Annotated in this window: 55 protein-coding genes (1 of these 55 only partly in view); 26 read left to right on the top strand and 29 right to left on the bottom strand. The window is 60.9% G+C overall.

Going from position 1 to position 56,730, the window contains the following annotated elements:
* Positions 1–647: the 5' portion of a sensor domain-containing diguanylate cyclase gene (locus ACS5Q8_RS21255; RefSeq protein WP_465159382.1), read on the bottom strand. 1,768 nt of this gene lie to the left of the window's left edge; the window shows 647 of its 2,415 coding nt (coding positions 1–647); the start codon lies at positions 645–647; the stop codon falls past the left edge of the window.
* 139 nt (positions 648–786) lie between these two features.
* Positions 787–3,057, bottom strand: a complete 2,271-nt coding sequence (gene rlmKL / locus ACS5Q8_RS21260; RefSeq protein WP_276194323.1) for a bifunctional 23S rRNA (guanine(2069)-N(7))-methyltransferase RlmK/23S rRNA (guanine(2445)-N(2))-methyltransferase RlmL — start codon at positions 3,055–3,057, stop codon at positions 787–789.
* 531 nt (positions 3,058–3,588) lie between these two features.
* Between rlmKL and rmf the strand changes: the two genes are divergently transcribed.
* Complete coding sequence (gene rmf / locus ACS5Q8_RS21265) at positions 3,589–3,804, top strand: ribosome modulation factor (RefSeq protein WP_002553055.1); 216 nt, start codon at positions 3,589–3,591, stop codon at positions 3,802–3,804.
* 125 nt (positions 3,805–3,929) lie between these two features.
* Here rmf and ACS5Q8_RS21270 read toward each other — a convergent pair whose 3' ends face one another.
* The 5 genes from ACS5Q8_RS21270 to sctC form a co-directional block, all read right to left on the bottom strand.
* Positions 3,930–4,958 carry a quinone-dependent dihydroorotate dehydrogenase gene (locus ACS5Q8_RS21270; RefSeq protein WP_276194326.1) on the bottom strand — a complete coding sequence of 343 codons (1,029 nt, stop codon included), beginning with the start codon at positions 4,956–4,958 and terminating at the stop codon, positions 3,930–3,932.
* A gap of 86 nt (positions 4,959–5,044) precedes the next feature.
* Positions 5,045–5,464, bottom strand: coding sequence for a transglycosylase SLT domain-containing protein (locus ACS5Q8_RS21275; RefSeq protein WP_247400075.1), 420 nt, complete (start codon positions 5,462–5,464; stop codon positions 5,045–5,047).
* 41 nt (positions 5,465–5,505) lie between these two features.
* On the bottom strand, positions 5,506–5,883 hold the full coding sequence (locus ACS5Q8_RS21280) for a winged helix-turn-helix domain-containing protein (RefSeq protein ID WP_276194327.1): 378 nt from the start codon (positions 5,881–5,883) through the stop codon (positions 5,506–5,508).
* 168 nt (positions 5,884–6,051) lie between these two features.
* Positions 6,052–6,267 (bottom strand): FliM/FliN family flagellar motor switch protein, encoded by a 216-nt coding sequence (locus ACS5Q8_RS21285; protein ID WP_017845218.1) that lies wholly within the window; start codon positions 6,265–6,267, stop codon positions 6,052–6,054.
* 14 nt (positions 6,268–6,281) lie between these two features.
* Positions 6,282–7,748, bottom strand: coding sequence for a type III secretion system outer membrane ring subunit SctC (sctC, locus tag ACS5Q8_RS21290; RefSeq protein ID WP_276197979.1), 1,467 nt, complete (start codon positions 7,746–7,748; stop codon positions 6,282–6,284).
* Between the two features lie 270 nt (positions 7,749–8,018).
* Here sctC and ACS5Q8_RS21295 point away from each other — a divergent pair, with 270 nt between their 5' ends.
* The 5 genes from ACS5Q8_RS21295 (at position 8,019) to cobA (ending at position 13,713) form a co-directional block, all read left to right on the top strand.
* The gene (locus ACS5Q8_RS21295; protein WP_276194328.1) at positions 8,019–9,245 is read left to right on the top strand and encodes a CmpA/NrtA family ABC transporter substrate-binding protein; all 1,227 of its coding nucleotides are present in this window, start codon (positions 8,019–8,021) and stop codon (positions 9,243–9,245) included.
* A 13-nt stretch (positions 9,246–9,258) separates the two neighbouring features.
* Positions 9,259–9,834, top strand: coding sequence for an ANTAR domain-containing response regulator (locus ACS5Q8_RS21300; protein WP_276194329.1), 576 nt, complete (start codon positions 9,259–9,261; stop codon positions 9,832–9,834).
* A 227-nt stretch (positions 9,835–10,061) separates the two neighbouring features.
* Positions 10,062–11,273 carry a nitrate/nitrite transporter gene (locus tag ACS5Q8_RS21305; protein ID WP_276194330.1) on the top strand — a complete coding sequence of 404 codons (1,212 nt, stop codon included), beginning with the start codon at positions 10,062–10,064 and terminating at the stop codon, positions 11,271–11,273.
* A complete protein-coding gene (locus ACS5Q8_RS21310; RefSeq protein ID WP_276194331.1) occupies positions 11,273–12,943 on the top strand; it encodes a bifunctional protein-serine/threonine kinase/phosphatase in 1,671 nt (556 codons plus the stop codon). Before ACS5Q8_RS21305 ends, ACS5Q8_RS21310 begins: the two co-directional genes overlap by 1 nt.
* A gap of 26 nt (positions 12,944–12,969) precedes the next feature.
* Positions 12,970–13,713 carry a uroporphyrinogen-III C-methyltransferase gene (cobA, locus tag ACS5Q8_RS21315; RefSeq protein WP_276194332.1) on the top strand — a complete coding sequence of 248 codons (744 nt, stop codon included), beginning with the start codon at positions 12,970–12,972 and terminating at the stop codon, positions 13,711–13,713.
* A gap of 60 nt (positions 13,714–13,773) precedes the next feature.
* On the opposite strand, the gene ACS5Q8_RS21320 is transcribed toward cobA, so the two are convergent.
* The 8 genes from ACS5Q8_RS21320 to ppsA all read right to left on the bottom strand — a co-directional run bounded on the left by ACS5Q8_RS21320 (position 13,774) and on the right by ppsA (position 21,875).
* On the bottom strand, positions 13,774–14,757 hold the full coding sequence (locus ACS5Q8_RS21320; protein ID WP_465159383.1) for an OmpA family protein: 984 nt from the start codon (positions 14,755–14,757) through the stop codon (positions 13,774–13,776).
* Between the two features lie 107 nt (positions 14,758–14,864).
* On the bottom strand, positions 14,865–15,455 hold the full coding sequence (gene sigX / locus ACS5Q8_RS21325; RefSeq protein ID WP_276194334.1) for an RNA polymerase sigma factor SigX: 591 nt from the start codon (positions 15,453–15,455) through the stop codon (positions 14,865–14,867).
* An 87-nt stretch (positions 15,456–15,542) separates the two neighbouring features.
* Positions 15,543–16,367 carry a mechanosensitive ion channel family protein gene (locus ACS5Q8_RS21330; protein WP_017845209.1) on the bottom strand — a complete coding sequence of 275 codons (825 nt, stop codon included), beginning with the start codon at positions 16,365–16,367 and terminating at the stop codon, positions 15,543–15,545.
* 2 nt (positions 16,368–16,369) lie between these two features.
* On the bottom strand, positions 16,370–16,615 hold the full coding sequence (locus ACS5Q8_RS21335; protein WP_005790375.1) for a hypothetical protein: 246 nt from the start codon (positions 16,613–16,615) through the stop codon (positions 16,370–16,372).
* A gap of 86 nt (positions 16,616–16,701) precedes the next feature.
* Positions 16,702–17,697, bottom strand: coding sequence for a zinc transporter ZntB (locus tag ACS5Q8_RS21340; protein ID WP_276194335.1), 996 nt, complete (start codon positions 17,695–17,697; stop codon positions 16,702–16,704).
* 25 nt (positions 17,698–17,722) lie between these two features.
* Complete coding sequence (rraA, locus tag ACS5Q8_RS21345; RefSeq protein ID WP_017845207.1) at positions 17,723–18,214, bottom strand: ribonuclease E activity regulator RraA; 492 nt, start codon at positions 18,212–18,214, stop codon at positions 17,723–17,725.
* Between the two features lie 189 nt (positions 18,215–18,403).
* Entirely contained in the window at positions 18,404–19,393 is a 990-nt protein-coding gene (locus tag ACS5Q8_RS21350; protein ID WP_443697462.1) for an alpha/beta fold hydrolase, read from the bottom strand.
* 106 nt (positions 19,394–19,499) lie between these two features.
* The gene (gene ppsA, locus ACS5Q8_RS21355) at positions 19,500–21,875 is read right to left on the bottom strand and encodes a phosphoenolpyruvate synthase (protein ID WP_276194338.1); all 2,376 of its coding nucleotides are present in this window, start codon (positions 21,873–21,875) and stop codon (positions 19,500–19,502) included.
* A gap of 178 nt (positions 21,876–22,053) precedes the next feature.
* Between ppsA and ppsR the strand changes: the two genes are divergently transcribed.
* A complete protein-coding gene (gene ppsR / locus ACS5Q8_RS21360; RefSeq protein WP_276194339.1) occupies positions 22,054–22,872 on the top strand; it encodes a posphoenolpyruvate synthetase regulatory kinase/phosphorylase PpsR in 819 nt (272 codons plus the stop codon).
* Between the two features lie 63 nt (positions 22,873–22,935).
* Here ppsR and ACS5Q8_RS21365 read toward each other — a convergent pair whose 3' ends face one another.
* Entirely contained in the window at positions 22,936–24,360 is a 1,425-nt protein-coding gene (locus ACS5Q8_RS21365; protein ID WP_465159384.1) for an aminotransferase-like domain-containing protein, read from the bottom strand.
* Positions 24,361–24,520: 160 nt separating this feature from the next.
* Between ACS5Q8_RS21365 and ACS5Q8_RS21370 the strand changes: the two genes are divergently transcribed.
* Genes ACS5Q8_RS21370 through ACS5Q8_RS21390 form a run of 5 tightly spaced genes read left to right on the top strand, consistent with a single transcriptional unit; the run spans position 24,521 to position 30,011 of the window.
* On the top strand, positions 24,521–25,414 hold the full coding sequence (locus ACS5Q8_RS21370; protein WP_276197980.1) for a DMT family transporter: 894 nt from the start codon (positions 24,521–24,523) through the stop codon (positions 25,412–25,414).
* A gap of 35 nt (positions 25,415–25,449) precedes the next feature.
* On the top strand, positions 25,450–27,312 hold the full coding sequence (gene moeB / locus ACS5Q8_RS21375) for a molybdopterin-synthase adenylyltransferase MoeB (protein WP_276194341.1): 1,863 nt from the start codon (positions 25,450–25,452) through the stop codon (positions 27,310–27,312).
* Between the two features lie 23 nt (positions 27,313–27,335).
* Positions 27,336–28,250, top strand: a complete 915-nt coding sequence (locus tag ACS5Q8_RS21380) for a PLP-dependent cysteine synthase family protein (RefSeq protein WP_465159385.1) — start codon at positions 27,336–27,338, stop codon at positions 28,248–28,250.
* Positions 28,251–28,287: 37 nt separating this feature from the next.
* Positions 28,288–29,280, top strand: coding sequence for a serine O-acetyltransferase (locus tag ACS5Q8_RS21385; RefSeq protein ID WP_443697463.1), 993 nt, complete (start codon positions 28,288–28,290; stop codon positions 29,278–29,280).
* 2 nt (positions 29,281–29,282) lie between these two features.
* Entirely contained in the window at positions 29,283–30,011 is a 729-nt protein-coding gene (locus ACS5Q8_RS21390; protein WP_276194344.1) for an alanyl-tRNA editing protein, read from the top strand.
* Between the two features lie 66 nt (positions 30,012–30,077).
* Here ACS5Q8_RS21390 and ACS5Q8_RS21395 read toward each other — a convergent pair whose 3' ends face one another.
* The 8 genes from ACS5Q8_RS21395 to ACS5Q8_RS21430 all read right to left on the bottom strand — a co-directional run bounded on the left by ACS5Q8_RS21395 (position 30,078) and on the right by ACS5Q8_RS21430 (position 40,013).
* Positions 30,078–31,001 (bottom strand): hypothetical protein, encoded by a 924-nt coding sequence (locus ACS5Q8_RS21395; RefSeq protein ID WP_465159386.1) that lies wholly within the window; start codon positions 30,999–31,001, stop codon positions 30,078–30,080.
* A 334-nt stretch (positions 31,002–31,335) separates the two neighbouring features.
* Entirely contained in the window at positions 31,336–32,820 is a 1,485-nt protein-coding gene (gene prpD, locus ACS5Q8_RS21400; protein WP_276194346.1) for a 2-methylcitrate dehydratase, read from the bottom strand.
* 197 nt (positions 32,821–33,017) lie between these two features.
* Positions 33,018–34,208, bottom strand: coding sequence for a 2-methylaconitate cis-trans isomerase PrpF (gene prpF / locus ACS5Q8_RS21405; protein WP_465159387.1), 1,191 nt, complete (start codon positions 34,206–34,208; stop codon positions 33,018–33,020).
* 11 nt (positions 34,209–34,219) lie between these two features.
* A complete protein-coding gene (gene acnD, locus ACS5Q8_RS21410; protein ID WP_276194348.1) occupies positions 34,220–36,814 on the bottom strand; it encodes a Fe/S-dependent 2-methylisocitrate dehydratase AcnD in 2,595 nt (864 codons plus the stop codon).
* Positions 36,815–37,005: 191 nt separating this feature from the next.
* On the bottom strand, positions 37,006–38,133 hold the full coding sequence (prpC, locus tag ACS5Q8_RS21415; RefSeq protein ID WP_426100093.1) for a bifunctional 2-methylcitrate synthase/citrate synthase: 1,128 nt from the start codon (positions 38,131–38,133) through the stop codon (positions 37,006–37,008).
* Positions 38,134–38,174: 41 nt separating this feature from the next.
* Positions 38,175–39,068, bottom strand: a complete 894-nt coding sequence (prpB, locus tag ACS5Q8_RS21420) for a methylisocitrate lyase (protein ID WP_426100094.1) — start codon at positions 39,066–39,068, stop codon at positions 38,175–38,177.
* Entirely contained in the window at positions 39,065–39,787 is a 723-nt protein-coding gene (locus tag ACS5Q8_RS21425; RefSeq protein WP_426100095.1) for a GntR family transcriptional regulator, read from the bottom strand. The genes prpB and ACS5Q8_RS21425 overlap by 4 nt, the downstream gene beginning before the upstream one ends.
* A gap of 43 nt (positions 39,788–39,830) precedes the next feature.
* Positions 39,831–40,013 (bottom strand): hypothetical protein, encoded by a 183-nt coding sequence (locus ACS5Q8_RS21430; RefSeq protein WP_276194350.1) that lies wholly within the window; start codon positions 40,011–40,013, stop codon positions 39,831–39,833.
* A gap of 47 nt (positions 40,014–40,060) precedes the next feature.
* Between ACS5Q8_RS21430 and rloA the strand changes: the two genes are divergently transcribed.
* The 6 genes from rloA (at position 40,061) to ACS5Q8_RS21460 (ending at position 45,461) form a co-directional block, all read left to right on the top strand.
* Positions 40,061–40,609 carry a retropepsin-like aspartic peptidase RloA gene (gene rloA, locus ACS5Q8_RS21435; protein WP_276194351.1) on the top strand — a complete coding sequence of 183 codons (549 nt, stop codon included), beginning with the start codon at positions 40,061–40,063 and terminating at the stop codon, positions 40,607–40,609.
* 5 nt (positions 40,610–40,614) lie between these two features.
* Positions 40,615–42,147: an osmotic stress tolerance membrane protein RloB gene (rloB, locus tag ACS5Q8_RS21440; RefSeq protein WP_443694164.1), complete on the top strand. Its 1,533-nt coding sequence runs from the start codon at positions 40,615–40,617 to the stop codon at positions 42,145–42,147.
* Positions 42,147–43,133: an alpha-L-glutamate ligase-like protein gene (locus ACS5Q8_RS21445; RefSeq protein ID WP_276194353.1), complete on the top strand. Its 987-nt coding sequence runs from the start codon at positions 42,147–42,149 to the stop codon at positions 43,131–43,133. The genes rloB and ACS5Q8_RS21445 overlap by 1 nt, the downstream gene beginning before the upstream one ends.
* Before the next feature lie 99 nt (positions 43,134–43,232).
* Positions 43,233–44,576, top strand: a complete 1,344-nt coding sequence (gene pabB / locus ACS5Q8_RS21450; RefSeq protein ID WP_276194354.1) for an aminodeoxychorismate synthase component I — start codon at positions 43,233–43,235, stop codon at positions 44,574–44,576.
* Positions 44,577–44,802: 226 nt separating this feature from the next.
* Complete coding sequence (locus ACS5Q8_RS21455) at positions 44,803–45,105, top strand: type II toxin-antitoxin system HigB family toxin (protein WP_247401215.1); 303 nt, start codon at positions 44,803–44,805, stop codon at positions 45,103–45,105.
* Complete coding sequence (locus tag ACS5Q8_RS21460) at positions 45,105–45,461, top strand: helix-turn-helix domain-containing protein (RefSeq protein ID WP_276194355.1); 357 nt, start codon at positions 45,105–45,107, stop codon at positions 45,459–45,461. The genes ACS5Q8_RS21455 and ACS5Q8_RS21460 overlap by 1 nt, the downstream gene beginning before the upstream one ends.
* Positions 45,462–45,594: 133 nt before the next feature.
* On the opposite strand, the gene thrH is transcribed toward ACS5Q8_RS21460, so the two are convergent.
* Positions 45,595–46,212 (bottom strand): bifunctional phosphoserine phosphatase/homoserine phosphotransferase ThrH, encoded by a 618-nt coding sequence (gene thrH, locus ACS5Q8_RS21465; RefSeq protein WP_276194356.1) that lies wholly within the window; start codon positions 46,210–46,212, stop codon positions 45,595–45,597.
* Positions 46,213–46,364: 152 nt separating this feature from the next.
* Here thrH and ACS5Q8_RS21470 point away from each other — a divergent pair, with 152 nt between their 5' ends.
* A complete protein-coding gene (locus tag ACS5Q8_RS21470) occupies positions 46,365–47,099 on the top strand; it encodes a phosphoadenylyl-sulfate reductase (protein WP_046382409.1) in 735 nt (244 codons plus the stop codon).
* A 69-nt stretch (positions 47,100–47,168) separates the two neighbouring features.
* On the opposite strand, the gene ACS5Q8_RS21475 is transcribed toward ACS5Q8_RS21470, so the two are convergent.
* A complete protein-coding gene (locus tag ACS5Q8_RS21475; RefSeq protein WP_276194357.1) occupies positions 47,169–48,092 on the bottom strand; it encodes a LysR family transcriptional regulator in 924 nt (307 codons plus the stop codon).
* A gap of 126 nt (positions 48,093–48,218) precedes the next feature.
* On the opposite strand from ACS5Q8_RS21475, the gene ACS5Q8_RS21480 reads away from it, so the two are divergent.
* A complete protein-coding gene (locus ACS5Q8_RS21480; protein ID WP_465159388.1) occupies positions 48,219–48,965 on the top strand; it encodes a 3-oxoacyl-ACP reductase family protein in 747 nt (248 codons plus the stop codon).
* An 18-nt stretch (positions 48,966–48,983) separates the two neighbouring features.
* On the opposite strand, the gene ACS5Q8_RS21485 is transcribed toward ACS5Q8_RS21480, so the two are convergent.
* A complete protein-coding gene (locus ACS5Q8_RS21485) occupies positions 48,984–49,673 on the bottom strand; it encodes an HAD-IA family hydrolase (RefSeq protein WP_017848488.1) in 690 nt (229 codons plus the stop codon).
* A 90-nt stretch (positions 49,674–49,763) separates the two neighbouring features.
* The gene (locus ACS5Q8_RS21490) at positions 49,764–50,732 is read right to left on the bottom strand and encodes an NAD(P)H-binding protein (protein ID WP_465159389.1); all 969 of its coding nucleotides are present in this window, start codon (positions 50,730–50,732) and stop codon (positions 49,764–49,766) included.
* A 93-nt stretch (positions 50,733–50,825) separates the two neighbouring features.
* Here ACS5Q8_RS21490 and ACS5Q8_RS21495 point away from each other — a divergent pair, with 93 nt between their 5' ends.
* The 6 genes from ACS5Q8_RS21495 to ACS5Q8_RS21520 all read left to right on the top strand — a co-directional run bounded on the left by ACS5Q8_RS21495 (position 50,826) and on the right by ACS5Q8_RS21520 (position 55,001).
* Complete coding sequence (locus ACS5Q8_RS21495) at positions 50,826–51,710, top strand: LysR family transcriptional regulator (protein ID WP_465159390.1); 885 nt, start codon at positions 50,826–50,828, stop codon at positions 51,708–51,710.
* Between the two features lie 54 nt (positions 51,711–51,764).
* Complete coding sequence (locus ACS5Q8_RS21500; RefSeq protein ID WP_276194361.1) at positions 51,765–52,343, top strand: DUF4337 domain-containing protein; 579 nt, start codon at positions 51,765–51,767, stop codon at positions 52,341–52,343.
* Between the two features lie 77 nt (positions 52,344–52,420).
* Complete coding sequence (locus tag ACS5Q8_RS21505; RefSeq protein WP_276194362.1) at positions 52,421–53,080, top strand: M24 family metallopeptidase; 660 nt, start codon at positions 52,421–52,423, stop codon at positions 53,078–53,080.
* A gap of 20 nt (positions 53,081–53,100) precedes the next feature.
* Positions 53,101–53,454, top strand: coding sequence for a gamma-glutamylcyclotransferase family protein (locus ACS5Q8_RS21510; protein ID WP_276194363.1), 354 nt, complete (start codon positions 53,101–53,103; stop codon positions 53,452–53,454).
* Between the two features lie 93 nt (positions 53,455–53,547).
* Positions 53,548–53,883, top strand: coding sequence for a hypothetical protein (locus ACS5Q8_RS21515; protein ID WP_247408343.1), 336 nt, complete (start codon positions 53,548–53,550; stop codon positions 53,881–53,883).
* Between the two features lie 77 nt (positions 53,884–53,960).
* Complete coding sequence (locus ACS5Q8_RS21520) at positions 53,961–55,001, top strand: DMT family transporter (protein WP_276194364.1); 1,041 nt, start codon at positions 53,961–53,963, stop codon at positions 54,999–55,001.
* A 29-nt stretch (positions 55,002–55,030) separates the two neighbouring features.
* Here ACS5Q8_RS21520 and ACS5Q8_RS21525 read toward each other — a convergent pair whose 3' ends face one another.
* Complete coding sequence (locus tag ACS5Q8_RS21525; protein ID WP_247402521.1) at positions 55,031–56,590, bottom strand: diguanylate cyclase; 1,560 nt, start codon at positions 56,588–56,590, stop codon at positions 55,031–55,033.
* Positions 56,591–56,730: the final 140 nt, after the last annotated feature.

Here is a 56,730-nt window from a genome sequence, read left to right on the forward strand (position 1 = left end):
GCGACCAATAACACGCCGGTGGCGTAGGCCGGCTCCACACCCACCAACTGCATGGGCTGGGACACTGCCAGCTTACCGCTCGCTTGTGCGCGCTGAAGGGTCGAGCGCCGCAGAGGTTGGGCCAGCAGGTCAAAGCCCAGGGGCGAACCGAGCAGGCTGTGGGTCTGGCTGTACAGGATCGGCACGTATTCATCGCGCTCCACCGCCGGGGCCAACTCACCGAGTGAATTCAGTTCACGTATCCTGAAGGGCAGAGCGCGCTGGCGCGATACTTCCTGCTCAAACTGAACGCGCTGATCACGCAGCACCCGCGGCGCCCAGACATACGCACGGGAACGCAGCAGCAAGGGCTGGGCGAAACCATCGAACTCGTCTCGGGACACGTCACTGGAATTGACGAAAAAGCGTTGCAGGCTGGCCAGACGTTGCTCCTGGTCCTCGAAACGCTCCTGCAGACGGGTGAATCGCTCATTGACCAACAGTTGGAAACGCTGGCGCTCCTGCTGTTGATAGAGGTCGGATGTCGCCCAGGCAATGATGATCGTCAAGGTGCTGCCTGCCAAAAACACCACCAATGCCATCAGCCAAGCCGATACCTGCTCACTGATAAAACCTAGGATCTTCGGGCGAACGGCTTGCAACGGCATAGGCAACACTCACAACGCCAGCGTGCTGGGGTGTCACTTTGGCTGGACGTTTAGTTATAGCTAGCGGCCCTGTATTTGACCAGCGTAAAAAGCCGCAAGACCCGATTATTCGAGGCTTGCGGCTTATGGGGGGGAGCAATCAGCGAGCGGTGATTTTCCAGGCCCGATGGATCTTCGCATTGCGCGCAAAATCCGGGTCGAGGGTCTTGTCGCTGATTTCCTCGACCGCGTAGCGTTCGCTGAGGTTGTCCTCAAGCACAAACTTGCGGAAGTTGTTCGAGAAGTACAGCACGCCACCCGGTGCCAGGCGCGCCATGGCGAGATCGAGCAACTGCACGTGGTCGCGCTGCACGTCGAAGATACCTTCCATGCGCTTGGAGTTGGAGAAGGTCGGCGGGTCGATGAAGATCAGGTCGAACTCATCGCGACTGGCTTCCAGCCACGCCATCACATCACCCTGCTCCAGGCGGTTCTTGTCGGAGAAACCGTTGAGGGAGAAGTTACGACGTGCCCAGTCCAGGTAGGTCTTGGACAGGTCGACGCTGGTGGTGCTGCGCGCGCCACCCTTGGCTGCGTGCACGCTGGCGGTGGCGGTGTAGCAATACAGGTTGAGGAAACGCTTGCCGGCCGCCTCTTTCTGGATGCGCATGCGCATCGGACGGTGGTCGAGGAACAGGCCGGTGTCGAGGTAGTCGGTGAGGTTGACCAGCAGCTTCACGCCGCCTTCGCTGACCTCGGTGAACTTGCCCTGGGCGCTCTGGCGCTCGTACTGCTTGGTGCCGCTTTGACGCTCGCGGCGCTTGACCACCACGCGGTTCTTGTCGATGTTCAGCGCCTGGGGAATGGCCGCCAGGGCATCGAACATGCGTGCGGAGGCTTTTTCCGGGTCGATGGATTTCGGCGCGGCGTATTCCTGCACGTGGACCCAATCGTGATACAGGTCGATGGCCATGGAATATTCCGGCATGTCGGCATCGTAGACGCGGTAGCAATCCACACCTTCACGCTTGGCCCACTTGCCCAGTTGCTTGAGGTTCTTTTGCAGGCGGTTGGCGAACATCTGCCCGCCTTCGCTCAGGCGCGCCTGTTCGACCACGGGGGCTGGCGCCGCTGCTGGTTTGATCGGGTTGCCGTTCTTATTGTACTGGCGCTCTTGCGGCTCGGTCGGGGCCTGGTCGTAGGCGGCTTGTTCGCGTTCGGCCTGGCGCTGCTCCGGAGTGCGGCGCTCGCCGGTGACGAACTGGTCCGGGTTGACCTTGATCAGCAGCAATTTGCACGGCAAGGCGCCGTTCCAGAACGCATACTGCTTGTGGCTGCGGATGCCCATGCGCTTGCCCAGGTCCGGCGCGCCGGTGAATACCGCCGCTTCCCAGCCCATGCACGCTTGGCGCAGACGCTCGCCGAGGTTCTGGTAAAGGTACAACAAGCTCGCTTCGTCACCCAGGCGCTCGCCGTAGGGCGGGTTGCAGATCACCAGGCCTTTCTGGTTCTGGTCCGGACGCGGCTCGAACGTAGCGACTTCGCCCTGGTACACCTTGATCCAATGGCTGAGGCCGGCACGCTCGATGTTGTTGCGAGCAGGCTGGATCAAGCGCGGATCGGCTTCGTAGCCACGAATCCACAACGGCGGCTTGTTCATGCCGATGGCGGCACGCTCGCTGGCCTCGGTGTGAAGTTTCTTCCACAGCGCCGGGACGTGACCGAGCCAGGTGGTGAAACCCCACAGTTCGCGATTGAGGTTGGGCGCCATATCGGCGGCGATCATCGCGCCTTCCACCAAGAAGGTGCCCACGCCACACATCGGGTCGGTCAGCGCGCCGCCTTCAGCAGCGATGCGCGGCCAGCCGGCACGAATCAGGATCGCTGCCGCGAGGTTTTCCTTCAACGGTGCGGCACCCTGCTGCAGGCGGTAACCGCGCTGGTGCAGGCTGTGGCCGGACAGGTCGAGGGACAGGATCGCTTCGCCACGGTCCAGGCGCAGGTGGATGCGCAGGTCCGGATTGATCTTGTCGATGGACGGACGCTCGCCGGTTGGCGTGCGCAGCTTATCGACGATTGCATCCTTGACCTTCAGCGCGCCGAAGTGGGTGTTGTCGATGCCCGAGCCGTGACCGCTGAATTCCACCGCCAGACTGCCGTCCGGGACCATGTGCTCAGCCCACTCGATATCCAGCACGCCGTGATAGAGGTCTTCGGCGTCCTTCATCGGGAAGCGCTTGAGTACCAGCAACACGCGGTTGGCCAGGCGCGACCAGAGGCACAGGCGGTAAGCAGTTTCCATGTCGGCCATGCCGCGCACGGCCGAGGTGTGCTCGCGGGCTTCCTCAAGGCCAAGCCCGACGGCTTCCTCGATCAGCAGGCCTTCGAGGCCCTTGGGGCAGGTGAGGAAGAGTTCAAAACGGTCCGACATGGGTAATCCAGGCTTTTCAGCAATAAATGAACGGGCGACGCATCGCCGGCTCGGTTTTCAATCAAGCACTTTTCTTGAAGAGTGCTCGCGTGGCACGAATGTGCCGTCCCACCCCGTCTACCGGGCCTTTGGGCCTAGATTGACGGGGCAGAGAGATAATTTTTGCAACAAAAAGAAATATTCAGACCCTTCGTCGAATAGTGACCGACCGTGACGGGCGGGCTTTCTCACCGCAGGAAAAAGCCCATTCTCTTCGCAAGGCACATCATAGCTGGCTTTGCCCAATAAAAGGGGCGAAAAGCCATCCCAGCTTATGGCTATAGCATCACTATTGTGACGTGCTTATGACAAAACGATCATTGAATCCATGTGACCTATTGGTTAGAACTCAACACAGGTCAGCGCCACAACGACGCTGACACATTGGCTCGCCACGCCGGCAGCGAGCCACACCAACGGCAGAAAAACTCTGCCCGGCCCCAGACGAGGCCGAAGGATATCAAGACAGTCAACAAGTGAGGGAAACACCCTATGAGAAGACTTAAGCGTGATCCGTTGGAAAGAGCATTTTTACGCGGATATCAATATGGCGTTCATGGCAAATCCCGTGAGCTTTGCCCATTTACTCTACCGTCGGTACGCCAAGCCTGGATCAACGGCTGGCGAGAAGGACGCGGCGACAACTGGGACGGTATGACAGGCACTGCGGGCATCCACAGACTCAACGAACTTCACGCGGTCGGCTAATCAAGGGCATTTAATTCCGACACCAGCACGAATAGTAGGTAACAACTTAACCACGCACGCCCTATCCAGGCGGCGGGCTTCGGCCCAGGGGCTCCTCTTGAGGAGCCCTTTTTATTGGGCGTGTGTCAGGCCTTTTTTGGCAACGCCGCAATCGCGTCCACCGCCTCGCGAATCAACGCCGGGCCCTTGTAGATAAAGCCGGAATACAGCTGCACCAGGCTAGCACCGGCGGCGATTTTCTCGGCCGCATGTTTGCCTTCGGTGATACCGCCAACCGCGATGATCGGCAAACGCCCTGCCAACTCGGTAGCCAGCACCTTGACGATATGCGTGCTCTTGTCACGCACCGGGGCGCCCGACAAGCCGCCCGCTTCGTCGCCATGGGCCAGGCCTTCAACACCGACACGGCTGAGGGTGGTGTTGGTGGCAATCACCGCATCCATCCCTGAATCCACCAGGGCCTGGGCGACCAGTACGGTTTCTTCATCACTCATGTCCGGGGCGATCTTGATCGCCAACGGCACGCGCTTGCCATGGCGCACGGCGAGGTCTTCCTGGCGCTGGCGCAAGGCTTCGAGCAATTGCTTGAGGGAATCACCAAACTGCAGGCTACGCAGGCCAGGGGTGTTGGGCGAGCTGACGTTCACCGTGACGTAGCTGGCGTGGGCGTAGACCTTGTCCAGGCAGATCAGGTAGTCATCCACCGCGCGCTCCACCGGCGTGTCGAAATTCTTGCCGATATTGATCCCGAGAATGCCCTTGTACTTCGCCGCTTGAACCCGCGACAGCAGGTGATCGACACCGAGGTTGTTGAAGCCCATGCGGTTGATGATCGCCTCGGCTTCCGGCAGGCGAAAAATGCGCGGCTTGGGGTTGCCCGGCTGAGGACGCGGGGTCACGGTGCCGATTTCGACGAAACCGAAACCCAACTGCGCAAAGCCGTCGATGGCCGTACCGTTCTTGTCCAGGCCGGCAGCCAGCCCGACCGGGTTGGGGAAGTCGAGCCCCATCACCGACACCGGCATTTTCGCCGGTGCCTTGCATACCAGGCCATTTAGCCCAAGGCGGCCACCGGCACCGATCAGGTCCAGGGACAGATCATGGGAGGTCTCCGGGGAGAGTTTGAACAACAACTGGCGGGCCAGGGTATACATGGGCGGGCTAGACTCGGATGGCGGCGATAAGTGGCGGCGATTATAGCCGGGCTGGCTGGCTGCGTGCGAGGCGTGCCGCCCAATCGTCAGTAGCGATGCGCGACCAACGCTTCGTAGCGGGCCCAGATCTTCTGTGCGTACTGCAGGCGTAACGCTTCACGCTGCGGACCGGGGCCCGGGCCTGCGTTGTAGGCGCCTATGGCCGTCCAGTTATAGCCGAAACGCTGAATGAACTCGGCAAGAATCGACGCCCCGACCTCTACCGACAGGCAGGGCTCACTCAACAGCCGTTCTTCGGTGATGCCCTGTTTGAGCAGGCGGGGCAAATGGATGCTGTTGATCTGCATCAGACCGATATCGCGGGTGCCATTGCGATTGTTGTAATTCATCGCGCCCGCACGATACCCCGACTCTACGGCGGCAATGGCCTGCAGCAACTCCGGTTCAAGATCGTAACGACTGGCCACCTCGTCCCAGCAATACGCCAGTGCCTGATTGCTTCCCATCAGCACCACCAGCAACAGGCCCCTGCGCCACACGTTGCGCTTTACCTGCCACAGGCCGAGCAAACATGGATGGGCTGCGACGGGGTGCGCTCAGCAGGTCGCACCGGGCACGTAAAGCGATAGCCTCTGCCATAGACCGTCTTGATAAACCCTTTGTCGGCACGCAAATGCTTACGCAATGAATAAATGCAGCGAGTCAGCGACTCCTCCGACACCTCCCCCTGGCGCCAAGCCATTTCAAGCAAACAGTCTTTGGTCATCAGCGCACCACCAGACACCAACAGCAAGCGCAGCACCTGCCACTCCTTGGGCGGCAACTGGATATCCGCGCCCTCACCGGTCAAACGTCCATCGCCATGCAGGGTCCAGTGGCCAAAGACCAGGGAAGTCGTCATCCCTCCATCATTCACGACGGCCATACACACCTCTGCATCCAACCACTGACATTAAAATCCTAATTTCCAGAACCGGCTCATACGCCGACGGCACGACTATAAAAAAGGCGCCCCCTACCCACCCTAGGAAAAAACCCATATCAGCAAGGCTTTCAGGAATAGCCTTGTAAGAAATCTCACTGGAGCTAACAACTAAGGCGATACCCACTCCTGGTAAACCTCAAGCAGCTCAACCCCCAGGCGGTCTTCCAACTGAACCAGCTCGCCCAGAGCCAACAATTGGCCATTGACCCGCACTTCCACGCAATGGATGACTTCCGGCGCCAAAGGCAGCACTTTCCCCGGTGCAAACAGCGCCAGCCGCTTGCGCGTGATCAGTTGTTCCTGCAAAAGAATTTCCAGATGCATGGCGAACGCCTACCTCATTGATCGACATCGCGAATCGACCGCACAAACGCACGTTGCACCCGTTCGTATTGCGGCTGAGTCAGCGGCGGAGGCCCGACAGCGCCACCCAAAGTCTTGAGCTCGTTGCCCAAGGCCCGGGCCTGAATCACAAACAGCCGTACCTCGGCACGCTGGCCTGGCGCAGTGGCACGCCCTTCGGCATCAACATCCCGACGAAAACCGCCTAACCACAGACGTTTACCCTGAGGCATCCGAACGACGCTGCTAACGCTCACCCGCCCGACTGCGGTCATTTTCTGACGCTGCCGCGCCTCGCCCATCTGGCGATCATCCTCAAGGCTCAACAGCATCTCGATCTCGTTCGCCTCGGCAAACCGCGGCAACACGCTGACCTGGGTGCCATAGCGCACGGGCTTCCAGGCGGTGCTCCCGCCGGGGGGCCCCGGCAAGTAGAGTGTGTGGTTATCCTGGAAGACCGCAGGAACGTTCTCCTGGGTGAGAATCACGGGCAGTGTCACCACCCGCGCCCGCCGCCGCCGCTCCAGCACGGCGATTTGCGCCATCAAGCGATTGTCCTCCAACGGCTCCAGCACCCGGGTCGCCGAGACTGATGTGTGGGTTTCCTCGGCCCAGGCCTGGTCGATTTTCTTGAGTTCGTCACGGTCCACATCCACCAGCCACAGCGAAACCTCGATCGGGCGCTTGGGCACATCCAGCTCCGCCACCAGTTGCTCGATAAAACTCACCTGGGCAGGCTTGCCCTTGATGAGCAGGCTGTTGGTATCCGGGTAGGGGATCACTGCCAGGCTCTTGTCGGCCAGCAAACCGGGCGGCCGTTGCGCAGGGGCCTGTTGTTCGCGGGAAATCACGGTCTCGATCAGCGACGCCATGCCCGGCACATTGACCTTTTCATCGCCCATGACGTACTCACGGTCCGCCACATGGGTATTGAGCACCTGCACCACGCCAAACCCCTGCTTGCCCACACGGAGCCCGGCCCGCTGGCGGTCCATCAATTGGGCAAGGTGCAGCACCTGGTCGACATAGTTCGCCGGCCCGGACACATAGAACATCCGCCCCCCGCTCTCCCGCAGGGGGTAGCGGGACTCATCGAGCCCCGAGCGACGCATGAGCTCACGCAGCCTTGAGACGCAGATATGCCGCAACGTCACAGCCGAGCTCTTCGCTTCATCTGCGGCGTAGAGGTAAAGCACCTGCCCGTCGCTGTACCAGATCAGGTGATGCAGCTCGGCCACCGCCTCCAGCACCTGCTGTGCCCGGCTGAAATCGTAGGTTCCGGAAACGCGTTGGCGGGCCGCCGCCCGGCTGACAACGACCGGCAGGCCAAGAGGCAGCGACAACGCGCTAAAAAACGTATGCAGGCTTTCGTCCCGCGCCTGGTAGGTCTCGCCCCAGGCAGACGCGCAGCCCAGCATCAACACCGCGCAAAACAGCCAGCGGCGGAGCCGGTGGGCGGCCATCGTTGTGGGAGAGTCGTACACCGTGGGGTTTCCTGGGCAGTCTGGCATAGGGAAGCGGCCATACTGAAAGCCTGCGGCGTTTCAATCTTGATGGAAAGTTGACGGCGTACCCCGCCGTTCTGCCCGTGGCATGTGCCTTGCTACGCACTCTGCATCAGAGCGCGCGCCAACGTCGGAGCGGGCTTACGGACAAAGGCGTCGTTACCCGCAATGGCCCGCACTGCCATCTGAGGGAACGACGCTTTTTTTTGAACGAAAAGGTAGGTGTTGATGAACGATTCGGACGGCAACAGCCCGATAAACGACCCGCTGGCCTGGGTCAACGGCAGTGACGCCCCGGAAAAGAGCAGCCTCGACCTGGGCTTCATGGCCTTGAGCGATTGCGCCTCGCTGGTGGTCGCGGCTACCCAGGGCTTCGCGCAACCCTATGGCTTGACGCTGAACCTCAAGCGCCAGTCGTCGTGGGCCAACCTGCGCGACAAACTGGTCAGCGGTGAACTGGATGCCGCCCACAGCCTGTATGGGCTGATCTACGCCGTACACCTGGGCATCGGCGGCGTGGCCGCCACCGACATGGCAGTGCTGATGGGGCTGAACCAGAACGGGCAGAGCATCAACCTGTCCCACGATCTGCAACAGCAAGGGGTGGTCACTCCTGAGGCGCTGGATCGCCATGTGCACCAAAGCCGAACAAAACTGACCTTCGCTCAGACGTTTCCCACAGGCACCCACGCCATGTGGCTGTATTACTGGCTGGCAAGCCAAGGCATTCATCCATTGCAGGACGTGAACAGTGTGGTGGTCCCTCCGCCACAAATGGTGGCGCATCTATTAGCCGGGCGCATTGACGGTTTTTGTGTCGGCGAACCCTGGAGCGCCAGCGCGGTGAAGCAGAACCAGGGTTTCACCCTCGCGACCACCCAGGCGATCTGGCCGGATCATCCGGAAAAAGTGCTCGGCTGCACCCAGGCGTTCGTCGACCAATACCCCAACACCGCCCGCGTGCTGGTGATGGCGATCCTGGAGGCCAGCCGCTTTATCGAGGCGAGCCACGAAAACCGCCGTTCCACCGCGCAGTTGCTCAGCGCCCGCGAGTACCTCGACGCACCGCTCGACTGCATCGAACCGCGTCTGCTCGGGGCCTACGACGATGGCCTCGGCAACCAGTGGCAAGATCCCCATGCGCTGCGCTTTTTCGCCGATGGCGAGGTGAACCTGCCCTACCTCTCCGACGGCATGTGGTTCATGACCCAGTTTCGCCGCTGGGGCCTGTTGCGCGAAGACCCGGACTACCTGGGCATTGCCCGTAAAGTGCAGCAACTGGATCTGTATCGCCAGGCGGCCGATGCCGTCGGCGTCCCCACAAACGCCCAGGACATGCGCAGCAGCCAGTTGATCGACGGCAAGATCTGGGATGGCTCCGACCCTGCCACCTACGCCCGCAGCTTCCGCCTGCATGCCCTGGCCGACCACGCCAGCCGCCACGCCCTGCGCTGACAGGAGGACCGATATGTTGCGAATCCTGTTGATCAACGACACACCGCGCAAGGTCGGGCGCCTCAAGGCAGCACTGACCGAGGCCGGGTTTGAGGTGATCGATGAGTCGGGCCTGACCATCGATTTGCCTGCGCGCGTCGAAACGGTGCGGCCGGACGTGATCCTGATCGATACCGAGTCACCCGGCCGCGATGTGATGGAGCAAGTGGTGCTGGTCAGCCGCGACCAACCGCATCCAATCGTGATGTTCACCGACGAGCACGACCCGGACGTCATGCGCCAAGCCATCAAATCCGGCGTCAGCGCCTACATTGTCGAAGGCATCCAGGCCCAACGTCTGCAGCCGATCCTCGACGTGGCCATGGCCCGTTTCGAAAGCGACCAGGCCCTGCGCGCCCAGTTGCACGCCCGCGACCAACAACTGGCCGAGCGCAAGCGCATCGAACTGGCCAAAGGCATGCTAATGAAAATGAAGAACTGCAACGAGGAAGAGGCCTACACCTTGATGCGCCGCCAGGCCATGAGCCGCCAGCAGAAACTGATCCAGGTGGCGGAGCAGATCATCGCCATGAGCGAGTTGCTTGGCTAAAAAACCATCGTGGCCGGTTGGCCCAGGACTTGCTAAGTATTCAACACAGGTAACCAACGGCGGTTGCCCCTCCACGACAAAGACGTCGCACACCCGGTTTGCCCTCGCGAACCCGGTGGCGGCGTTTTTTCGTTTTGGCCCCCGTAACACGGGGCCGGTGGGGCGGCCTTAGCGGGCTGTTCCATCACCAGGCCTTCTTACAAGACTCCCAACCGTTGAGGTGCGTGATGAAATCAAGCTTCTGGAAATCCGGGCACACCCCGACCCTGTTTGCCGCGTTCCTGTATTTTGACCTGAGTTTCATGGTCTGGTACCTGCTGGGCCCGCTCGCGGTGCAAATTGCCGCCGACCTGCACCTGACCACGCAACAACGCGGCCTGGTGGTGGCGACACCCATCCTGGCAGGCGCGGTGCTGCGCTTTCTGATGGGCATGCTGGCAGACAAACTCTCACCCAAAACCGCCGGGCTGATTGGCCAGGTGATTGTGATCGCCGCACTCTTCGGCGCCTGGAAACTCGGAATCCACAGCTACGAGCAAGCACTGCTGCTGGGGCTGTTCCTGGGGATGGCCGGTGCCTCCTTCGCAGTCGCCCTGCCATTGGCGTCCCAGTGGTATCCCGCTGAGCACCAGGGCAAAGCCATGGGCATCGCCGGCGCCGGCAACTCCGGCACGGTGTTCGCCGCCCTGCTGGCACCGGTACTCGCGGCGGCGTTCGGCTGGAGCAACGTGTTCGGTTTCGCCCTGATTCCGTTGATCCTGACGCTGATCGTCTTCGCCTGGCTCGCGCGCAATGCCCCCGAGCGCCCGAAGGCCAAATCCATGGCCGACTACTTCAAGGCCCTGGGCGATCGCGACAGCTGGTGGTTCATGTTTTTCTATAGCGTGACCTTTGGTGGTTTTATCGGCCTGGCCAGCGCCCTGCCCGGCTACTTCAACGACCAATACGGCCTGAGCCCCGTGACCGCCGGCTACTACACCGCCGCCTGTGTGTTCGGCGGTAGCCTGATGCGTCCACTCGGCGGCGCCCTGGCTGATCGCTTCGGCGGGATTCGCACGTTGCTGGGCATGTACAGCGTGGCGGCGATTTGCATCGCAGCGGTGGGTTTCAACCTGCCCAGTTCCTACGCGGCCCTGGCCCTGTTCGTCTGCACCATGCTCGGTCTCGGCGCCGGTAATGGCGCAGTGTTCCAGTTAGTGCCCCAGCGCTTCCGCCGTGAGATCGGCGTAATGACCGGGCTGATCGGCATGGCCGGCGGTATCGGTGGCTTCGCCCTGGCGGCGGGCATGGGCGCGATCAAACAAAGCACCGGCAGCTATCAGTTGGCCCTGTGGTTGTTCGCCAGCCTCGGCGTACTGGCCTGGTTCGGCCTGCACGGCGTCAAGCGCCGCTGGAGAACCACCTGGGGTTCGGCCGCCGTGACCGCCGCGCGCGTCTGATGAGCCTGCAACTGAGCGTCGCCCAGGCCAGCGCCATCGGCCCGCGCGCCGAGAACCAGGACGCCCTGCGCGTGGTCACGCCCCTGGCGGAACTGGCCGCGAGCAAGGGTTACCTGTGTGCCATCGCCGATGGTGTCAGCCAATGCGCCGACGGTGGCCTGGCCGCACGCTCGACCTTGCAGGCGCTGGCCCTGGACTATTACGCCACGCCGCAAACCTGGAGCGTGGCCCAAGCGCTCGAACGCCTATTGCTGGCGCAGAATCGCTGGCTGCAGGCCAATGGCGGCGGCCAGCCGTTGCTGACCACCCTCAGTGCACTGGTGTTTCGCGGGCAACGTTTCACCCTGGCCCACGTCGGCGATTGCCGGGCGTATCGCTGGCTGGACGGCGAGTTACAGCGCATCAGCGAAGATCATGTGTGGGAACAGCCGGGCATGCAGCATGTGCTCAAGCGCGCCCTCGGCCTGGATCAACACCTGGTGCTGGATTTTCTCGACGGCCAATTGCGCGAGGGCGAATGCTTCCTGCTGCTCAGCGATGGTGTGTGGGCAACCTTGGGTGATCACAGCATCAGTGCGATCCTGCGCGAGCAGACCGACCTCGATCTGGCGGTACACACGCTGATCACAGCCGCACACCTGGCCGGTAGCCAGGACAACGCCAGTGCCCTGCTTGTACGCATCGATAAACTCGGCGCCGCGACCCTGGGCGACGCACTGGTGCAGTTGCAGCAATGGCCGCTGCCCCCAGCGCTGAAAGCCGGGCAACAGTTCGAAGGCTGGCAGGTGGAAAGCGTACTGGCGCAGAGCCGACAGTCATTGCTGTATCGGGTACGCGATGCCCAACAGCAACCCTGGCTGCTGAAAACCCTGCCCCTCAGCCGTGACGATGACAACGACGCCGGTCAGGCCTTGCTGTCGGAGGAATGGTTTCTGCGGCGGGTGGCCGGGCGCGCGTTTCCTGAAGTCCACGCGGCCAGCGCGCGTCAGCATTTGTACTACGTGATGCGTGAATATCCGGGGCAAACCCTGGCGCAACTGTTCGAGCAACAAGGCCCATTACCCCTGGCGCAATGGCAATCCGTGGCCGAACGCTTGCTGCGGGCGGTGGGCCTGTTGCATCGCCGGCAAATACTGCACCGTGACATCAAACCGGAGAACCTGCTGCTGGGTGAGGATGGTGAATTACGCGTGCTGGATTTCGGCCTGGCCTACTGCACGGGTCTCTCGGAGGACCGGGCTCATGTGCTGCCCGGCACGCCGAGCTTTATCGCGCCCGAGGCGTTCCATGGTGAGCGTCCTACGGCCCAACAAGATTTATACAGCGTAGGCGTCTGCCTGTATTACCTGCTGACCGGGCATTACCCCTACGGTGAAATTGAAGCTTTCCAACGGCCCAGGTTCACCCAGCCGGTCAGCGCCAGCCGCTACCGTCCCGACCTGCCGGACTGGCTACCGCTCAGCCTCGACCGTGCGGTGGCTGCTCAACCGTCACAACGCTATGAAACCGCCGAAGAATGGCTGCTGGTCCTCGAGCAGGCAGACCGACGCGAACTGAGTGTCCGCCCTCGTCCTTTGCTGGAGCGGGAACCCTTGAAGGTCTGGCGCACCTTGGGGTTGCTCTCGATGCTGATCAATCTGGCGCTCCTCTATTTACTCTTTCACCGCTGACGTCATCTCTAGACGAGGGAAACCACATGAACGCAAAAGTCTGGCTGGTAGGCGCGGGCCCCGGCGACCCGGAGCTGCTGACCCTCAAGGCTGTACGGGCAATGAACACCGCCGATGTGGTGCTGATCGATGACCTGGTCAACCCGGCAGTCCTGGAACATTGCGCCGCAGCGCGGGTGATCACAGTCGGTAAACGCGGGGGCTGCCGCTCTACCCCGCAAGACTTTATCCACCGCCTGATGCTGCGTTATGCCCGCCAGGGAAAGTGCGTGGTAAGGCTCAAGGGCGGTGACCCATGCATTTTCGGGCGTGGTGGCGAAGAGGCTGCGTGGCTGCGCGAACGCGGCGTCGAAGTCGAGTTGGTCAACGGGATTACAGCCGGGCTGGCGGGCGCGACGAACTGCGCAATTCCGCTGACCTTGCGCGGTGTCAGTCGCGGCGTGACCCTCGTCACAGCCCACACCCAGGACGACAGCAGCCTCAATTGGCGCGCGCTGGCGGAAGGCGGGACGACGCTGGTGATCTATATGGGCGTAGCGAAGCTCGAAGAACTTCGACAGCAATTACTGGAAGGCGGGATGGCCGCAGATATGCCGGTGGCAATGATCGAAAATGCCTCGTTGCCGCAGCAGCGGGAGTGCCGTAGCAATTTGTCGCGGATGCAGGACGATGCACTGGCGTTCGCCTTGAAGAGCCCGGCGATCCTAGTGATCGGCAGCGTCGCCGCCATCTCGCAGGCCACCCACGTCGCAGTGGCAGCCAGTGCCTGAGGCAAATCCAGGGCGAAAAAAAACCCGGCCGGAGCCGGGTTTTTTTCTACTACTCAGTAATTACTGAGCAGCTTGAGCTTCAACCGCAGCTTCTACGCGACGGTTAACAGCACGACCAGCTTCAGTTGCGTTGTCAGCAACTGGGCGGGATTCGCCGTAACCTACCGAAGTAACGCGGTTGGCTGCTACGCCGTCTTTAACCAGGACTTGCTTAACAGCGTCAGCACGACGCTGGGACAGCTTCTGGTTGTAAGCGTCTGGACCTACGGAGTCAGTGTGACCAGCCACTTCTACGTGGGTAGCTGGGTACTGCTTCATGAAGTCGGCCAGGTTTTTCACGTCGCCGTAGCTGTTAGGCTTAACAACGGCCTTGTCGAAGTCGAACTTAACGTCCAGCTCAACACGAACAACGCTAGCAACTGGAGCTTCTGGCTCTGCTGCAACTGGCTCTGGAGCTGGTGCTGGAGCAGGAGCTGGAGCAGCCTTGCCGCCGCTACCGCCGAAGTTCACACCCAGACCAACCAGGGCCTGGTAGTCCCACTTACCGTTGTCCAGCTTGTAGTCAGCTTCAACGCCGCCACGAGCGTACAGGCTGTCAGTGATGTACCACTTAACGCCTGCACCAGTAGTCAGGAAAGTCGACTGGTCACGACCGGTATGGCCGTCAGCAGCTACGTTGGTCTGGCTGCCGTGAGCAACGCCGCCTTCAACGTATGGACGGATCGCGTCGCCAACGGTACCGAAGTGGTATTGGCTCTTCAGACCGAACTGATCGCCACGGATCTTCTGATTGCCAGTACCGTCGTTCGAGCGGGTGTAATCCAGCTTGCCGTAGGTAAGGTTCACCGAAACGTCGTCGGTCAGGAAGTAACCGATCGAAGCGCCTGGAGTGCGACCGTCTTCGACGTGATCAACACTGTCGTTGAACTTCTTCGCATAGAACAGCTCGCCTTCAACTGCGCCTTGGCCTTGTGCCAGTGCGCCGAAAGAAGTAGCGGCAATAAGAGAACCAATGGCCAAGCCCAAGGTGTTTTTCAGTTTCATCCGTTAAATCCCCATCTGGTGATTGTAAAGCAGTCCCTCAAACCGGGGGACAACTCGGCGACAAGTCTAACAGAACTTGCCTACACGTAAGAGATATTTGCCACGCACTAAGTTTCAGTCTCGCCCGCAAATTTCTCACGTAATTTATCAAGAGCACGTTTGTAACGCATTTTTGTAGCACTCAAACCCATATGCATGATGTCAGCAATTTCCTGAAATTCCAGCTCTGCGACAAAACGTAGCACCAGAATTTCTCGGTCAATCGGATTCACATGCACCAACCAGCGATCAAGCCCGCCCTTATCCTCGGGTGCCGGCGCCTTTTCTTCAGACGCCTCCTCAAGGGGGTCCAGACTCAAAGCATCCATCAAGCGACGCTTTCGCCGTTCCTTCCGATACTGCGTGATGCACTCGTTGTACGTGATGCTGTACAGCCAGGTCTTGAACTTCGATTTGCCCTCGAAGTTCTTCAGGCCATACAACACCTTGAGCATCACTTCCTGACAGACATCATCCGCATCTCTATCGTTCCCTAAATACCTTGAACAAACGTTGAACAGAGTGCGTTGATACCTGCGCATTAACTCTTCATACGCGCGTGTTACGTGAAACAGCTCCGTGTGCGAGCGCGCGACCAACTCCTCATCAGAGAGCTCACGGGGGTCATAGCGCGTGGACAGCGTTTGGGCTTTATTCAAAACAAGTCGTGCCGACAGTCAGGTCAATGTCCGCCACAGCCCGGTCACCCAGGTTCGCGGCGGCGTACATTAGCAGGGTTTACCGGGTTAGCGGCTACTGACCTGCTGCTCCAGGAGAATCCGATTGGACAGCGACACCAGGTCGCCGTCATCGGTCAGCACGGTTGTCTTGACCGTACCGATCTCCTCGATTTGCCCTTCGACCTCGCCCACACGCACGTGCTGCCCTACCTGATACAACTCACGCACATAGATTCCCGCAAGAATCTGACCGGCAATTTCACGACTTCCCAGGCCCATGGCCAGCGCAACTGCCAGACCAACGGTAATCAAAACAATCACAATCACATGGTTGAGCAGGTCAGTCTTGACCTCCAACTGGCTGATCGCGACGGAAATGCTAATGATGATCACCAGCCCCTGGGCAATTCGCCCCAGGCCTGCCGCGTAGTCCAGCCCGACGCCTTCAGCAGCCCCGCGTACCAGCCCGTTGGCCAGTTGTGCGAGTAAAACGCCGACGAGAAGTACCAGCGCGCCGCCGAATACCTTCGGCAAATACAGTGCCAGCATGTCGAGCGTAGCTGAAACTCGCTCAAGGCCAAGGGATTGAGCCGCAGAAACCAGAAAAATCAGCAAAACGAACCAATAAACGATCTTGCCGATCAGGGTCGAGATCGGCACTTGCAGCCCTGCACGGCCCAGCAGCTTGGTCAGGCCGGTGCCTGCCATCAAACGGTCCAGGCCGAGTTTGGCGAGCAGCTTGGACAGCAGGGTGTCGAGCAGCTTGGCCACGACAAAACCCAGCAATACCAGGACCAGCGCCCCAAACAGGTTGGGAATGAAATTCGCCACCTTGGTCCATAATGCGGTCATCGCGGTGACCAGGCTCTGGGTCCAGAGATCAAGTTCCATATTCAATCAGCCTTATCAGCAGTGCGAGCAAGAGGTTTACGACGGGAAACCGGCGAGACGTGGGCCGAACCATTGTTCAGCGCCATCATCAATGCTGGCAACCAACGACCGAGCAGACCGAACAGATCCCCCGCCCCAACCTGACGGTTGGCGGTTTTCAACACGCGGCCCAGGCAGGCATCGTCATCACGGTTGGATGGCGACGCATTGAGCATGTCACGCAAAGACTGTTCGAACGGATCGTGCATAAAGACCTCTCGCAAGTGATTTAAAAGACGAGGGTTAAATTCCCGAGGTCACATCGGACCCTTCCTACGTTCAGGTCATATTCAGCTCAAACCCAGCGCAATCGTCGAAATAGCCACCATTGTCCGAGCGCCACCGAGATCATCAGCAAGCAGGCAATCACAAATCCGTAAGGGTTGCCAGAGAACGGTATGCCCCCCACATTGATGCCCAGCAAGCCGGTCAAAAAACTCATCGGCAGGAAGATCCCGGTGATGATCCCAAAGCGGTACATTGTACGGTTCATGCGCACGCTCAAGCGCCGATCTTCGGCCTCCAGCACAAGCCCCACGCGCTCCCGGGTCAATTCGAGTTCTTCCAGGTAGCGGGTCAGGCTGTTGTTCAATTCGTTCCAATAGTCAGCATCGTCATCACAGAACCACGGCAATTTGATCCGCGTCAGTTGGGCAAAAATATCCCGCTGCGGCGACAGGAATCGCTTGAGTCCGGCTGCTCGCCGACGGATCTGCAAAATGCTGCCATGCTCCGGGGTATACCGTTCGTCGGTATCGAGTTTTTCTTCCTCTACGTCGACGATTTCAGACAGGTCGGACACCAGATCCTGGACTTTGTGAGTCAGGTACTGCGCCATATAAAGGATGAGTTCAGACGCAGTTTTTGGCCCCTTGCCATCCGCCAACTGCACCAGCAGTTCATCGGTGGCGCGCAGCGGGCGCAAGCGCAGGGAAATCACCCGGCTGGCCGCGGCGAAGATACGCACCGAAACCATGTCTTCCGGCTCTGCGCCCGGATTGAGGTTGACCCCGCGCAGGAACAGCAGGAGTTCAGCGTCCGGTAACGGCAACAGGCGCGGGCGGGTGTTCTCCTCCAGCAGCAGGTCACAGGCGAATTCACTCAAGCCGCTGGCCTTGCGCAGCCAGGTCTGGGTTTGCGGGTGGCTGCGATCCCAATGCAGCCACAGGCTTTCCTGGGGCTGCAGTTGCAATTGGTCAAGCTCAGTCCGGGCAATCGAACGCGCACCGCCTTTACCATCCAGCACCAGGGCATGCACCAGGCCCCACTGCGCGTTGTCTTCCTCGAACATCCTCACCCCTGTCGGTTATTGCGGTTTATTCAGGCATTTTCAGCGGGCTGGGCGACACGATCACGCCATTATTGTCGGCGTAGATATATTCGCCCGGGCGGAATGTCACGCCGGCAAAGGTCACTGCCACGTTCAAGTCGCCAATGCCGCGCTTGTCGGTCTTCATCGGGTGGCTGGCCAAGGCCTGCACGCCGAGATCGGTCTGGGCGACGACGTCGACATCCCGGATGCAACCGTAGATCACCAGCCCTTCCCAACCGTTTTTCGCGGCTTTCTCGGCGATCATGTCGCCCAGCAGCGCACGACGCAGGGAGCCACCACCGTCGACCACCAGCACCTTGCCGGCGCCCGGCTGGTCGGCCTGCTCCTTGACCAGGGAGTTATCCTCGAAACATTTGATGGTGACGATCTCGCCACCAAAGGAATCGCGGCCGCCGAAGTTGCTGAACATCGGCTCGGCCACCTGAACCAGTTCCGGGTAGGCGTCGCAAAGATCGGGAGTGACGTAGTGGTTCATTGAAAAATTTCCTTTCTGTCAAAGACGTGTCTTTCGAAAGAGGCGCCAGCCGAGGCAGCGGCAAAACATCCCATCCGTTTCGCCGCTACGCAATAGCCACTGCGCGACTGAATATGACCAGAAGCGTTTAACGCGTCATATCTTAGCCGCAACCACAGACGAGCGAAACGCCCTTGGCAGAGCGCTGCGTCAAACTACGACCAATGCCTCAGCCGGAGCACCAAACAACGGTGTGAGCGGATCATTCAGCCATTGCTCCACCAGCGGCCAGACTTCGGCCTGGGCCGCTTTGCTGACCAACATCTCCACGTGCCCAAAATCCCCAGTAAAACCTTGTTGGCGTCCCAGGCACAGGTATTGGCGATGCTCTGAGCCGACTTGTTCGAACAGCTTGCGGCAAGCCCAGTCCGGGTCCTGCTGGTCGCCGGCGGCACTGACGGCCAGCAGCGGCACGTTGACTTCCGCGAGGCCTTTCCACCAATCACGGCCAGCCTCGCCAAACCGTCCGAACAGGCCGTGCCAGCGCATGGTCTCGATCATCACGCCCACCGGCTCGTCCTCGGGGCCCCGCTTGAGCCGCGGGCCGGACAACTGGCCAAACCGCTTCAGGAGCAAGCGAGCGCCCCACTCCACCGGTGGAATTTTCAACGGCCAGAAGGAGCGACTGACCTGGCTGCCGAACAGCGCCACTGAAGCCACTGCCGGCGCACCAAGGTACTGGCCACCCAAGGCAGCAGCCAGGGTGGTGCCGCCCAGGGAGTGCCCGATCCAGTGGGGAATCTGCGCGCTTTGCTCGCGCACAAACGCGCCGATAGCCGGCAAATCGTAGCGCGCGTAGTCGGCGACCCGATTCCGGGCGTAGTCCTGGTTGCGCTTGGACAGGCCATGGCCGCGCATTTCCGGTACCCACACATCAAACCCCTGGCGTGCCAGGTAGGCGCCCAGGCCGATACCCTTGGGTGAGTACCAGAAGCGCCGATTGGAAAAGCTGCCATGTAATAAAATCACGGGGATGCCCCGGCTTTCCGGGGCATCGGCCAGGCCCAAACGCGTCACGGCCAGCTCGACGGTGCCGTCGGGACTGTTGCCGGGTTTGAGCCGGTATACATCTTCACTCAGGTCGCCACGACGTTCAGCGCTGATCAGGGCGACGGGAAACAGGTTGCTGCTGCTTTGCATAATGCTCTTGCACAAAAAAGGGCGGCGTCCGGAAGGAGTTCCGCCCTGTACAGATAAGAAATGCCGGCCAACCTGACGATTGACCGGCACTTTTGACGCGTCGACCTTAGGCGGACGCTTGGCCTTCCGCCAGGAAGAACCAGGTTTCCAGCACCGAATCGGGGTTCAGCGAGACGCTTTCGATGCCCTGCTCCATCAGCCATTTGGCTAGGTCAGGGTGATCGGAAGGGCCTTGGCCGCAAATGCCGATGTACTTCCCAGCCTTGTTACAGGCCTGGATGGCGTTGGCCAGCAGCTTCTTAACCGCCGGGTTACGCTCGTCGAACAAGTGCGCGATGATCCCCGAGTCGCGGTCCAGGCCCAGGGTCAGCTGGGTCAGGTCGTTGGAGCCGATGGAGAAACCGTCGAAGAACTCCAGGAACTCTTCGGCCAGAATGGCGTTGGATGGCAGCTCGCACATCATGATCACGCGCAGGCCGTTTTCACCACGGGACAAGCCGTTTTCGGCCAGCAGGTCCACCACTTGGCTCGCTTCGCCCAGGGTACGCACGAACGGCACCATGATCTCGACGTTGGTCAGGCCCATCTCGTTGCGCACGCGCTTGAGGGCGCGGCACTCGAGTTCGAAGCAGTCACGGAACGCTTCGCTGATGTAACGCGAGGCGCCACGGAAGCCCAGCATCGGGTTTTCTTCTTCCGGCTCGTAGAGCTTGCCGCCGATCAGGTTGGCGTATTCGTTGGACTTGAAGTCCGACAGCCGCACGATGACCTTTTTCGGGTAGAACGCTGCAGCCAGGGTGCTGATGCCTTCCACCAGCTTCTCGACATAGAAGCCCACCGGGTCGTTGTAGCCGGCGATGCGCTTGTCGACGCTGTCCTTGATTTCCGGCGGCAGGCCGTCGTAGTTCAACAGGGCCTTGGGGTGGACGCCGATCATGCGGTTGATGATGAATTCCAGGCGAGCCAGACCCACACCGGCATTCGGCAATTGCGCGAAGTCGAAGGCACGGTCCGGGTTGCCGACGTTCATCATGATCTTGAACGGCAGGTCAGGCATCGCATCGATGGAGTTTTGCTTGATGTCGAAGCCCAGCTCGCCTTCGAAGATGAAGCCGGTGTCGCCTTCGGCGCAGGATACGGTCACGCCCTGGCCATCCTTGAGCAGTTGGGTGGCATTGCCACAACCGACTACCGCAGGAATCCCCAGTTCACGGGCAATGATCGCCGCGTGGCAGGTACGCCCGCCACGGTTGGTGACGATGGCGCTGGCGCGCTTCATCACGGGTTCCCAGTCCGGGTCGGTCATGTCGGAGACCAGTACGTCCCCTGGCTGCACCTTATCCATCTCGGACACGTCCTTGATGATCCGCACCTTGCCGGCGCCGATGCGCTGACCGATGGCGCGGCCTTCCACCAGCACAGTGCCGGTTTCCTTGAGCAGGTAGCGTTCCATGACGTTGGCCGAAGTGCGGCTCTTCACGGTTTCCGGGCGGGCCTGCACGATGTACAGCTTGCCGTCGTCACCGTCCTTGGCCCACTCGATGTCCATCGGGCACTTGTAGTGCTTCTCGATGATCATCGCTTGCTTGGCCAACTCGCTGACTTCGGCGTCGCTCAGGCAGAAACGCGCGCGTTCGGCCTTGTCCACATCAACGGTTTTCACCGAGCGACCGGCCTTGGCCTCGTCGCCGTAGATCATCTTGATGGCCTTGCTACCCAGGTTACGGCGCAGGATGGCCGGACGGCCAGCCTCAAGGGTGTGCTTATGCACGTAGAATTCGTCCGGGTTCACCGCACCTTGTACGACGGTTTCACCCAGGCCGTAGGCGCCAGTGATGAACACGACGTCACGAAAGCCCGATTCGGTATCCAGGGTGAACATCACACCGGCGGTGCCGGTTTCCGAACGCACCATGCGCTGCACGCCAGCAGACAGGGCCACCAGCTTGTGGTCGAACCCTTGGTGTACGCGGTAGGAAATCGCGCGGTCGTTGAACAGAGAAGCGAACACTTCCTTGGCTGCGCGGATCACGTTTTCCACGCCGCGGATGTTGAGGAAGGTCTCCTGCTGGCCTGCAAAGGAGGCGTCGGGCAAGTCTTCGGCGGTAGCCGAGGAGCGCACAGCGACTGCCATGTCCGGATTGCCGGCCGACAGCGTGGCAAATGCGGTACGGATTTCTTCGTTGAGTTTCTCGGGAAACTCGGCGTCCATGATCCACTCACGGATCTGGGCGCCGGTCTTGGCCAGGGCGTTGACGTCATCGACGTCCAGAGCGTCCAGCGCGGCGTGGATCTGAGCGTTGAGGCCGCTCTGTTCGAGAAAATCACGGTAAGCCTGGGCAGTGGTGGCAAAACCACCTGGCACCGAGACACCAGCGCCTGCAAGATTACTGATCATCTCGCCGAGGGATGCGTTCTTGCCCCCTACGTGCTCCACATCATGGACGCCGAGCTTATCGAGGGAAACTACGTACTCTACCAAGGTGATCTCTCCACTTTCTGTATTGGAAAAGCTCAGGACGCCGGCGGCTCAGTAGGAGCATTCGCCAGCGCTTGTGGCCTGGACCTGGAAAATAAGTGAGAATGCGGCCCAATGTGGGACGGCAAAGTCGCGCCTATCATATCCAAGATTCGCCATCAGCTTAAGGCCCAGGGCTCAAATGAAACGATCTGCTTTCTTTATTTCCGACGGCACCGGCATCACAGCCGAAACTCTGGGTCAAAGCCTGCTCGCGCAGTTTGAAAACGTTACCTTCGCCAAATTCACGCGGCCTTATATCGACAACGCGGATAAAGCGCGGGCTATGGTACAACAAATCAATCTGGCAGCAGAAAAAGACGGCTTTCGTCCGATCATTTTCGACACCATCGTCAATCAAGACATTCGTGAGATCCTCGCAACCTCCAATGGTTTCATGATCGACATTTTCTCGAGCTTCCTGGCGCCGCTGGAACAAGAGTTGAGTGAGCACTCCTCCTATTCCGTCGGAAAGTCCCATTCCATTGGGCATAACTCCAACTATATGGAACGTATCGAGGCGGTGAACTTCGCCCTCGACAACGATGATGGGGCCCGCACCCACTACTACGACAAAGCCGATATAATCCTGGTCGGCGTGTCGCGCTGCGGCAAGACCCCTACCTGTCTATACATGGCTATGCAATTCGGCATCCGCGCGGCCAACTATCCGCTGACCGAAGACGACATGGAGCACCTGACACTGCCGACGGCCCTGCGCGCGCATGCACATAAGCTGTTCGGCCTGACCATCGACCCGGATCGCCTGACAGCCATCCGCAACGAGCGCAAGCCCAATAGCCGCTACTCCAGCTATGCCCAGTGCGAATTCGAAGTGCGCGAAGTGGAAAATCTGTTCCGTCGCGAGAACATTGCGCACATCAATTCCACGCATTTCTCAGTGGAAGAGATCTCGGCGAAAATTCTGGTGGAAAAGGGCGTAGAACGCAGATTCAAGTAAAAACAGCCACAAGCTGCAAGTAAAAGCCCGTCAGCTCTTTGCTTGTGGCTTGTGACATGTGGCTCAAAGCTGAAACCGCCCGCCACCCTGCCCCAGTGCAGTGGCCAGCGCATCAAAGCCCGCCCGCAACAACTGATCATCGCCCGACGTATTGCAAATACTCGCCCGAATAAACTGCGGCACCGCTGTCTGCCCCACGGCAAAGGCCTCGGCGGTGGCGATCAGGTAATTATTCTGCTTGAGTTCCGCCTCGATTTCCGACGCACGCCAAGGCTCCGGGACTTCAATCCAGAAGTGCGGGCTATTGAGGTGCGTGCGGTATTCCAGGCCGACCAACAGGCCCTGCACCAAGGCTTTGCGCCGACTGATCTCGTTGATTTGCTGGCGCAGCAGGTATTCCGCCGTGCCGTTCTCGATCCACTGGGTGGCGAGTTCCAGAGTCACCGGCGTGGCCATCCAACAGGTCGAACGTAGCGCCGCCGAAATACGACTGACCAATGCCGGCGGCGCATGCACATAGCCAACACGCAGCCCCGCCGACACGGCTTTGCTCAAGCTGCTGATCAAAATCGTACGCTCGGGCGCGAAATAGCTGAGGGGCGGCGGTCGGTCTTCCACCAGCACACCGTGGGCTTCATCTTCAAGAATCAGCAGGTTGTGTTCGCGACACACTTTGACCAGCGCCTCGCGGCGTGCGACCGATAACACCGCTGTGGTCGGGTTCTGGATAGTGGGCGTGCAGTACAAGGCCGAAACCCGGTGATTGCGACAGACTTCATCCAGAGCCCCGGGCAACACACCCTCTTCATCCATTTCCAGGCCGATCAGCCGCACACCGAGCATGCGCGCGGCAGTGATCAGCCCGGGATAAGTCAGTGGCTCGGTGACCACCGTATCGCCTGCGCGCAGCAGCGCCATCATCGCGCAGAGCAACCCATGCTGGCCGCCGTTGACGCAAATGACCTGCTCTGGGATGGGATGAAAATCGCGCTGCACCAGCCACTGCGCGCCCGCTTCGCGGTAACGCGGCAGGCCAGCGTCCGGCGTATAGGCACTGATGTCCTGGAGAAACTTGGCGTTGGTCGACAGGGTTTGGAAGCTCTGCGCCAGGAACACCGTCTCCTGCCCCGGAATATGCATGTTGCGGCTCATGTCGAAGTACTGGCGCGGCTCCTCGCTGAAGTTGCGAAAACCTTCATCCCGTTGACGCTCCATCCCACGCTTGCGCACGAACGTGCCGTCACCGACCCGCGCCACCACCAACCCCAGACGTTCCAGCTCGCCGTAGGCCCGGCTGATGGTGCCGATGGTCACCCCCAAATTGTCGGAAAGCACCCTATGGGGCGGTAGTTTTCGTCCCGGTTCAATCAAGCCTTCGAGGATGCCCCGTTCCATAACATCGGATAGGCGCTTGTACTTAACGCCCTGCCCGTTGGACAACCCCTCACGCATAATTGACACCATGTCAATATTTGTTTTGACAGCCATCTTTCGCCCTAATAGTGTGCTTTTACGGGTTCAATCGCCGAAAAAAATAACTTATTACAAGTTCAATATAGAGTTCAATTCCGGCTCAGGGAAGTAATAAACGATGCCAATGTCCGCCGTTCTCGAAAACGCCGCAAAAACAAAAACTCAAAAACAGTGGTTGGCCGGCCTGGTGACCAGCGTGATGTTTCTCATCGTGTGCCTGAGTTGGGGCACCACCTGGCTGGGTATCAAAATTGCCGTGGAGAGCGTGCCACCTCTGACCTCCGCCGGCCTGCGCTTTCTGATCGCGTTCCCGCTGTTCCTGTGTTTCGCCATGGTGCGCCGCGAGCCGATCCTGTTCCCCCGGGAAAGCCGTTGGTTCTTCGTGTTCGTAACCCTGTCCTACTTCAGCGTGCCCTATTACCTGCTCAACTACGGCGAGATGCATGTCTCGTCCGGCCTCACTGCCCTGCTGTTCAGTTGCATGCCGGTGTTCATCCTGATTTTCTCAGCGCTGTTCCTGCGCGAGCGCATCTACTTTTCCCAGGTGGTCGGCATCGGTATCGGCTTCGGCAGCCTTTACATGATCATCAAGAGCCAGGGCCTGCACCTGGACCACGCCGAGTTCTTCGGGGTACTGGCGATTCTGAGCGCTGCAATCATGCATGCCTTGTGCTACGTCATTACCAAGCAAAAAGGCAGCGCCATCAGCGTGATCACTTACAACACACTGCCCATCGGAATCGCCGGGCTGATGCTGTTCGTCGCCGGCCTGTGGTTTGAAACGCCGACCTTCGAAGCCATCACCCTGCGCTCGTGGGGCGCCTTGTTCTACCTGGGCCTGGTGGCGTCGGTGGGTGGTTTCATCGTGTATTTCATGCTGCTTAAGCGCCTCAGCCCGATCATCCTCTCGTTCGTGTTCATCATCTTTCCGGTGTTCGCCGTGATCATCGGCGCCTGGTATGAAGGCGTGGCGATTTCCCGCGACCTCATGCTGTACTCGGCCATCCTGCTGGCCGGTTTTGCGATCACCAAGTTGCCCATCGAAAAACTCATGGCCAAGAAAAATTGACCCTCCCGGCCCTCACACAGCAACGCGAGAGAAACATGGACGTCCTCCGCCCAGAAGCCCTGGAACAGATCTACGCCCACGCCAGCCGCAGCTACCCCGAAGAATGCTGTGGCTTCGTCTTCGCCGACGGCAGCGTGTACCTGGGCAGCAATATCCAGAACGAGCTGCACCGCAAGAACCCCGAGATGTACCCGCGCAGCGCGGCCAACGGCTACACCTTTTCAGTGGCCGACACGCTGCTGCTGAACAAAGCATTTCGCAGCGACAACCCGGTGGTGGTGATCTACCACTCCCACCCCGACGTCGGCGCCTATTTCAGCGACGAAGACCAGGACAAGGCGCTGTTCATGGGCGAGCCGATCTACCCCGTCAGCTACCTGGTGGTGGACGTTCGCCAGGGCCGGGCCCTGGGCTCAAAGCTGTTTGCCTGGGATAGCAAGCATTTCGCCCTTCAACCGCTCAACGACCTGCACACGGAGTTGTCCATGAACGCTGTCTCTTTCCCCGACATTCTGGTTCGCGTGGCCAAGCTGCCGGAATCGACCCTTGAGGGCACCGGATCGACATTGCGCGAAGTCATTGAAAACCTGTGCAGTAGCCACCCGCAATTGCGTGCGCACCTGTTTCACGAAAAGAACAACCAGCTCAAGGAACACTTCCTGTTTACCGCCGAAGAAGCGTTGATCAACGCAGACGACCAGCTACCGGAAAAGGCCAGGATCGAAGTGCTGCTCGCCACCTCCGGCGGCATCGACGTCGACAGCCTGAGCAATGAAGAAGTCCAGCGTTACGTGCGCCATATCACCCTGCCCGGCGTCGGTCGCGAAGGTCAGTTGAAGCTGAAAAAAGCCAAGGTGCTGATCATCGGCACCGGTGGCCTGGGCTCGCCCATCAGCCTGTACCTGGCGGCGGCCGGCATCGGCACCCTGGGGCTGGTGGATTTCGATGTAGTCGAGAGCAGCAACCTGCAACGCCAGATCGTCCACGGCAACAGCACCTTGGGCATGTCCAAGGTCGCGTCCGCCAAGCAACGCTTGGAAGACCTCAACAGCCACATCCAGATCAACGCCCACGACACCGCGCTGACCGCCGACAACGCTCTGGAACTGGTCGGCGCCTACGACCTGATAATCGACGGCACCGATAATTTCGATACGCGCTACTTGGTCAACGACGCCTGCGTGCAGTTGGGTAAACCCCTGGTGTATGGCGCCATCTACCGTTTCGACGGACAGATCAGCGTGCTCAACTACAAGGGCGGGCCTTGCTACCGCTGCCTGTTTCCCCAGGCGCCCCCAGCGGAGCTGGCGCCTAATTGCAGCGCGGGCGGGGTGATCGGCGTGCTGCCGGGGGTGGTCGGGATGATCCAGGCCACCGAGGCGATCAAATTGCTGATCGGCATCGGCGAACCCTTGTCCGGTCGCCTGATGCGCTTCGATGCGCTGGCGATGAAATTCAGCGAGATCCGTTTCAAGCGACGCGCCGACTGCCCTTGCTGCTCGGAACTGCGCCATAGCGAAACCCTGGCGCCCGCAGTCTGCGCCGACGCCATACCGAGCAAACCCAGCCTGGCCGAAGAGCGCTACATCAAGCCTCAGGTACTCAAGCAACTGCTCGAACGCCACAGCAGCGCCGACGTGCTGCTGGATGTGCGCGACGCGAGCGAGCTGGAGGTCTGCAAATTGCCGGGCGTGGTGCATATCCCCCTCGCCGAACTGGACGGCCAGCTCGACAACCTCAGTCGAGACAACACCCACTACCTGATCTGTTACGCCGGAACCCGCGCCGAGCAAGCGGCCAGCACCCTGCTGGCAGCCGGCTTCGCCAACACCAAAGTTCTGCAAGGCGGCATGAAACACTGGGTTCGCGACGTCGAACCCGACATGCCTTTGTACTGATCACGGCCCTGGGTAACGACCTGATGTTGCATAACTCAATTCTCGACGCCATCGGCCACACACCGATCGTGCGCCTGGCGCAGTTTTCCGAAGACCTTGGCATCGAGGTCTACGCCAAACTGGAATCCCTCAACCCCGGTGGCAGCCATAAGGCACGCATCGCCTTGGGCATGATCCTCGACGCCGAGCGCCGCGGCGTGCTGATGCGCGACGCCGGGCAAACCATTATCGAACCCAGCGGCGGCAACACCGGCATTGGCCTGGTGATGGCCGGCAACGTGCTCGGCTACAAAGTGGTGCTGGTGATCCCCGATAACTACAGCCCCGAAAAGCAGAAACTGCTGCGCCTGTACGGCGCCAAGGTGGTGCTGTCGGACAGCCGCCTCGGCAACAATTCCCACGGCGAAAAGTGCATGGAGTTGCAGCTGGAAAACCCTAGCTACGTGATGCTCAACCAGCAACGCAACGGTGCCAACCCACAGACCCACCGCGACACCACCGCGCCGGAAATCCTGCGCACCTTCGGTGAGCAGCGTGTGGATTACTTCGTCAGCGGCATCGGCACCGGCGGCCATATCACCGGCATCGGCGAGACCCTCAAAGCCGCCTGGCCGACCCTGCGCGTGATGGGTGTGGAGCCGGAGGAATGCGACCTGCTGAAAAACCAGCACGCACCGCACCATATCCAGGGCCTGTCGATCGGCTTGATCCCGAGCATCCTCAACCTGGACGTGCTGGACGGCATGCTCAAGGTGTCGCGTGAGGAATGCCTCGACATGATGAAACGGATCATGCGCACCGACGCCATCAGCCTGGGCCTGTCCTCGGCCGCCAATATGGTGGCCATCGCCAAGCTCGCCCCCGAGTTGCCGCCCGAAACGGTGGTGTTGACCATGGTCTACGACAATGCCGACAGCTACCTGCCCAGTTTCGAATAACCGGTTATCCAACCATCCAGAATGCGGGGGTGCCTCCATGGGCGGCTTTATCGACATGCAACATCTGCACGATGAATTGCTTACCCACCTCATCAAAACCCTCACGCCCACGCAAATGAAGCAACTGGAGCCGCACTTGGCGCCGCTGGTCCAGAACGCCGCCCAGGCAGTAGCCGAGGACCTGATTGCCTACGCCTACCGCGACCCGGCGTCGCGCGGGCGTGGCGAGTTGATCCTGGAGTCCTATGCCTCGTTCAAGGCGGTGCTGTTCTATCGCCTCGCGCACCAGGTGTGGCATTTCCCCGACCAGACCAACGGGATGTTTTCGCGCATCGCCCTCAAGCTCAGCAACCAGGGCAAGATCCTCTCCGGCGCCGAAATTCACCCGGCAGCGCGCATCGGTCGACGCTTTGTGCTCGACCACGGCTACGGCACAGTGATCGGCGAAACCTGCGAGATCGGCAACGACTGCTACATCCTCTGCGGCGTAACCCTCGGTGCCCGTGGCATCGCCAACAACCCCGACGGCAAGCGCCACCCGCGCCTGGGCAACAACGTCGAAATCGGCTCCGGCGCCCGCGTGTTGGGCTACGTGCAGATCGGCGACAACGTGTTTATCAGCCCAGCGTGCGTGATCACCCAGGACGTGCCAGCGGGAACCAAGGTCAAGGTGGTCAACCAGATCCAATTGCAAAAGAACGACGAATCGGAGCACAGCAGCTACCTCGGCGCCTTCGCCCTTGATGAGCGCCTGCACGTGGTCGGCGAGATCAGCACCAGCCACAAGGTCACGGTGCTGGACGCGGACTTTCACCCGTTGCAGGGGCTGATGCTGGAACCCACGGTGAAAGAACGCCATCACCTGCAATTTCGCCTGCGCCGCATCGAAATGGCCGACCGCCTGCCACGCCTGCCGCTGAACCTGAAAGTCTGCGGGCCGGAATTTGAAATCACCCTGCTTTCCCCCCCTGGCTTGAGCGCAATGGTGCGTCACCTGCTGCAAGCCAGCCCATTGATTGTCGGAGGTTGAACATGTCTGTGCACACCATGGAAACCCTGGCGCTGTTTGACAGCGCGCCCTACCAGAATGCCTTCAGCGCCCGGGTGATTGCCGTCAGCGAATACGGCATCGCCCTGGAGCACACGCTGTTCTACCCCACCGGCGGCGGGCAACCCGGTGACACCGGCCACTTCACCCTGGCCGACGGCACGCGCGTCGACATCGTCGGCACGGTGCGCGACCCGGTGCAGCGCTCGATCATATGGCACCAGGTGGAACACTGTCCCGAGCAGTTGAGCGCTGGGGTGCAAGTGGACGCCAGCCTCGATTGGGACCGGCGTTACCAGCACATGAAAATGCACACTTGCCTGCACTTGCTGTGCTCGATCATCGACGCCCCGGTCACCGGCTGCAGTATCAGCGCCGACAAGGGACGACTGGATTTCGATCTGCCGGAAATGACCCTGGACAAGGACAGCATCACCCGCGACCTCAACGCGCTGATCGAACAGGCCCATCAGGTGCAAACCCTGGCGATGCCCGCGTCAGAGTACGCAACCCTACTGCAGATCACCCGCACCCAGGCGGTGGCTCCGCCAGTGATCCAAAGCTCAGTGCGAGTGATTGAAATTGCCGGGGTCGATATCCAGCCTTGCGGCGGCACCCATGTGATCAACACTGAAGAAATCGGTCGGGTGTTTTGCGAGAAGATCGAGAAGAAGAGCAAGCATAACCGTCGGGTTATTTTGCGCTTTGAATGAATGTCCAGCGGAACAGGGTCGATGCGGGTGCAGGCGCCCACATTGACCCGTTTTTCATCGCTGACCTTAACCCTTCAGCGAATTGATCTGGTTACTCAGTCGCTCAATTTGCTGTTGCAGTTGGGAAATCATCTTGGTGAACTCAGCCATCATGTGATCGAGGCGCGCACGAAGTTGCTCATTGTCGCGTGCAAGATCGTCGAGGGTACGAGGCGTCTGGCTTGATTCATCAGACCGGGCCGACGGCTTACTTTCGCTGGACTGCGCCGCCGGTTTGGCTTGGTTGGACTGGCCTGACGCCGCACCTTGGTTGGCTTGACCCGATGCTGCACCTGGGCTCGCCTTACCCGACGCCGCGCCTTGGTTGGCTTGACCCGATGCTGCACCTAGGCTCGCCTTACCCGATGCGGCGCCTTGGTTGGCATTAGGTGCATCTTTGGCCGGCATGTTATTCGCCGCAGCCTGCTTGCCGTTGCCTGCGCCTGGTGTCGCGGGAGGCGTGCGGGTTTCAGGGGTATCTGCCCCGCCCAACTTCTTAGTCAAATCACCAATCTGGCCTTGAAGCGCTTTAACTGTCGAACTAAACCGGGATTCCAACTGATCGAGCTTATCGCTCAGGAGCTTATTGTTGGCAGTCAACCGCTCAAGGCTGGGAGGTGCATCGCGCCCGGACGCTTGTGTATTTTCTGCAGGGGCGCGCGCGTCAGGCGACTTGCTGTTCTGCTGCGCCGCCGGGCCACCACGAGTACTTGGGTTCGACGGAGCAGCCTCGTTTCCAGGGGTTGTCTTCGCATTGTGGTACTGAGTGAGCTGGTTTACTTGCGCCTGGAGCTTCATGATTTGCGGCGCGAGCTTAGCGACCATCTGATCATATTTTTCGTTTAATTGTTTATTCTGGCCAGCGAGCCGTTGTAGCTGATCGGGCACGGCGCTTTTTGCGGCAGACGACGCGTTGGCCAGCTCCCGATGAGCTAGCTGCGGCGCATTCATAGGCTGACGGGAAGGCCCCGAAGACGGCTGGGGGCTAGAATTGCCAGACGCCTTGGCACTGTCTTGACCGCGAATGGGCGTGGGCTTCGGGGACATTTCATAGCCGACGGTGTAGGGCGTTGGCTGTCGATTGTTTATGCTAGTCATAAAAGCGCCTTCTCAGATTCAGGTGTTTATTCGCAAGCGTCGCTTGCCAGATGACCCGCGCCTGCAGGGCATCTGACACCTGATTGGTTTCTATCTGAAAACGGTTCCTGAGATGTAGGACGCATGAATCGCAAGGTGTGTCGGCGTCAAAACCTAGCGTTCAGGAACGTGCGCAACAGCGACACCTTCATATCACCCATAAATCCACAAAGCGATTCACCGGCGTCGCTTCAAGCCGCGCCTGATCCTTGCACAACGCAAAAATCCCGGCACTGCGCTGGGCAGTAAAACGCGTGGCCAGGTTGACCTTGAACTTGTCTTCCAGCAACGGAATGCCGTCCACCCGGCGACGGCGGTGCCCGATCGGGTATTCCACCGCCACCTGCTCGGTGTGGCTGCCATCGTTGAAGAACACCTGCACCGCGTTGGCGATGGAGCGTTTATCCGCCTCCAGGTACTCACGGCTGTAGCGCGGTTCTTCGACGATCACCATCTTTTCGCGCAGCTCGTCGATGATCAGGTGCGCGGCGTGGAATTCATCTTCGTACTGCTCGGCCACCAGGTTACCGAAGGCCAGGGGCACGGCGGTCATGTATTGCAGGCAGTGGTCGCGGTCAGCAGCGTTGGCCAACTTCCCGACCTTGGAAATGATGCGAATCGCCGACTCATGGGTGGTGATCACGATGCGTTCGATGTCATGCAGGCGATCGACAACCTGCGGGTGCAAGGTCACTGCCGCTTCGCAGGCGGTTTGCGCGTGGAACTCGGCGGGGAAACTGATCTTGAACAGCACGTTTTCCATCACATAGGTGCCGTAGGGTTGGGACAAGCTGAACGTGCGCTTGTCTTCGGGCTTGAGCGCCAAGTCCTTGTTGGTGTGGCTGAACAGCACGTCGTAGAAGCCCCATTGCGGCGCACTCAACACGCCGGGAATGCCCATCTCGCCACGCAGCGCGATGTCCGCCAGGCGCACGCCGCGACTGGAGGCATCGCCCGCCGCCCAGGATTTGCGCGAACCGGCATTCGGTGCGTGCCGGTAGGTGCGCAATGCCTGACCATCGACAAAGGCGTGAGACAGCGCCGAAAGCAGCTGTTCGCGGTTGGCACCCATCAGCTTGGCGGTTACCGCCGTGGAGGCGACTTTCACCAGCAGCACATGGTCGAGGCCGACGCGGTTGAAGGAGTTTTCCAGGGCAATCACACCTTGGATCTCGTGGGCCATGATCATCGCTTCCAGCACTGCGCGCATGGTCAGCGGCGCGTCGCCGTTAGCCACGCGTTGTTGCGAGAGATGGTCGGCCACGGCGAGGATGCCGCCAAGGTTATCCGAGGGGTGGCCCCATTCGGCGGCGAGCCAGGTGTCGTTGTAGTCGAGCCAGCGCACGATGCAACCAATGTCCCAGGCGGCCTTGACCGGGTCCAGCCGGAACGATGTGCCCGGCACCCGCGCGCCGAACGGCACCACCGTGCCCTCGACCAGCGGCCCCAGGTGCTTGGTGCATTCCGGGAACCGCAGGGCCAGCAGGCCGCACCCTAGGGTGTCCATCAGACAGTTACGGGCGGTGTCCAGCGCGTCTGGCGAGTCGATCCGGTAGTTGAGGACGTAGTCAGCGATGTCCTGCAGGACCTGGTCGTAGTCGGGACGGTTGTTCTGGTCGACGTTGGCGCTCATGGCTGTTCTCCAAAGTGGGTGGGGGTCAGTCCTCGGGCTCACGGTTACTGGAAGCAGATCTTGGATGCCTGCCTGGGAATAAAGATCCCTTGTGGGAGGGGCTTGCCCCCGATGACGGCGGGTCAGTTAACGAATGTGTCGACTGGCACACCGCTATCGGGGGCAAGCCCCCTCCCACAGGGGATTGGTGCTGGGTTTTAGAACGCGTCGCCGGGCACGCGCACGAAGCCTTCCATCAACACCCGAGCACTGCGGCTCATGATGGCCTTCTTCACCACCCATTCGCCGTTCACCTGGGTGGCTTCGGCGCCGACACGCAAGGTGCCGGACGGATGCCCGAAGCGCACCGCATTACGCTCCACGCCGCCCGCCGCGAGGTTGACCAAGGTCCCGGAAATCGCTGCGGCCGTGCCGATCGCGACCGCTGCGGTGCCCATCATCGCGTGGTGCAACTTGCCCATGGACAAGGCACGCACCAGCAGGTCGATATCGCCGGCCTTGATCGCCTTGCCGCTGGAGGCCACGTAGTCCGCAGGCGGTGCCACGAACGCGACCTTCGGCGTGTGCTGACGCTGGGCGGCTTCGCCCAGGTGCTTGATCAGGCCCATGCGCAACGCGCCATAGGCCCGCACCGTCTCGAACATCGCCAGGGCTTTCGGGTCGCCGTTGATTGCGCCTTGCAGCTCGGTGCCGGTGTAGCCCAGGTCTTGCGCGTTGATGAAGATCGTCGGGATGCCGGCGTTGATCAGCGTGGCCTTGAAGGTGCCGATACCCGGCACCTCCAGGTCGTCGATCAGGTTGCCGGTGGGGAACATCGAACCGCCGCCGCCCTCTTCTTCCGCGGCCGGGTCCATGAACTCCAACTGCACTTCGGCGGCCGGGAAGGTCACTCCGTCCAGTTCGAAGTCGCCGGTTTCCTGCACCGCACCGTCGGTGATCGGTACGTGGGCGATGATGGTCTTGCCGATGTTGGCCTGCCAGATCCGCACCACGGCCACGCCGTTATGCGGCACACGGGCTGGATCGACCAGGCCCGCGCTGATGGCGAAGGAACCCACCGCCGCCGACAGGTTGCCGCAGTTGCCGCTCCAGTCGACAAACGGTTTGTCGATGGCGACCTGGCCGAACAGGTAATCCACGTCATGCCCGGCGCGGCTGCTCTTGGCGAGGATCACGGTTTTGCTGGTGCTCGACGTGGCGCCGCCCATGCCGTCGATCTGCTTGTCGTAGGGGTCGGGGCTGCCGATCACCCGCAACAGCAGGGCATCGCGCGCAGCACCCGGCACCTGCGCCGACTCGGGCAGGTCCTGGACGCGGAAAAACACGCCCTTGCTGGTGCCGCCACGCATGTAGGTGGCGGGGATCTTGATTTGCGGTACGTGTGCCATGGTCATCCTCTTCAGACGGTCGCCGCCGATTCCAGGAAGTCCTGGGCAAAACGTTGCAACACGCCGCCCGCCTCGTAGATCGACACTTCTTCAGCGGTGTCCAGGCGGCAGGTCACCGGCACTTCGACACGTTCGCCATTCTTGCGGTTGATCACCAGGGTCAATTGCGCACGCGGGGTGCGTTTGCCGACCACGTCGTAGGTTTCGCTGCCGTCGATCTTCAGCGTGTGACGGTCGGTGCCCGGCAGGAACTCCAGCGGCAACACGCCCATGCCCACCAGGTTGGTGCGGTGAATGCGCTCGAAACCTTCAGCGGCAATCGCTTCCACACCCGCCAGGCGCACGCCCTTGGCAGCCCAGTCGCGGGACGAACCCTGACCGTAGTCGGCGCCAGCGATAATGATCAGCGGCTGCTTGCGTTCCATGTAGGTTTCAATGGCTTCCCACATGCGTGTGACCTTGCCTTCCGGCTCGATGCGCGCCAGGGAGCCCTGCTTGACCTTACCGTTTTCCACCACCATTTCGTTGAACAGTTTCGGGTTGGCGAAGGTGGCGCGTTGCGCGGTCAGGTGGTCGCCGCGGTGGGTTGCGTAGGAGTTGAAGTCAACTTCCGGCAGGCCCATTTTCGCCAGGTATTCGCCGGCGGCGCTGTCGAGCATGATCGCGTTGGATGGCGACAGGTGGTCAGTGGTGATGTTGTCCGGCAGCACCGCCAGCGGGCGCATGCCCTTGAGCGGACGCGCACCGGCCAACGCGCCTTCCCAGTACGGCGGACGGCGGATATAGGTGCTTTGCGGGCGCCACTCATACAGCGGCGCGACTTTCGGGCCGGTGTCTTCGTGGATCGCGAACATCGGGATATACACTTTGCGAAACTGTTCCGGCTTGACCGACGCCTTGACCACTGCGTCGATTTCTTCGTCGCTCGGCCAGATGTCTTTCAGGCGGATTTCCTTGCCGTCGGCGTCGAGACCCAGCACGTCCTTCTCGATGTCGAAACGGATGGTGCCGGCAATCGCGTAGGCTACCACCAGCGGCGGCGAAGCCAGGAACGCTTGCTTGGCATACGGGTGGATACGCCCGTCGAAGTTGCGGTTACCCGACAACACGGCGGTGGCGTACAGGTCGCGGTCAATGATCTCTTGCTGGATCACCGGGTCGAGCGCACCGGACATGCCGTTGCAGGTGGTGCAGGCGAAGGCCACCACACCGAAACCGAGTTTTTCCAGTTCGTGCCCAAGGCCGGCTTCTTCCAGGTACATGGCCACGGTTTTCGAACCGGGTGCCAGGGACGACTTGACCCACGGCTTGCGGGTCAGCCCCAGCTTGTTGGCGTTGCGCGCCAGGAGGCCGGCAGCGATCACGTTGCGCGGGTTGCTGGTGTTGGTGCAACTGGTGATCGCGGCAATGATGACCGCACCGTCGGGCATTTGCCCCGGTACGTCATCCCACTGGCCGGAGATGCCTTTGGCAGCAAGGTCGCTGGTGGCGACACGGGCGTGCGGGTTGCTCGGGCCGGCCATGTTGCGCACGACGCTGGACAAGTCGAAGGTCAGGCCGCGCTCGTATTGGGCGCCTTTGAGGTCGTCGGCCCACAGGCCGGTCAGGCGGGCGTATTGCTCGACCAGGGCGACTTGCGCGTCTTCACGGCCGGTGAGTTTCAGGTAGGCGATGGTCTGCGGGTCGATGTAGAACATCGCCGCGGTTGCGCCGTATTCCGGGGCCATGTTGGAGATGGTCGCACGGTCGCCCAGGGTCAGTGCCGATGCACCTTCGCCGAAGAACTCCAGCCACGCGCCCACCACTTTCTGCTGACGCAGGAACTCGGTCAGCGCCAGCACCATATCGGTGGCGGTAATGCCCGGTTGCAGCTTGCCCGTCAGCTCCACGCCGACGCTTTCCGGCAGGCGCATCCATGACGCGCGGCCGAGCATCACGCTCTCGGCTTCGAGGCCGCCGACGCCGATGGCGATCACGCCGAGGGCATCCACGTGCGGGGTGTGGCTGTCGGTGCCGACGCAGGTATCGGGGAACGCCACGCCGTCACGCACCTGGATCACCGGAGACATTTTCTCCAGGTTGATCTGGTGCATGATGCCGTTGCCCGGCGGGATCACGTCGACGTTCTTGAAGGCCTTTTTGGTCCACTCGATAAAGTGGAAGCGGTCTTCGTTGCGGCGGTCTTCGATGGCGCGGTTTTTCTCGAACGCGTCCGGGTCGAAACCACCGGCTTCGACGGCCAGGGAGTGGTCGACGATCAGTTGGGTCGGCACCACCGGGTTGACCTGGGCCGGGTCGCCGCCTTGCAGGGCGATGGCATCGCGCAGGCCGGCGAGGTCGACCAGGGCGGTTTGGCCAAGAATGTCATGGCACACCACTCGCGCCGGGAACCAAGGGAAGTCGAGGTCGCGTTTGCGTTCGATCAGTTGGCTCAGGGAAGCGTTGAGGGTGGCCGGGGCGCAACGGCGCACCAGGTTTTCCGCGAGTACGCGGGAGGTGTAAGGCAAGGTGGCGTAGGCGCCGGGGGTGATTGCCTCGACAGCCGCGCGGGCGTCGAAGTAATCGAGGCGGCTGCCGGGGAGCGATTTGCGAAATTCAGTGTTCATCGTCGGGACTCGGTCACGGTGATTACAAAAGGGACCCACTGATCCAGATTTGAAATGCGATTCAAATGTGGGAGAGGGCTTGCCCCCGATGGCGGTGTATCAGTTGCTATAGGTGTTGAATAACACTCCGCTATCGGGGGCAAGCCCCCTCCCACCTTTTGCCCTCATTTCAGTCCTGGAATCGTCGGCCTTCAGCGACGTTCGATTGGCACGAACTTGCGCTGCTCGACGCCGATGTAGTCGGCGCTTGGACGGATGATGCGGTTGTTGGCGCGCTGTTCGAACACGTGGGCGGCCCAGCCAGTGAGGCGCGAGCACACGAAGATCGGCGTGAACAGCTTGGTCGGAATGCCCATGAAGTGGTACGCCGAGGCATGGTAGAAGTCGGCGTTGGGGAACAGCTTCTTCTGCTCCCACATCACCTTGTCGATGGCCTCGGAGACCGGGAACAACACCTTGTCGTCGACTTCTTCGGCGAGCAGTTTCGACCAGCCCTTGATGACCTCATTACGCGGGTCGCAGTCTTTGTAGATCGCGTGGCCGAAGCCCATGATCTTGTCCTTGCGCGCCAGCATGGCGAGGGTGCCGTCGACAGCGTCCTCGGCCGACAGGAAGCGCTCGATCATTTCCATCGCCGCTTCGTTGGCACCGCCGTGCAGCGGGCCGCGCAGCGAGCCGATGGCGGCGGTGACGCAGGAATACAAGTCAGACAGGGTCGACGCGCAGACACGCGCGGTAAAGGTCGACGCGTTGAATTCGTGCTCGGCGTAGAGGATCAGCGACACGTTCATCACTTTGACGTGCAACTCGCTCGGCGCCTTGCCGTGCAGCAGGTGCAGGAAGTGACCGCCGAGGGAAGGTTCGTCGGTCACGCAGTCGATGCGTTTGCCGTCATGGCTGAAGCGGTACCAGTAGCACATGATCGCCGGGAAGGCAGCGAGCAGGCGGTCGGTGACATCGCGCTGGACGCTGAAGTCCTGCTCCGGCTCGAGGTTGCCGAGGAACGAGCAACCGGTGCGCATCACGTCCATCGGGTGGGCGTCGGCCGGGATGCGCTCGAGCACTTCTTTGAGCGCCTGGGGCAGGTCACGCAGCGTGCTCAGCTTGGCGCTGTAGGCCGCCAGTTCGGCCTTGGTCGGCAACTCGCCGTACAGCAGCAGGTAGGCGACTTCTTCGAACTGCGCATCAGCGGCCAGTTCGCGCACGTCGTAGCCGCGATAGGTCAGGCCGGCACCGGCCTGGCCCACGGTGGACAGTGCGGTCTGCCCGGCCACCTGGCCACGCAGGCCAGCGCCACTCAGTACTTTTGCTTCAGCCATGGTTACTCTCCAATTTTGTAGTTATCCGGGAGGCGCGTTCGTTACTTCTTGGCGGCGAACAGCGCGTCGAGCTTCTGCTCGAAGGTGTGGTAGTCGATGCGATCGTAAAGCTCCATGCGGGTTTGCATGGTGTCGATCACGTTCTGTTGGGTGCCATCGCGACGGATCGCGGTGTAGACGTTCTCGGCGGCCTTGTTCATGGCACGGAAGGCCGAGAGCGGGTACAGCACCAGGGAAACATCGGCAGATTTCAACTGTTCGACGGTGTACAGCGGGGTTGCACCGAATTCAGTGATGTTAGCCAGGATCGGCGCCTTCACCTTTGACGCGAACAGCTTGTACATGTCCAACTCGGTGATGGCTTCCGGGAACACCATGTCGGCGCCGGCCTCGATGCAGGCGGCGGCGCGTTCCAGGGCAGATTCCAGGCCTTCGACGGCCAGCGCATCGGTACGTGCCATGATCACGAAGCTGTCATCGGTGCGCGCGTCAACGGCGGCCTTGATGCGGTCGACCATTTCCTGCAGGGACACGATTTCTTTGTTCGGACGATGACCGCAGCGCTTGGCGCCGACCTGGTCTTCGATATGAATGGCGGCGGCGCCGAACTTGATCATCGACTTGACGGTGCGCGCCACGTTGAAGGCCGAGGAGCCGAAACCGGTGTCCACGTCCACCAGCAGCGGCAGGTCGCACACATCGGTGATGCGGCGCACGTCGGTCAGCACGTCATCAAGGCCGGTAATGCCCAGGTCAGGCACGCCGAGAGAACCTGCGGCCACCCCGCCACCCGACAGGTAGATCGCCTTGAAGCCAGCGCGTTTGGCCAGCAGTGCGTGGTTGGCATTGATCGTGCCGACCACCTGCAATGGGTGTTCGCTGGCGACCGCGTCACGGAAACGCTGGCCTGGAGTGCGGTTGTTATTGGAACTCATGACTCACCTCGCTGAGTGGCTGTCTGGGGAGCACCGCCTGGAAAGTGGCGGGCGATATTGCGCTTGGAGGCGCCGATGTGACGACGCATCAACAACTCGGCCAGTTCACCGTCGCGATCGGCGATCGCGTCAAGAATGCGGTGATGCTCGGCAAAGGCCTGGCGTGGACGATTGGGGGTCGCGGAGAACTGGATGCGGTACATGCGCACCAACTGGTAGAGCTCGCCGCAGAGCATTTGGGTCAAGGTGCGGTTGCCGGCGCCCTGGATGATCCGGTAATGAAAGTCGAAGTCGCCTTCCTGCTGGTAATAGCCGACACCGGCCTGGAACGCCGCATCCCGTTCGTGGGTATGCAGCACCTGGCGCAGTTCTTCGATCTCGGCATCGGTCATGCGCTCGGCGGCCAGGCGGCACGCCATGCCTTCGAGGGATTCGCGGATTTCATAGAGTTCGATCAGTTCTTCGTGGCTCAACGACACCACGCGAGCGCCCACATGGGGCACGCGCACCAGCAGGCGCTGGCCTTCAAGGCGGTGGATCGCCTCACGCAACGGGCCGCGGCTGATGCCGTAGGTGCGCGCCAGTTCCGGCTCGGAGATCTTGCTGCCGGGGGCGATCTCACCTTTGACGATCGCGGCCTGTATACGCCTAAAGACGTTCTCCGACATTGTCTGGGATTCTTCCGGGGAGACCACCGGAGCTTCCGATTGATCCAGCATATTGTCGACACCTTTTAAAAGCAATGCCGCAAAAACTAGCCAATTAGCCCTTCTTAGTCAAAGAATAAATCAACATTGTCGACAATCGTCTAATAACCAACGTTGCAGGCACCACGAGCATGGCCGCCTGCCAGCGCTGGCGCCAAAAAAGCATCATGTTAGAATAGCCGCCGCTTTTGCCTGACATCTCTTGATGAAACGGCGCACGAGGGAGCTTGCGCAGCAATGCCAGTCGCCTTGAATTGAACATCGCACTGCACCGCCTCAGGATTTATGAGACTCAAGCCCTTCCCCCGATTATTTTGCCTACTGTTCATACCGGGACTTATACCGGGGCTCTGTGCTGCCGCCGAGAAGACCGTGTATGGCCTCAACGAATACGCCAAGCTGGCAGATATCGACCTGGAAGTGGCAGCCAAACTCGACACCGGCGCCAAGACCGCCTCGTTGAGCGCGCGCGATATCAAACGCTTCAAGCGCAACGGTGAATCCTGGGTGCGCTTCTATCTGGCCATCGACACCGCCCATTCCCACCCCATCGAACGCCCACTGGCCCGCGTCAGCAAGATCAAGCGCCGCGCCGGTGACTACGATCCCGATGAGGACAAGAACTACACCGCCCGTCCAGTGATTGCCCTGGACATCTGCATGGGCAGCGCATTACGCAGCATCGAAGTGAACTTGACTGACCGCAGCGCTTTCCAATACCCGCTGCTGATCGGCTCCGAAGCGCTGAAACGCTTCGATGCGCTGGTCGACCCCAGTCTTAAATACGCAGCGGGTAAACCTGCCTGCGCCGCCGACGCTCATACCGCCGAGTAAACCGAATGCGCTCTCTGACCCTGCACCTGAGAATCCTGATCACCCTCCTGGTGGTGCTGGGTATTTCGGTCACCGCCTACCAGATCTTCGTGCTGGGCATTCCCGTCACCGAGGACGCCACCGATGACTTGTGGAACATCGACGCCAAGGTCGAGTTCGTCGCTAACCCGAAAGACCCGGTGAAGATCCAGATGTTCGTGCCGCCCCTGAGCCGCGACTTCGTCAGCCTCAATGAGAGTTTCATCTCGAATAACTACGGGGTCAGCGTCAACCGCATCGATGGCAACCGCAAGGTCACCTGGTCGGCGCGCAGGGCCAAGGGCAAGCAGACCCTGTATTACCGCCTGGTGCTGACCAAGCGTTACAGCGGCGAAAAGGTCAAGATCAAGGGCCCGACCTTCCGCGACAGCATTGCGGTGGAAGGCCCGGAAAAAATCGCCGCCGAAGCCCTGCTGGCGCCGATCCGCCAGCACTCGGCCGATGTGGAAACCTTTATTACCGAAGCCATCAAGCGCACCAACAACCTCAACGACGACAACGTCAAGCTGCTGCTGGCGGGCGACCCCTCCACGCCGCACAAGGCCAAGATCGTCGAACTGCTGCTGTCCATCGCCCACGTGCCGGTGGAAAAAGTCCACACCATCCGCCTCGTCGCCGACCAGCCGCAAACCCCGGAACTGTGGCTGCGCAGCTTCAATGGCAATGACTGGCTGTACTTCAACCCGGAAACCGGCGAACCCGGCCTGCCCGCCGACCGCCTGCTGTGGTGGACCGGCGATGAAAACCTGATCACCGTCGATGGCGGCAAGAAAGCCATGGTCACCTTCAGCCTGAACAACAGCGAAATGAACGCGATTCGCCTGGCCAAGTTGACCGACGAAAACACCGACGCCAATTTCCTCGAATACTCGCTGTACGGCCTGCCGCTGCAAACCCAGCAGACCTTCATGATCATGGTGATGATCCCGATTGGCGTGCTGGTGATCCTGATCCTGCGCAACCTGATCGGCCTGCAGACCCTGGGCACGTTTACCCCGGTGCTGATCGCCCTGGCGTTCCGCGAGACCCAGTTGGGCTTCGGGATTGTGCTGTTTACGATCATCACGGCGCTGGGCTTGTCCCTGCGCTCGTACCTGGAACACCTGAAGTTGCAGATGCTGCCAAGGCTGTCGGTGGTGCTGACCTTCGTCGTGGTGCTGATCGCGGCCATCAGCCTGTTCAGCCATAAGCTGGGGCTGGAGCGCGGGCTGTCGGTGGCGCTGTTCCCGATGGTGATTCTGACCATGACCATCGAACGCCTGTCGATCACCTGGGAAGAACGCGGTGCCGGGCATGCGATGAAAGTGGCGATCGGCACGCTGTTCGCGGCGTCGCTGGCGCACGTGATCATGAGCGTGCCGGAGCTGGTCTACTTTGTGTTCACCTTCCCGGCGATCCTGCTGATCCTGGTGGGCTTCATGCTGGCCATGGGGCGTTATCGCGGCTATCGCCTGACCGAGTTGGTGCGCTTCAAGGCCTTCCTCAAGGCTGACTCGTAATGTTCGGCTTCTGGAAGACCTGGAAGGCCCTGGAAGCGCGCGGCATCATGGGCATCAACCGGCGTAACGCCGACTACGTGCTCAAGTACAACAAGCGCAGCCTGTACCCGATCGTGGATGACAAGATCATCACCAAGGAACGAGCCCTGGCGGCCGGCATCCACGTGCCGGAAATGTACGGGGTGATCTCCACCGAAAAGGAAATCGACAAGCTCGACGAGATCATTGGCGGGCGCAGCGACTTCGTGATCAAGCCGGCCCAGGGCGCTGGCGGTGACGGCATCCTCGTCATCGCCGACCGTTTTGAAGGGCGCTATCGCACGGTGTCCGGCAAGATCATCAGCCATGAGGAAATCGAGCATCAGATTTCCAGCATCCTCACCGGCCTGTACTCCCTGGGCGGCCACCGCGACCGCGCGCTGATCGAGTACCGCGTGGTACCCGACCAGATTTTCAAGAGCATCAGCTACGAAGGCGTGCCGGATATCCGCATCATCGTGCTGATGGGCTACCCGGTGATGGCCATGCTGCGCTTGCCGACCCGCCAGTCCGGCGGCAAGGCCAACCTGCACCAGGGCGCGATCGGCGTGGGCGTAGATTTGGCCACCGGCCTGACCCTGCGCGGCACCTGGCTGAACAGCATCATCACCAAACACCCCGACACCACCAACGCGGTGGATGGCGTGCAACTGCCAAACTGGGACGGGTTCATGAAACTCGCCGCGGGCTGTTATGAGTTGTGCGGGCTGGGCTACATCGGCGTGGACATGGTGTTGGACCAGGAAAAAGGCCCGCTGATCCTCGAACTGAATGCGCGGCCGGGGCTGAATATCCAGATCGCCAACGACTGCGGCCTGACCCTGCGCACCCATGCGGTCGAGGCACGCTTGGAAGAATTGAAAGCTGCCGGCACGACGGAAACGCCGGACGAACGAGTGAAGTTCGTGCAGGCCATGTTTGGGCACATCCCGGCAGTCGAAGGCTGAACCGGCCTTCGATCTGTCTATCCCCGACATCCCCTCTAGGACCAAATCCTACAGGGGTCTACAATCCCCTCCCCCACGCCATCAGCTGATCCACCCCGCATGTCGACCTGCTCCGTATACCCACTGCCCTACCGGGCCAACCCCGCCGAGTATTTTGCGGCGATTCGCCATGCCCCTGGCGCAGTGCTATTGGACAGCGGCCGCCCGGTGGCCGAGCGTGGGCGTTATGACCTGCTCAGCGCCTGGCCCGAGGCGACGCTGGCGGTGCGGCCTGACGAGAGCGGCAGCGAATTCCTGCAACGCCTGCGGGAAAACCTTACGCAGTTGGGTGAAGCGGCATTGCCGGCTGGCTACGCGTTGCCGTTTGCCGGTGGCCTGATCGGTTACCTGAGCTACGATTTCGGCCGGCACCTGGAACAACTGCCGCACCGGGCGGTGGATGATCTGCACCTGCCGGACGCACGTTTTGGGCTGTATGCCTGGGCCCTGGTCAGCGATCACCAGGCGCAAACCAGCCAGTTGGTCTTTCACCCGGCGCTGGTCGATGGCGAGCGGCAGCGACTGATCAGCCTGTTCAGCCAACCCGGTGCAGAGACAGCGGCCGCTTTCAAACTCCACGGCCCCATGACACCGGACCTCAGCGCCCAGACCTACGCACACGCCATCGCACGCATCCATGCCTACATCCAGGCGGGCGACTGCTACCAGGTCAACTTCACCCAGCGCTTTCGCGCAGCGTGCAGCGGTGATCCCTGGGCGGCCTATTGCGCCTTGCGCGAAGCCTGCCCGACACCATTTTCCGGGTTCCAGAGCCTGCCGGATGACGGCGCGGTGTTGAGCCTGTCACCGGAACGCTTCATCAAGATCAGCCAGCGCCAGGTCGAAACCCGCCCGATCAAAGGCACCCGCCCGCGTGGCCTGACGCCTGAAGAAGACGCCGCCAACGCCGCCGAACTGCTGGCGAGCCCCAAGGATCGTGCCGAGAACCTGATGATCGTCGACCTGCTGCGCAACGACCTCGGCCGCACCTGCCGCACCGGCTCGGTGAACGTGCCGGAGTTGTTCAGCCTGGAAAGCTACCCCAACGTGCATCACCTGGTCAGCAGCGTCACCGGCGAATTGGCCGACGACAAGGACGCCCTGGATCTGATCGCCGGCAGCTTCCCCGGCGGCTCCATCACTGGCGCACCGAAGATCCGCGCGATGCAGATCATCGACGAACTGGAGCCAACCCGGCGCGGGCTGTACTGCGGCTCGCTGGTGTACCTGGACGTGCGCGGCGAGATGGACAGCTCCATCGCCATCCGCAGCTTGCTGGTCAAGGACGGCCAGGTGTGCTGCTGGGGCGGCGGCGGGATCGTCGCCGACTCGGAATGGCAGGCGGAATATCAGGAGTCGCTGACCAAGGTGCGGGTGTTGTTACAAACCCTGGAAAGCCTCTAGCGCAGCGCCCTTCCCGGCTTCGGGACGTAGCGCCCGAGCGCAGAAAAAACCTGAATCAGACGCGCTGTGGACGGCGTATGAGCTGGAGGATAGCGTCCGGTTTCGACCTCCACCCGCCATCTGTGAAGGATCACATGAAGCGATTGCTTACTCGTCAGAAAATATTTCCAAGATTGCATCTGCACTTGCCTGAGACTAACATCTCCCAAATTGGGAGGTTCGACTCATGCGGATAATCGCGTTCTCGACCTTACGTCTCTTCTGGGAGAGCCACCCAGCTTACATCGACGCCAAAACACCGCTGGTCGAGTTGTATCGCCATATGGAGAAGGCTGCATACCCAACGCCGCAAGCGCTCAAGGCGGACCTCGGAACCGCGAGCATCCTCAAAGGCAGCAGGGTTGTATTCAACGTGGGCGGCAACCGGTATCGAGTGATCATGGCGATCAATTATCAGCGTCAGCTTGGGTTCATACGTTTCGTCGGGACCCACGCACAGTACGATCAGATCAACGCGGAGACCGTGTGATGAACATCAAACCCATACATTCCCAAGAAAACCTCACCGCCGCGCTCGCACGCGTCGAGCAGATATGGGAAGCACCAATCGGCTCGCCCGAGGGCGATGAGCTGGAAATCCTTGCGGTCCTCATTGAAAAGTACGAGGCCGAACATTATCCAATGCCGCCGTCGGACCCGGTGGAAGCCATCCGCTTTCGCATGGAGCAACTCGGCATGACAGCGCGCGACCTGGAGGCATTCATCGGCACCAGCGGCCGGGTGTCCGAAGTGCTTAACCGCAAGCGCAAGCTGAGCCTGTCGATGATCAAGCGCCTGCATGAAGGCTTGAGCATCCCGTATGAGCGGTTGCTGGCTGGGGCTTAAGATCTCAGGCGGCCGTAAGGTCCCCATCGCGAGCAAGCCCGCTCCCACATTCGACCGCGCTTCCAAAGGATAAACGCGTTCGAATGTGGGAGCGGGCTTGCTCGCGATGAGGCCGTCAGATTCGCTGAACGACTTACAGACTCAACGGTCGGTTCGAAGCCTTGATGAACTCGTTCTTCAGGTCTTCAAACGTATGCACCGCCGGGAACTGCGGGAACTCGCGGATCACATTCTCCGGCGCATGGAACAGAATCCCACGATCAGCCTCGCCCAACATGCTGGTGTCGTTGTACGAATCGCCGGCAGCGATCACGCGGTAGTACAAGCTCTTGAACGACAGCACCGACTGGCGCTTGGGGTCTTTCTGGCGCAGTTGGTAGCTGACCACGCGATCGCTTTCGTCAGTGATCAGGCGGTGGCACAACAGAGTCGGGAAGCCCAGCTGACGCATCAGCGGCTGGGAAAATTCGTAGAAGGTGTCCGACAGGATCACCACCTGGAAGCGCTCACGCAGCCAGTTGACGAACTCGATGGCGCCGTCCAGCGGCTTGAGGGTGGCGATCACTTCCTGGATATCGGCGAGCTTGAGCCCGTGTTCGTCGAGGATGCGCAGGCGTTGCTTCATCAGCACGTCGTAGTCGGGAATGTCCCGGGTGGTCGCCCGCAGGGATTCAATACCGGTTTTTTCGGCGAAGGCGATCCAGATTTCCGGAACCAGTACTCCTTCCAGGTCGAGACAGGCAATTTCCACGAGACACTCCTATTTGTATTGTTCAAGTCGAGCGAGCAAAAAGACTGCCGAACTCTAGCGATTCAAGGCGGCGGCCGCAACGCAGGGCGGATTTTGATACCATCGCTCCCCTATAGAGCGCTCAGCGCCACTGACCTGTAGGAACCGTCCTGATGAACCAAGCCTTCGATGTCGTTGAACTCGCCACGACCTATGCCAACAAATCTGCCCAGGACATTCTCAAGCTGGCGTTCAGCCAGTTCGGCGATGACTTGTGGATTTCCTTCAGCGGTGCCGAGGATGTGGTGCTGGTAGACATGGCCTGGAAGCTGAACAAGAACGTCAAGGTGTTCAGCCTCGACACCGGCCGCCTGCACCCTGAGACCTACCGCTTCATTGAACAGGTGCGCGAGTTCTACAAGATCGACATCGAGCTGATCTCGCCGGACCAGAGCAAACTGGAACCGTTCGTCAAAGAGAAAGGCCTGTTCAGCTTCTATAAAGACGGCCATGGCGAATGCTGCGGCGTGCGCAAGATCGAGCCGCTGCGCCGCAAGCTCTCCGGCGTGCGCGCCTGGGCCACCGGCCAACGCCGCGACCAGAGCCCCGGCACCCGCAGCCAAGTGGCGGCACTGGAAATCGACACGGCCTTTTCTACACCGGAACGCACCCTGTACAAGTTCAACCCGCTGGCGCAGATGACCAGCGAAGAAATCTGGGGTTACATCCGCATGCTGGAGCTGCCGTACAACAGCCTGCACGAGCGCGGTTTTATCAGCATCGGCTGCGAGCCCTGCACCCGCCCGGTGTTGCCAAACCAGCACGAGCGCGAAGGCCGCTGGTGGTGGGAAGAAGCCACGCAGAAGGAATGCGGGCTGCATGCCGGAAATCTCATCAGCAAGGCGTAAATGCTGAGGCGGTCAAAAGATGTGGTAAGGCGCTTGCCCGCGACGCAGACGCCCGGTATGGCGTCGCCATCAAATCGCGCTGAAGCGCTGCGCCAATCCCGTCATTACAAACTGCTCGATGATGAAGTCGACAAACGCCCGCGTCTTACCGGGCAGCAGTTTGTGTTCGGCGTAGTAGAGAGAGATGTTGCCGTCGTCGACGTACCAGTCGGGCAGCACCCGCACCACCGCGCCGCTGTCGAGGAACGGCACCGCCATCGGCATGCTCACCAACGCGATGCCCAGGCCCTGGGCGGCGGCGCAACAGGCGGCCTCCGAATCGCTCAAGGTCATGCGCGGTTTGAGCACCAACGGGCGCTGTTCGCGCTCACGGTTGGTCAGTTGCCAGGAGCGCACGCGGCCGGTTTGCGGGGAGCGGATCAGGATGCCCAGGCAGCGCGCCAGATCCTCGGGTGCCAGTACCGGCAGGCGCTGCGCCAGGTAATTCGATGACGCCACCAGCACCCGGTGCGCGGGCGTCAGCTTGCGCGCCACCACGCCCTGGGGCAGCTCAAAGCCACCGCCGATGGCCGCATCGAAGCCCTGGCCGATCAGGTCAACCTGGCGGTTATCAAAATGCCAATCCGGGCTGATATCCGGAAAACGCCGCACGAACTCCCCCAGCAACGGCATGACATAACGATTACCGAACACCGTGCCCATGCTGACCTTGAGCGTCCCCACCGGCCGGCCCTCGGCGCTGGCCAGGTTGGCCACGGCGTTCTGGATGGTGATGAGGCTGTCGCTGACTTCTGCGAGGAACCGCTTGCCGGCTTCGGTCAGGGTCAGGCGCCGGGTGCTGCGCTGGAACAACCGCACGCCCAGGCGCGCTTCCAGCTTGGCGACACTTTTGCCCACCGCCGCCGGGGTCAGGCTCAAGTGCCGGGCTGCTTCGGCAAAGCTGCCGCCTTCGGCGCTGCGCACAAAGCATTCGATACTGCCGAAGCTCTCCATATCCGCCCACTCTAAACTTTTGGTTTACACAGACTATAGCAATCAAGGTCTACCGACTGCGGGAGGTGAGGTCGATACTCGGCTCCATCAACAAGGCATCCCGCCTTGAACAGTTAGGAGATCGACATGACCACCCATAACCTCAGCGGCAAAGTCGCCTTGATTCAAGGCGGTTCACGCGGCATCGGCGCCGCCATCGTCAAGCGTCTTGCGGCGCAAGGTGCAGCCGTCGCCTTTACCTACATCAGTTCGGCCGCCAAGGCCGCAGAATTGCAGAACAGCGTGATCAGCGCCGGCGGCAAAGCCTTGGCGATTCAGGCCGACAGTGCCGATGCCACGGCAATTCGCAACGCGGTCAACACCACGGTCCAAGCCTTTGGGCGCCTGGATATCCTGGTGAACAACGCTGGCGTACTGGCCATCGCCCCGCTGGAAGACTTCAAGCTGGAGGACTTCGACCAGACCCTGGCAATCAACGTGCGCAGCGTGTTCATCGCCACTCAGGAAGCGGCCAAGCACATGCGCGAAGGCGGCCGCGTGATCAACATCGGCAGCACCAACGCCGAGCGCATGCCGTTTGGCGGTGGCGGGCCGTATGCGATGAGCAAGGCGGCGCTGGTCGGCTTGACCAAGGGCCTAGCGCGGGACCTGGGGCCACGTGGCATCACCATTAACAACGTGCAACCGGGGCCGGTGGACACCGACATGAACCCGGCGAACAGTGAATTCGCCGAGAGCCTGATCGGGTTGATGGCGGTGGGCCGTTATGGCCATGTCGAGGAGATCGCCAGCTTTGTGGCCTACCTCGCCGGGCCGGAAGCGGGGTACATCACCGGGGCCAGCCTGACCATTGACGGTGGCTTCAGCGCATAACCGCCTGTAGGCGCCGGATCAGGACATTGGCGGCAAGCCGTAGGCGGCGAGGTCGAAATCCGCGAGTTTGCGGATGATCTGGTCGGCGTGGTGGTACTTGCTGTCGGCCATGGCTTCATCGGGCACTGCGATGGCGGTCATCCGGGCCGCCTTCGCCGCGGTGACGCCGAACGGCGAGTCTTCAAATACCAGGCAATCTTGCGGCGCAATGCCCAGGCGCCGTGCGGCGGTAAGGAAGATGTCCGGCGCGGGTTTGGCCGCGCCGACTTCCGGGTCGTCAGCCGTGACGATGGTGCCGAACAGGCCAAACCACTCGCGGTGCAACGTGGTCTTGTGGCCAAAGGAGTTGCGCGACGAACTGGTGCCCACCGCAATCGGAATATTGTGCGCGTTCAGGTGCCGTACCAACGCTTCGGCGCCGGGCATGCCCAATGCCCTGGGGAAACGCTCGCTCATCAGCGGCTCACGGATTTCGAGGAACTCAGCCGCCGTGATCGGCAGGTCCAGCGCCTTGACCACATAGTCGGCCAGGTCCTGGGCACCGCGCCCGATGATGTGCTGCTTGATCCCCCAGTCATAGGTACGCCCGAAGCGCTCGGCGATGATCTGCGTCACTTCGGTGTAGATGCCTTCGGTATCCAGCAACAAGCCGTCCATATCGAAAATCACGGCCTTGATCGGACCGACTGCGCTACGCGGTGCATTCATCGTGACAAAACCCTGGAGGAAGGACTAAAAGGATTCAGCACAATACCGGCGACGCTTGTCGGCAGGCAACCCTTTAGGCTGTGCGCCTGATCAAGCGGGCGTGGGCAGGCAGCCCAGGCTGGTCAATGCGGCCTCCACCGCGTGCTCCAACGGCGTATGGGGCTCGTGGCCCAGGGCCACAAGCAAGCGCCGGTTATCCAAACGCAGCGGGGTGTGCCACAGATAACGCATCTCCTGTATCTCGCGAAAGGTCACGACAAACGGCGCAGCCAACGTCAACAACCACCAGGGAAATACGCCTACACGTGGTTGCCGGCCCGTCCTGCGTAACACCACGCGCTGGATCGCCTGGCTCATCTGCGTGCCATCGATGTCCACGTGCCCGGCCATATGAAAGCAGGCAAACGCCTCGAGGGTAGCGCGACGCTCAATCAACTCGAGCATGGTGCGCGCCACATCCGGTAGGTAGGCCCACTGGTGGGCCACGCCTGGCGCGCCAGGATCGCTGACGGCACGCACCGGTTTACCGGGTTTGACCAAGCCTTGGGAGAACCAGTTGTTGGCCGCCCCGGCGCCGAAAAAATCCCCGGCACGCACGATCAATACGCGAGCGCCCTCGCGGGAAGAGTGCAGCAAGCGCTGCTCCAGTTGCACCCGTACCGCGCCCTTGCGGGTAAGCGGGTGCTGGGGTGAGTCTTCGTCCAGCACGGGGAACGCATCCGGCCCGAAGTTGTAGACCGTGCCGGGCAGCACGATGGTCGCGCGCTCGGCGATGGCGGCTGCAATGGTGTTGTCGATCATCGGCAGCACCTGTTCGGCCCAATTGCGATAGCCCGGCGGGTTCACCGCATGGACGATCACCGCGCAGCCCCGCGCGGCAGCGATCACTTCGTCGCGATTGAGCGCATCGCCTTTGAGCCAGGTATAGGTGGCATTCTGGCTACGGGCCTTGTCGACATCCCGGGTCAACGCACACACCTGCCAGCCCGCCGCGCTCAGCTGTCGCGCTACTTCGCCGCCAATACCGCCGGTTGCACCCAATACCAGTACCTTGCTCATCACCCACTCCCACGTTGGTTGGAGCGGCCATTCTGTTCGCAGCATGGCTATAGAGGAATTGCCGAAGACCATCCAGACGCTATACATTTACGCATGGCATTGAACATTGGTTGGGAGCTTTACCGATCGTTTCTTGGCGTACTCAAGGAAGGATCGCTGTCGGGGGCCGCGCGGCAGCTCGGCATCACACAGCCCACCGTCGGTCGGCACATTGCCGCGCTGGAAACGGCCTTGGGCGTGGTGCTGTTCACTCGCTCCCCCACCGGACTGCTGCCGACGGCAGTGGCCCACACCATGAGGGCCCACGCCGAGACCATGGAGCGCACGGCCGCTGCCCTGGAACGCAGCGCCTCCTCCCAGGGCGACGAGGTCCGCGGCGTGGTGCGCGTATCCGCCAGCGAGGTGGTCGGCGTGGAAGTACTGCCGCCGATCATCACGCGGCTGCGCCAACAGCATCCTCACCTCAAGGTCGAACTGGTCCTGACCAACCGCCTGATCGACCTGCTGCAATTGGAAGCCGACATCGCCGTGCGTATGGTCCGCCCCAGCCAGGCGCAACTGCTGGCACAGCGCATCGGCCTGATCGAAGTCGGCCTGCATGCCCGCGACGATTACCTGCACCAGCACGGTACGCCGCAAGAGCTCAAAGACCTGAGCGGCCACGCGGTGATCGGCTACGACCAGGAGAACGCATTTATCCGCAGCCTGGCCGTTAAAGGCTTCGAGCGCAGCACCTTCGCCCTCAGTAGCGACAGCGACCTGGCGCAACTGGCGCTGATCCGTGCTGGCGCCGGCATCGGCGGATGCCAGGTCAAACTGGCCAAACAAGACGCGCGCCTGCAGCGGGTACTGCCGGAGGCATTCGCGCTCAAACTCGACACCTGGGTCACCATGCATGAAGACCTGCGCAACAGCCCGCGCTGCCGGGCGACGTTTGACGCGCTAGTCGCGGGTTTACAGCGTTACGTACAGGATTGAGACAGCTTCACTGAGGAAGAATCAAACTCCCTCAATCCCTTCATAGCCGCCCCCATGACCGAAGCCTTCGAAGTCCCCAGCCCCCACGAAAAACACATCGAACACACCACCGAACATGCCCACGCGCGCGGTGACAATTTCGCCAGCCGCATCGCCGTGATGACGGCACTGATGGCCACCCTTGGCGCCATGCTCAGCTACCAGGCCGGCTCCACCGAAAGCGAAGCGGCGATGGACAAGAACAACGCTGCCATTTTCAAGACCGAAGCGGCCAACCAGTGGAACTACTACCAGGCCAAATCCAGCCGGCAAAACCTGGCGGAACTGGCTACCCATATTCCCGGTGTAGACGCCGCGCACTACAAGGATGAGAGCGAGCGTTACAAGGGCCAGAAGGAAGACGTGCGTAAACAGGCCGAGAAACTTGAGGCAACCTCACAGGAATGGGATCAGAAATCCGAAGAAGCGCTGCACCAGCATCACCGCTGGGCCCAGGCGATGACGGCGATTCAGATCGCGATTTCGTTGGCGGCGATTACGTTGTTGACGCGCAAGGAATGGTTGAAGCGCATGTCGTATACGGCTGGCGGTGTGGCCGTGGTGCTGGGCAGCCTGGCGTGGCTGCATTTCTAATAATTTCACTTGGGCGCCTAACGCCAGCCGCTATATAGTAAAACGTATAACGCTAGCTGCCGCACAAGGAGATAACGGTGTCAGGACACCCCAAAGAAGCCGTGGGCGCCGCCTACAGTATCGAATCCATGCGCCATGCCCAGGCCATGACCTGGCAAGCCATCGAACAACTGGCCCAACGCATCCGCCCCGGCATGCTCGAGTCCGAAGCGCGCGAGCTGGGCAAGCACATCCTCGCCGACCTCGACATGCAACGCATCTGGCACCCGTTGCTGGTGCGCTTCGGCGCCAATACCCTCAAGACCTTCAAGCAACGCTCCGACGGTGACCCGGTACTCGGTGAAAACGACATTTTCTTCATCGACATGGGCGCCGTCTGGCAAGGTCACGAAGGCGACGCGGGTGCCACGTTCTGCATTGGCACCGACCCGGACATGATCGCCTGCGCCAACGCGGCCAAAGAGCTGTTCCACCGCGTGCAGGCGCGCTGGAAAAACGACCAGGTCATCGGCCTCGAACTCTACCGCTACGCCGAAGCACAAGCCCAGGCCATGGGCTGGCAGTTGAACCTCGACATCAAGGGCCACCGCGTCAGCGACTTTCCCCACGCTATCCATCGTGGCGGCGACCTCGGCGACTTCGAGCAGTACCCGAATGCGGGGCTGTGGATTCTGGAAATCCAGATCGCTCACCCGAGCAAGCCGTATGGCGCGTTCTATGAAGACCTACTCGCTTAATTGTTCAAGGGAACCAAAAAATGGAAGGCTGCGCCGATTTTCCCGTGCTGTTGTTTTCCTACGGCACCTTGCAGGACAAGGCTGTCCAACTCGCCAGCTTCGGCAGAGAACTGGCAGGCCAGCATGACGCCATGTTGGGCTACTCGAAAAACTGGGTAGAGATTACCGACCCGCAAGTGCTGGCCACCAGCGGCAAGACCCATCACCCGATCGTCGCGCCGAGCACCGACCAAGGCGCCAGCGTTGAAGGCAGGGTGTTTCAGATTACCGAGCACGAGTTGGCGGCGGCGGATGCGTATGAAGTGTCCGACTACAAGCGGGTCAGCGTGGCGTTGGCATCGGGCCTGACGGCTTGGGCGTATGTGCAAGCCTGAACGACGGGCAATTGTTTTCAATCTGTTACAGGAGCGTTTAAAGTATCGCCCCCCGAGAATTGAATCTCGGGATTCAGTCCATGGAGTTACTCAGTGAAGTACGTCAGTAAAGTGGTTGCAGCAGCTGTTCTCGGTTTCACCCTCGCAGGCTGCACCGGCACCGCCATCAAATCCCCGCAATACGACAGCAGCCAATACACCGTGCTGGGTCACAGTGAAGCCACCGCCACCGGCATCATGCTGTTCGGTGTGATCCCAATCGGCCAGAACAGCCGTTTCGTCCGCGCCCAGACGGCTGCCATCCAGGCAAAAGGCGGCGACGCAATGATCAATACCGAAATCCAGGAAAAATGGTTTTGGGCTTGGGTGCTGAGCGGTTACACCACCAAGATCTCCGGTGATGTGGTCAAGCTGAAAGCAGCACACTAAACCGGACGTTGCTCTATTTGCGCGGGATTTAACCTGAGCGAGCGACGTATCATGGGCCAACCTTTCGAGGATGGTCCATGAACCTCAGTATCCTTTACGCGCTCGCCGCCGCCGCGCTATTCGGCGCCAGCACCCCGCTCGCCAAAAGCCTCGGCCTGGGCCTCTCGCCCGTGCTGCTCGCAGGCCTGCTTTACCTCGGCAGCGGCGGCGGACTCGCCATCGTGCGCCTGATCCGTGATCGCGGCTGGACCCCCACCGGGCTGACGCCCTCCGAATGGCCGTGGCTGCTCGGCGCCATTGCGTTCGGCGGCATCCTCGGGCCCGTGGCCCTGATGTTCGGCCTCACCCGCACCTCCGGCGCCACCGCGTCGCTAATGCTCAACCTTGAATCGGTATTGACCGCGCTGATCGCCTGGCTGGTCTTCAGGGAAAACGCAGACCGCCGCATCGTCCTCGGGATGATTGCGATTGTGCTGGGTGGCGTGGCGTTGTCATGGCCCCAAGACGGCGCCGACAGTCACGATTGGATCGGGCCACTCGCGGTTGCCGTGGCCTGCCTGTGCTGGGGGATTGATAACAACCTGACACGCAAGGTGTCGGCCTCGGACGCGCTGTTTATCGCCGGCGCCAAGGGTTTGATCGCGGGTGTGGTCAATTGCAGCCTGGCACTGTACCTCGGCGCGCAGATCCCCGGCATGGCGCAGCTCGCGCCGATTTTGCTGGTCGGGTTTCTCGGCTATGGCATCAGCCTGGTGCTGTTTGTGTTGGCGTTACGCGGGCTGGGCAGTGCGCGCACCGGCGCCTATTTTTCTACCGCGCCTTTCCTCGGCGCCGCACTCGCCTTGCTGGTGCTGGGCGAGTCGGTGAGCGGCGCGTTCTGGATTGCTTCGGCGCTGATGGCTGCAGGGGTGTGGCTGCACCTGACCGAGCGCCATGCCCATGCACATCAGCATGAGGCGACGGAACACGGGCATCGGCATGTCCACGATGAACATCATCAACATGAACACGCGGTTGAGTGGGACCCGGCAACGCCGCACACGCATGTGCACACCCATAACCCGATCAAGCATAGCCATCCGCATTTTCCGGACATTCATCATCGGCATAGGCATTGAAGGCGTGTCCCGAGACTGGCGGAGGCCCATCAAGCCTGTTCCGCCACCACCCGATTACGACCGTTTTGCTTGGCCTGGTACAAAAGCTGGTCAGCCCTCTCAAGCACAGCGGATATCGAATCGCCACCGGGATGCCATAGCGCGACGCCCAGCGACACGGTGACATGCCCGACCGTCACAATGTTTGCTGCTTCGATCGAGGCACGCAATCGCTCGGCGACATCCGTTGCAGCTTGAAGCGAACTGTTGGGCAATAACAATACGAACTCCTCTCCGCCGACCCGGCAGGGCAAGTCGTTGGACCGTGAGTTCTGCTGCATGAGCTGTGCGATGGCCCTCAGCGTTTCATCACCCACACCATGACCAAACGTATCGTTCACACGCTTGAAATGGTCGATGTCCATGGAAACGACTGCGAACGTTTTGTCGGCGTCCTGCCAGCGCGACAGGATGTCCTGCATCGCTCGACGATTGGCCAGCCCTGTCAGCACATCAGTTTGTGCCTCCTGGTTTAGCTTGCCGATCTTTTCCTGTAGCAGGGTAGCGCCAAGCAGCAGTGCTCTGCGAATCTGCCAGCTTTCGAAATAGCGCGACGGGATTGCGCTGATACGTTCGTAGCTGTCAGGCGAGTCCAGCCGTTTAGCGCAATCGGCAAGCCTGGACAATGGCGCCGAGATCCGTGCGCCCAACCACCAAATCAAGACGATTCCGAACAGCGCCAGGGGCGCGATGCCCTGCGCCACCTTGGCCATGGTGTGTCGCAGAATGGCGTGTATGTTGTCGAGTGGCTGCTGCGAGATCACCCCCCAACCACTGCTGGGCACCCTGGCGAACCCCGCGAGCATGTCCACGCCATTGGCATCCGTCGCCTGCAACGTTCCCGCGTCCTGACTAAGTGCCGCGTCAACGATCAACCCCACTCCAGTGACGTTGCCGATGTGCTCGGGATCGGTGTGATAGATCACCCGGCGAGCGCTGTCGACGAGATAGACATGCGCCCCGTCCTTGCGCACATTGGTGTCCATCAGCGCCTGGAGCGTATTCCTCTGTTCAAGCTGGATACTGCCGCCTATCAGGCCCAGGTACTCTCCTTTCGCGTCGAATATGGGGTGGGAAATAAAGACCACCAGATTACCTGCGATGGACCTGAACGCGTTGCTGATGATCGGCGTGCGAAGGCTGAGAGGCTCCCGGTGTTGCAGCGCCAGCCCATCGAGATGGAGGTTTTCCGGAGCTGAGGCAACGATTGTTCCCCCCGCATCGGCGATCAACACGGAGTTAAAACTGGCGTCTTGCCCAAACAGTCGCTGGACTTCCTCCGCGAGTTCTTGCTTGTCACCAAACGTTTTGCCAATGACGACCGAGCCATATTTCAGTTTATCGAGGTCGGAGTTGAGTACCTGCTCCACACTCCGGGCGATCCGAGAGGCATAGGCCTTGTTCACTTCCAGCGCATTCTCGATCAATTCCTGCTTCTGAATCTTGAACGTCACCCAGAAACTGTTGCCCAGGGTTGCGATGGCCGAAAGCAGTACAAAGATAAGAATCAGAATGCGCAGGTTGAGCTTCGGCTTCGGTCGGGTGGTCATTTTACGCAGTCCGGATGGGCGGAAGAATTGCCAACGATTCGATGCAGGATGAATCCTCCTAGTTTTAGAAGGCACCTGATCGACCAGTTTTGGCCGAAAGCAGCCTGCTTAACCCGCATAGAAACCCATCTGCCAATTCT

The organism is Pseudomonas sp. PAMC25584, from assembly GCF_058135675.1.

Bases quoted from the DNA above. Each gene is read 5' to 3' on its own strand.
- rlmKL (WP_276194323.1), bottom strand. From the start codon at position 3,057: ATGTCGGACCGTTTTGAACTCTTCCTCACCTGCCCCAAGGGCCTCGAA.
- rmf (WP_002553055.1), top strand. From the start codon at position 3,589: ATGAGAAGACTTAAGCGTGATCCGTTGGAAAGAGCATTTTTACGCGGA.
- ACS5Q8_RS21270 (WP_276194326.1), bottom strand. From the start codon at position 4,958: ATGTATACCCTGGCCCGCCAGTTGTTGTTCAAACTCTCCCCGGAGACC.
- ACS5Q8_RS21275 (WP_247400075.1), bottom strand. From the start codon at position 5,464: ATGGGAAGCAATCAGGCACTGGCGTATTGCTGGGACGAGGTGGCCAGT.
- ACS5Q8_RS21280 (WP_276194327.1), bottom strand. From the start codon at position 5,883: ATGGCCGTCGTGAATGATGGAGGGATGACGACTTCCCTGGTCTTTGGC.
- ACS5Q8_RS21285 (WP_017845218.1), bottom strand. From the start codon at position 6,267: ATGCATCTGGAAATTCTTTTGCAGGAACAACTGATCACGCGCAAGCGG.
- sctC (WP_276197979.1), bottom strand. From the start codon at position 7,748: ATGGCCGCCCACCGGCTCCGCCGCTGGCTGTTTTGCGCGGTGTTGATG.
- ACS5Q8_RS21295 (WP_276194328.1), top strand. From the start codon at position 8,019: ATGAACGATTCGGACGGCAACAGCCCGATAAACGACCCGCTGGCCTGG.
- ACS5Q8_RS21300 (WP_276194329.1), top strand. From the start codon at position 9,259: ATGTTGCGAATCCTGTTGATCAACGACACACCGCGCAAGGTCGGGCGC.
- ACS5Q8_RS21305 (WP_276194330.1), top strand. From the start codon at position 10,062: ATGAAATCAAGCTTCTGGAAATCCGGGCACACCCCGACCCTGTTTGCC.
- ACS5Q8_RS21310 (WP_276194331.1), top strand. From the start codon at position 11,273: ATGAGCCTGCAACTGAGCGTCGCCCAGGCCAGCGCCATCGGCCCGCGC.
- cobA (WP_276194332.1), top strand. From the start codon at position 12,970: ATGAACGCAAAAGTCTGGCTGGTAGGCGCGGGCCCCGGCGACCCGGAG.
- ACS5Q8_RS21320 (WP_465159383.1), bottom strand. From the start codon at position 14,757: ATGAAACTGAAAAACACCTTGGGCTTGGCCATTGGTTCTCTTATTGCC.
- ACS5Q8_RS21330 (WP_017845209.1), bottom strand. From the start codon at position 16,367: ATGGAACTTGATCTCTGGACCCAGAGCCTGGTCACCGCGATGACCGCA.
- ACS5Q8_RS21335 (WP_005790375.1), bottom strand. From the start codon at position 16,615: ATGCACGATCCGTTCGAACAGTCTTTGCGTGACATGCTCAATGCGTCG.
- ACS5Q8_RS21340 (WP_276194335.1), bottom strand. From the start codon at position 17,697: ATGTTCGAGGAAGACAACGCGCAGTGGGGCCTGGTGCATGCCCTGGTG.
- rraA (WP_017845207.1), bottom strand. From the start codon at position 18,214: ATGAACCACTACGTCACTCCCGATCTTTGCGACGCCTACCCGGAACTG.
- ACS5Q8_RS21350 (WP_443697462.1), bottom strand. From the start codon at position 19,393: ATGCAAAGCAGCAGCAACCTGTTTCCCGTCGCCCTGATCAGCGCTGAA.
- ppsR (WP_276194339.1), top strand. From the start codon at position 22,054: ATGAAACGATCTGCTTTCTTTATTTCCGACGGCACCGGCATCACAGCC.
- ACS5Q8_RS21365 (WP_465159384.1), bottom strand. From the start codon at position 24,360: ATGGCTGTCAAAACAAATATTGACATGGTGTCAATTATGCGTGAGGGG.
- moeB (WP_276194341.1), top strand. From the start codon at position 25,450: ATGGACGTCCTCCGCCCAGAAGCCCTGGAACAGATCTACGCCCACGCC.
- ACS5Q8_RS21380 (WP_465159385.1), top strand. From the start codon at position 27,336: ATGTTGCATAACTCAATTCTCGACGCCATCGGCCACACACCGATCGTG.
- ACS5Q8_RS21385 (WP_443697463.1), top strand. From the start codon at position 28,288: ATGGGCGGCTTTATCGACATGCAACATCTGCACGATGAATTGCTTACC.
- ACS5Q8_RS21390 (WP_276194344.1), top strand. From the start codon at position 29,283: ATGTCTGTGCACACCATGGAAACCCTGGCGCTGTTTGACAGCGCGCCC.
- ACS5Q8_RS21395 (WP_465159386.1), bottom strand. From the start codon at position 31,001: ATGAATGCGCCGCAGCTAGCTCATCGGGAGCTGGCCAACGCGTCGTCT.
- prpD (WP_276194346.1), bottom strand. From the start codon at position 32,820: ATGAGCGCCAACGTCGACCAGAACAACCGTCCCGACTACGACCAGGTC.
- prpF (WP_465159387.1), bottom strand. From the start codon at position 34,208: ATGGCACACGTACCGCAAATCAAGATCCCCGCCACCTACATGCGTGGC.
- acnD (WP_276194348.1), bottom strand. From the start codon at position 36,814: ATGAACACTGAATTTCGCAAATCGCTCCCCGGCAGCCGCCTCGATTAC.
- prpC (WP_426100093.1), bottom strand. From the start codon at position 38,133: ATGGCTGAAGCAAAAGTACTGAGTGGCGCTGGCCTGCGTGGCCAGGTG.
- prpB (WP_426100094.1), bottom strand. From the start codon at position 39,068: ATGAGTTCCAATAACAACCGCACTCCAGGCCAGCGTTTCCGTGACGCG.
- ACS5Q8_RS21425 (WP_426100095.1), bottom strand. From the start codon at position 39,787: ATGCTGGATCAATCGGAAGCTCCGGTGGTCTCCCCGGAAGAATCCCAG.
- rloA (WP_276194351.1), top strand. From the start codon at position 40,061: ATGAGACTCAAGCCCTTCCCCCGATTATTTTGCCTACTGTTCATACCG.
- rloB (WP_443694164.1), top strand. From the start codon at position 40,615: ATGCGCTCTCTGACCCTGCACCTGAGAATCCTGATCACCCTCCTGGTG.
- ACS5Q8_RS21445 (WP_276194353.1), top strand. From the start codon at position 42,147: ATGTTCGGCTTCTGGAAGACCTGGAAGGCCCTGGAAGCGCGCGGCATC.
- pabB (WP_276194354.1), top strand. From the start codon at position 43,233: ATGTCGACCTGCTCCGTATACCCACTGCCCTACCGGGCCAACCCCGCC.
- ACS5Q8_RS21455 (WP_247401215.1), top strand. From the start codon at position 44,803: ATGCGGATAATCGCGTTCTCGACCTTACGTCTCTTCTGGGAGAGCCAC.
- ACS5Q8_RS21460 (WP_276194355.1), top strand. From the start codon at position 45,105: ATGAACATCAAACCCATACATTCCCAAGAAAACCTCACCGCCGCGCTC.
- ACS5Q8_RS21470 (WP_046382409.1), top strand. From the start codon at position 46,365: ATGAACCAAGCCTTCGATGTCGTTGAACTCGCCACGACCTATGCCAAC.
- ACS5Q8_RS21475 (WP_276194357.1), bottom strand. From the start codon at position 48,092: ATGGAGAGCTTCGGCAGTATCGAATGCTTTGTGCGCAGCGCCGAAGGC.
- ACS5Q8_RS21480 (WP_465159388.1), top strand. From the start codon at position 48,219: ATGACCACCCATAACCTCAGCGGCAAAGTCGCCTTGATTCAAGGCGGT.
- ACS5Q8_RS21485 (WP_017848488.1), bottom strand. From the start codon at position 49,673: ATGAATGCACCGCGTAGCGCAGTCGGTCCGATCAAGGCCGTGATTTTC.
- ACS5Q8_RS21490 (WP_465159389.1), bottom strand. From the start codon at position 50,732: ATGAGCAAGGTACTGGTATTGGGTGCAACCGGCGGTATTGGCGGCGAA.
- ACS5Q8_RS21495 (WP_465159390.1), top strand. From the start codon at position 50,826: ATGGCATTGAACATTGGTTGGGAGCTTTACCGATCGTTTCTTGGCGTA.
- ACS5Q8_RS21500 (WP_276194361.1), top strand. From the start codon at position 51,765: ATGACCGAAGCCTTCGAAGTCCCCAGCCCCCACGAAAAACACATCGAA.
- ACS5Q8_RS21510 (WP_276194363.1), top strand. From the start codon at position 53,101: ATGGAAGGCTGCGCCGATTTTCCCGTGCTGTTGTTTTCCTACGGCACC.
- ACS5Q8_RS21520 (WP_276194364.1), top strand. From the start codon at position 53,961: ATGAACCTCAGTATCCTTTACGCGCTCGCCGCCGCCGCGCTATTCGGC.
- ACS5Q8_RS21525 (WP_247402521.1), bottom strand. From the start codon at position 56,590: ATGACCACCCGACCGAAGCCGAAGCTCAACCTGCGCATTCTGATTCTT.